Source organism: Candidatus Omnitrophota bacterium, from assembly GCA_040755155.1.
Classification (GTDB): domain Bacteria; phylum Hinthialibacterota; class Hinthialibacteria; order Hinthialibacterales; family Hinthialibacteraceae; genus JBFMBP01.
This window is the reverse complement of record JBFMBP010000110.1, coordinates 1-57,671: the sequence shown is the minus strand read 5'-3', so window position 1 is coordinate 57,671 and position 57,671 is coordinate 1. Positions and strand designations below refer to the sequence as shown.

45 protein-coding genes and 1 pseudogene (1 of these 46 running past the window's edge) are annotated in these 57,671 nt (G+C 51.0%); 22 read left to right on the top strand and 24 right to left on the bottom strand.

All coding sequences use genetic code 11. The features are described 5' to 3' along the window. Both pheA and AB1656_16795 read right to left on the bottom strand, forming a co-directional pair. Nucleotides 1-124, bottom strand: the start of a protein-coding gene (gene pheA, locus AB1656_16800) for a prephenate dehydratase (protein MEW6237045.1). The gene continues 980 nt to the left of window position 1, outside the view; the window shows 124 of its 1,104 coding nt (coding positions 1-124); its start codon is at nt 122-124; the stop codon falls past the left edge of the window. A gap of 317 nt (nt 125-441) precedes the next feature. Then, complete coding sequence (locus AB1656_16795; protein ID MEW6237044.1) at nt 442-897, bottom strand: DUF494 family protein; 456 nt, start codon at nt 895-897, stop codon at nt 442-444. Between the two features lie 539 nt (nt 898-1,436). Here AB1656_16795 and AB1656_16790 point away from each other — a divergent pair. The 3 genes from AB1656_16790 (at nt 1,437) to AB1656_16780 (ending at nt 6,840) form a co-directional block, all read left to right on the top strand. After that, complete coding sequence (locus tag AB1656_16790; GenBank protein ID MEW6237043.1) at nt 1,437-2,573, top strand: DegT/DnrJ/EryC1/StrS family aminotransferase; 1,137 nt, start codon at nt 1,437-1,439, stop codon at nt 2,571-2,573. Beyond that, nucleotides 2,566-4,131, top strand: coding sequence for a Gfo/Idh/MocA family oxidoreductase (locus tag AB1656_16785; GenBank protein ID MEW6237042.1), 1,566 nt, complete (start codon nt 2,566-2,568; stop codon nt 4,129-4,131). The genes AB1656_16790 and AB1656_16785 overlap by 8 nt, the downstream gene beginning before the upstream one ends. 153 nt (nt 4,132-4,284) lie before the next feature. Then, nucleotides 4,285-6,840: a GreA/GreB family elongation factor gene (locus AB1656_16780; GenBank protein MEW6237041.1), complete on the top strand. Its 2,556-nt coding sequence runs from the start codon at nt 4,285-4,287 to the stop codon at nt 6,838-6,840. Nucleotides 6,841-7,095: 255 nt separating this feature from the next. Here the strand turns inward: AB1656_16780 and AB1656_16775 are convergent, their stop codons facing one another. From AB1656_16775 to AB1656_16755, 5 genes are all read right to left on the bottom strand, one after another. Beyond that, on the bottom strand, nt 7,096-7,695 hold the full coding sequence (locus tag AB1656_16775; protein MEW6237040.1) for a hypothetical protein: 600 nt from the start codon (nt 7,693-7,695) through the stop codon (nt 7,096-7,098). Between the two features lie 302 nt (nt 7,696-7,997). Then, a complete protein-coding gene (locus AB1656_16770; GenBank protein MEW6237039.1) occupies nt 7,998-9,395 on the bottom strand; it encodes an FAD-linked oxidase C-terminal domain-containing protein in 1,398 nt (465 codons plus the stop codon). A 73-nt stretch (nt 9,396-9,468) separates the two neighbouring features. Continuing rightward, nucleotides 9,469-9,840, bottom strand: a complete 372-nt coding sequence (locus AB1656_16765; GenBank protein ID MEW6237038.1) for a four helix bundle protein — start codon at nt 9,838-9,840, stop codon at nt 9,469-9,471. A gap of 24 nt (nt 9,841-9,864) precedes the next feature. Continuing rightward, a complete protein-coding gene (locus AB1656_16760) occupies nt 9,865-12,543 on the bottom strand; it encodes a hypothetical protein (protein ID MEW6237037.1) in 2,679 nt (892 codons plus the stop codon). Between the two features lie 172 nt (nt 12,544-12,715). Then, nucleotides 12,716-13,711, bottom strand: a complete 996-nt coding sequence (locus AB1656_16755) for a hypothetical protein (protein MEW6237036.1) — start codon at nt 13,709-13,711, stop codon at nt 12,716-12,718. 264 nt (nt 13,712-13,975) lie between these two features. On the opposite strand from AB1656_16755, the gene AB1656_16750 reads away from it, so the two are divergent. Continuing rightward, on the top strand, nt 13,976-15,811 hold the full coding sequence (locus AB1656_16750) for a bifunctional homocysteine S-methyltransferase/methylenetetrahydrofolate reductase (GenBank protein ID MEW6237035.1): 1,836 nt from the start codon (nt 13,976-13,978) through the stop codon (nt 15,809-15,811). Between the two features lie 325 nt (nt 15,812-16,136). On the opposite strand, the gene AB1656_16745 is transcribed toward AB1656_16750, so the two are convergent. Beyond that, the gene (locus tag AB1656_16745) at nt 16,137-17,846 is read right to left on the bottom strand and encodes a glycoside hydrolase family 9 protein (protein MEW6237034.1); all 1,710 of its coding nucleotides are present in this window, start codon (nt 17,844-17,846) and stop codon (nt 16,137-16,139) included. Nucleotides 17,847-17,919: 73 nt separating this feature from the next. After that, nucleotides 17,920-18,123: a hypothetical protein gene (locus tag AB1656_16740; GenBank protein MEW6237033.1), complete on the bottom strand. Its 204-nt coding sequence runs from the start codon at nt 18,121-18,123 to the stop codon at nt 17,920-17,922. 239 nt (nt 18,124-18,362) lie between these two features. On the opposite strand from AB1656_16740, the gene leuC reads away from it, so the two are divergent. After that, complete coding sequence (gene leuC / locus AB1656_16735) at nt 18,363-19,772, top strand: 3-isopropylmalate dehydratase large subunit (GenBank protein ID MEW6237032.1); 1,410 nt, start codon at nt 18,363-18,365, stop codon at nt 19,770-19,772. Continuing rightward, nucleotides 19,772-20,365 (top strand): 3-isopropylmalate dehydratase small subunit, encoded by a 594-nt coding sequence (leuD, locus tag AB1656_16730; GenBank protein MEW6237031.1) that lies wholly within the window; start codon nt 19,772-19,774, stop codon nt 20,363-20,365. Before leuC ends, leuD begins: the two co-directional genes overlap by 1 nt. Nucleotides 20,366-20,448: 83 nt before the next feature. Here leuD and AB1656_16725 read toward each other — a convergent pair whose 3' ends face one another. From AB1656_16725 to AB1656_16710, 4 genes are all read right to left on the bottom strand, one after another. Beyond that, entirely contained in the window at nt 20,449-20,868 is a 420-nt protein-coding gene (locus AB1656_16725; GenBank protein MEW6237030.1) for a PIN domain-containing protein, read from the bottom strand. Further along, complete coding sequence (locus AB1656_16720; GenBank protein MEW6237029.1) at nt 20,868-21,686, bottom strand: hypothetical protein; 819 nt, start codon at nt 21,684-21,686, stop codon at nt 20,868-20,870. Before AB1656_16720 ends, AB1656_16725 begins: the two co-directional genes overlap by 1 nt. A 415-nt stretch (nt 21,687-22,101) precedes the next feature. Then, nucleotides 22,102-22,830 (bottom strand): DUF4956 domain-containing protein, encoded by a 729-nt coding sequence (locus AB1656_16715; protein MEW6237028.1) that lies wholly within the window; start codon nt 22,828-22,830, stop codon nt 22,102-22,104. Nucleotides 22,831-23,002: 172 nt separating this feature from the next. Further along, entirely contained in the window at nt 23,003-24,469 is a 1,467-nt protein-coding gene (locus AB1656_16710; GenBank protein ID MEW6237027.1) for a hypothetical protein, read from the bottom strand. 304 nt (nt 24,470-24,773) lie between these two features. Here AB1656_16710 and AB1656_16705 point away from each other — a divergent pair, with 304 nt between their 5' ends. The 9 genes and pseudogenes from AB1656_16705 to AB1656_16665 all read left to right on the top strand — a co-directional run bounded on the left by AB1656_16705 (nt 24,774) and on the right by AB1656_16665 (nt 37,719). Continuing rightward, nucleotides 24,774-25,553 (top strand): hypothetical protein, encoded by a 780-nt coding sequence (locus AB1656_16705; protein MEW6237026.1) that lies wholly within the window; start codon nt 24,774-24,776, stop codon nt 25,551-25,553. Next, nucleotides 25,550-26,470 carry a TPM domain-containing protein gene (locus AB1656_16700; protein MEW6237025.1) on the top strand — a complete coding sequence of 307 codons (921 nt, stop codon included), beginning with the start codon at nt 25,550-25,552 and terminating at the stop codon, nt 26,468-26,470. The genes AB1656_16705 and AB1656_16700 overlap by 4 nt, the downstream gene beginning before the upstream one ends. Nucleotides 26,471-26,553: 83 nt before the next feature. Continuing rightward, nucleotides 26,554-27,399: a DUF1080 domain-containing protein gene (locus AB1656_16695; protein MEW6237024.1), complete on the top strand. Its 846-nt coding sequence runs from the start codon at nt 26,554-26,556 to the stop codon at nt 27,397-27,399. 119 nt (nt 27,400-27,518) lie between these two features. Next, nucleotides 27,519-27,728 (top strand): addiction module protein, encoded by a 210-nt coding sequence (locus AB1656_16690; protein MEW6237023.1) that lies wholly within the window; start codon nt 27,519-27,521, stop codon nt 27,726-27,728. A gap of 203 nt (nt 27,729-27,931) precedes the next feature. Beyond that, nucleotides 27,932-28,372, top strand: a pseudogene (locus AB1656_16685) (DUF1016 N-terminal domain-containing protein). A gap of 179 nt (nt 28,373-28,551) precedes the next feature. After that, entirely contained in the window at nt 28,552-29,505 is a 954-nt protein-coding gene (locus AB1656_16680) for a hypothetical protein (GenBank protein ID MEW6237022.1), read from the top strand. 189 nt (nt 29,506-29,694) lie between these two features. Beyond that, nucleotides 29,695-30,528 carry a sigma 54-interacting transcriptional regulator gene (locus AB1656_16675; protein ID MEW6237021.1) on the top strand — a complete coding sequence of 278 codons (834 nt, stop codon included), beginning with the start codon at nt 29,695-29,697 and terminating at the stop codon, nt 30,526-30,528. Nucleotides 30,529-31,063: 535 nt separating this feature from the next. Beyond that, nucleotides 31,064-34,534, top strand: a complete 3,471-nt coding sequence (locus tag AB1656_16670; GenBank protein ID MEW6237020.1) for a cadherin repeat domain-containing protein — start codon at nt 31,064-31,066, stop codon at nt 34,532-34,534. A gap of 179 nt (nt 34,535-34,713) precedes the next feature. After that, nucleotides 34,714-37,719 carry a glycoside hydrolase domain-containing protein gene (locus tag AB1656_16665; GenBank protein MEW6237019.1) on the top strand — a complete coding sequence of 1,002 codons (3,006 nt, stop codon included), beginning with the start codon at nt 34,714-34,716 and terminating at the stop codon, nt 37,717-37,719. Nucleotides 37,720-37,747: 28 nt separating this feature from the next. On the opposite strand, the gene AB1656_16660 is transcribed toward AB1656_16665, so the two are convergent. Then, nucleotides 37,748-38,167, bottom strand: a complete 420-nt coding sequence (locus AB1656_16660; GenBank protein ID MEW6237018.1) for a hypothetical protein — start codon at nt 38,165-38,167, stop codon at nt 37,748-37,750. Between the two features lie 529 nt (nt 38,168-38,696). Here AB1656_16660 and AB1656_16655 point away from each other — a divergent pair. After that, nucleotides 38,697-39,989, top strand: a complete 1,293-nt coding sequence (locus tag AB1656_16655) for an alkaline phosphatase (protein ID MEW6237017.1) — start codon at nt 38,697-38,699, stop codon at nt 39,987-39,989. A 205-nt stretch (nt 39,990-40,194) separates the two neighbouring features. Here the strand turns inward: AB1656_16655 and hpnH are convergent, their stop codons facing one another. From hpnH to AB1656_16615, 8 genes are all read right to left on the bottom strand, one after another. After that, nucleotides 40,195-41,211: an adenosyl-hopene transferase HpnH gene (hpnH, locus tag AB1656_16650; GenBank protein ID MEW6237016.1), complete on the bottom strand. Its 1,017-nt coding sequence runs from the start codon at nt 41,209-41,211 to the stop codon at nt 40,195-40,197. Between the two features lie 299 nt (nt 41,212-41,510). Beyond that, entirely contained in the window at nt 41,511-43,457 is a 1,947-nt protein-coding gene (gene shc / locus AB1656_16645; protein ID MEW6237015.1) for a squalene--hopene cyclase, read from the bottom strand. A gap of 126 nt (nt 43,458-43,583) precedes the next feature. Beyond that, nucleotides 43,584-43,820 (bottom strand): DUF2283 domain-containing protein, encoded by a 237-nt coding sequence (locus tag AB1656_16640; protein MEW6237014.1) that lies wholly within the window; start codon nt 43,818-43,820, stop codon nt 43,584-43,586. Next, entirely contained in the window at nt 43,817-45,475 is a 1,659-nt protein-coding gene (locus AB1656_16635; GenBank protein ID MEW6237013.1) for a glycosyltransferase family 39 protein, read from the bottom strand. Before AB1656_16635 ends, AB1656_16640 begins: the two co-directional genes overlap by 4 nt. Nucleotides 45,476-45,575: 100 nt before the next feature. Next, entirely contained in the window at nt 45,576-46,130 is a 555-nt protein-coding gene (locus AB1656_16630) for a BMC domain-containing protein (GenBank protein ID MEW6237012.1), read from the bottom strand. An 8-nt stretch (nt 46,131-46,138) separates the two neighbouring features. Then, nucleotides 46,139-47,449, bottom strand: coding sequence for a 4Fe-4S dicluster domain-containing protein (locus tag AB1656_16625; GenBank protein MEW6237011.1), 1,311 nt, complete (start codon nt 47,447-47,449; stop codon nt 46,139-46,141). Nucleotides 47,450-47,679: 230 nt separating this feature from the next. Beyond that, complete coding sequence (locus AB1656_16620) at nt 47,680-50,229, bottom strand: DEAD/DEAH box helicase (GenBank protein MEW6237010.1); 2,550 nt, start codon at nt 50,227-50,229, stop codon at nt 47,680-47,682. Nucleotides 50,230-50,667: 438 nt separating this feature from the next. Beyond that, nucleotides 50,668-51,051 (bottom strand): TraR/DksA family transcriptional regulator, encoded by a 384-nt coding sequence (locus AB1656_16615; GenBank protein ID MEW6237009.1) that lies wholly within the window; start codon nt 51,049-51,051, stop codon nt 50,668-50,670. 629 nt (nt 51,052-51,680) lie between these two features. On the opposite strand from AB1656_16615, the gene AB1656_16610 reads away from it, so the two are divergent. Together AB1656_16610 and AB1656_16605 are read left to right on the top strand one after the other, a co-directional pair. Further along, nucleotides 51,681-52,415 carry a hypothetical protein gene (locus AB1656_16610; GenBank protein ID MEW6237008.1) on the top strand — a complete coding sequence of 245 codons (735 nt, stop codon included), beginning with the start codon at nt 51,681-51,683 and terminating at the stop codon, nt 52,413-52,415. 3 nt (nt 52,416-52,418) lie between these two features. Next, complete coding sequence (locus AB1656_16605; protein ID MEW6237007.1) at nt 52,419-55,439, top strand: AAA domain-containing protein; 3,021 nt, start codon at nt 52,419-52,421, stop codon at nt 55,437-55,439. On the opposite strand, the gene AB1656_16600 is transcribed toward AB1656_16605, so the two are convergent. Further along, complete coding sequence (locus AB1656_16600) at nt 55,428-55,586, bottom strand: hypothetical protein (GenBank protein ID MEW6237006.1); 159 nt, start codon at nt 55,584-55,586, stop codon at nt 55,428-55,430. The genes AB1656_16605 and AB1656_16600 overlap by 12 nt on opposite strands. Further along, nucleotides 55,583-55,978, bottom strand: a complete 396-nt coding sequence (locus AB1656_16595) for a BlaI/MecI/CopY family transcriptional regulator (GenBank protein MEW6237005.1) — start codon at nt 55,976-55,978, stop codon at nt 55,583-55,585. The genes AB1656_16600 and AB1656_16595 overlap by 4 nt, the downstream gene beginning before the upstream one ends. A gap of 273 nt (nt 55,979-56,251) precedes the next feature. On the opposite strand from AB1656_16595, the gene AB1656_16590 reads away from it, so the two are divergent. The 4 genes from AB1656_16590 to AB1656_16575 all read left to right on the top strand — a co-directional run bounded on the left by AB1656_16590 (nt 56,252) and on the right by AB1656_16575 (nt 57,556). Beyond that, nucleotides 56,252-56,515: a hypothetical protein gene (locus AB1656_16590; GenBank protein MEW6237004.1), complete on the top strand. Its 264-nt coding sequence runs from the start codon at nt 56,252-56,254 to the stop codon at nt 56,513-56,515. Beyond that, nucleotides 56,496-56,756 (top strand): type II toxin-antitoxin system mRNA interferase toxin, RelE/StbE family, encoded by a 261-nt coding sequence (locus AB1656_16585; GenBank protein ID MEW6237003.1) that lies wholly within the window; start codon nt 56,496-56,498, stop codon nt 56,754-56,756. The genes AB1656_16590 and AB1656_16585 overlap by 20 nt, the downstream gene beginning before the upstream one ends. Before the next feature lie 299 nt (nt 56,757-57,055). After that, the gene (locus AB1656_16580) at nt 57,056-57,295 is read left to right on the top strand and encodes a hypothetical protein (protein ID MEW6237002.1); all 240 of its coding nucleotides are present in this window, start codon (nt 57,056-57,058) and stop codon (nt 57,293-57,295) included. Next, nucleotides 57,296-57,556: a type II toxin-antitoxin system mRNA interferase toxin, RelE/StbE family gene (locus AB1656_16575; protein MEW6237001.1), complete on the top strand. Its 261-nt coding sequence runs from the start codon at nt 57,296-57,298 to the stop codon at nt 57,554-57,556. Nucleotides 57,557-57,671: the final 115 nt, after the last annotated feature.

The window sequence follows — 57,671 nt, the reverse complement described above, 5'->3', positions numbered from 1 at the left end:
CTTCCTGGGCGATTTGGGCGCGTTCGTTGAGCGCTTTTAGAATTTTCTCGTCGATAGCATCGATGGATTCTCTGAATTTTTTTAACTGGTTTTCAATGTTCGGATGATTCGGCTTTTCATTCATCGATTCGGGAAGCCTCCGTCTCGCTGACGGCGAGGAAATGGATGCCAGTTCGAAGAAGCAACGGCATAGCCAACGCGAATGGCTTTTTTCTTTATGGTTTGTTGGGATAATCCCAGCGACAACAAAAATCGTTGGATTGGAAAGGGCGCCCATAAACGAACCTTACGCCAATCCTGTATTTTCGCCGCTTTTGCGGAGATGTCAAATCATGAGCGTTTTTCGAGGTTTTTCAAGGCGGCGCGAACTGGATTCTTACATGGTGGAATACGATAGGGGCGGGGAAACAACGCGCCAATCTCGCGGGCGATGCGCGATTCTTATTGCAGAGAATACGACATGGAGGGCGAATCCTCGCCGGGCCAGGATTCGGCTCCGAGAACGAAATTTACGAGATATTGCACTTCGGGAATATCCACTTCCGGCGCTTCCATGAAGTAAGCCCGTTCCACGACTTCTTCCCGCTGTTCGGGCGTTAATAGGCCGGAATAGATTAGAGAAAGAAGATAGCCGCGAGCGGCTTTCGTCAATTTGATCTCTTCCAGATATTGATAAACCAGGTTGGTCTTGAAAGGGACGGGGATCGTCGATCCTTCTTCCAAGCGGGTGCGAATGCGGTTGGCGACTTCGAAGGCGACATCGATTTCCTGCCCGTTGAAGCCCCGCCCTTCCAATTGCTCGGTTAAATCTCTTTGCAGGATCGTCCAATCTTCTTCGTCCGTCTCGATCGATTTTGCCAAGATGAAACTTACCATTTCTATTAGACGCGACAGCATTTCGTATCTCTGCTCCCTTTATCCTGTGGACCTGGAGATAGATTAACCGATAATTTAGAATATTCCAGGAAAACGCTTCATTTTGTTTGGGAGGAAATTCTTCTCCGAGAATTACTACCTGTTTTTCCTCATTCGTCCATAGGCTCCTCGAACGTAAAGAAGAAGATATTCCTAAAAATTCAAGAAATTCCTTACCCCGCATCGCCAAGATCGCTATTTCAAGAAGCATCCCATATATGTATTATATCATAAAGTATAAAATCATCCGGCGTTTTTGGCTAGCGATGGATCGTAAAAGCCGCCGCCGCTTCTTATCGGCTAGGGAGTTTGTCCTAAAGGGTAGTTGATAAATCATAAGAAAAATCGCTTCCATCGCCCGGAACTTACGTTTAGCCTAATAAATGCGTAAAGAAAAAAGGTTCTCCAAACGATAAATTGTCTTTCCTATAATTCGATTTCGTCTAACATCATAATAGTAAAAAAGTTATTTGCAATCCAGCATACGATAAACGCGGCCTAGGCGTTGGAAAGCGACGATGATGAAAGTCCCACTTCTCGATCTGAAGGCGCAAATGAAATCCATCGGGGAAGAGATAAAAAGGGCGGCCGCCGAGACGCTCGATTCCACTTGTTACATCATGGGACCAAAAGTAGCGGAACTGGAAAAAGCCATCGCCGCTTATACCGGCGCTAAATATGGCGTAGGCGTCTCCTCCGGCACCGACGCTCTGCTGATTTCATTGATGGCGCTGGACGTAGGGCCGGGCGATTTGGCCATCACGACGCCCTATTCTTTCTTCGCCACCGCTGGAGTCATCGCTCGTCTTCATGCGTCGCCGGTATTCGTGGACATCGATCCCTCGACTTATAACTTGGATCCGGCGGCATTGCGCCGATGGTTTGTAGATAATCCGCAGAGCGCCGGGCAAGTCAAAGCCATCATTCCCGTCCATCTCTACGGCCAATGCGCCGATATGGCTCCCATCCTAGCCCTGGCGCAGGAATACGGCATTCCCGTCGTCGAAGACGCCGCCCAGGCCATTGGCGCGCAATATCCTTCCGCCGCCGGTTTGAAGCGGGCGGGAAGCATGGGCGCCGTTGGATGCTTTTCCTTCTTCCCCAGCAAGAATCTCGGATGCGCAGGCGACGGCGGCATGGTTGTAACCAGCGACGAATCGTTGGCGGAAAAACTGGTTCGCCTGCGCAATCATGGAGCGCAGCCGAAATATTACCATTCCCTCATCGGCGGCAACTTTCGCCTGGATGCGCTGCAAGCGGCGATTCTATTAGTCAAATTTCCCCATTTGGAGTCATGGCATTCACAACGGCGGCGCAATGCCGAATATTATGACGCTAACCTGAACATAAAGGGAATTCACCCCCCCCCCGCCGTCTATGGGCGCGAGAATCATATTTACAATCAATACGTCATCTCCGTTCCCGAAAAGCGCGATGAGTTTCGTGAATTTCTCAAGAAAAAAGAGATCGGCCATGAAGTGTATTATCCCGTTCCCTTCCATGAGCAGGAATGCTTCCGTTACTTGGGCTATCGGCCGGGCGACTTTCCTCATAGCGAGCGCGCCGCCCGTCACACCATCGCTCTCCCGATTTACCCCGAACTCACCCAGGAAATGCAAGATTATATCCTTGAAGCGATAGGTGAATTCTATGGTTAAGAAAATCTGCGTCGCCGGCGCCGGAAATTGGGGCAAGAATCATGTCAAGACGCTGCATTCGCTAGGATGCCTGGCGGGAGTCGTGGAGCCGGACGAAAAACGTCTGGCGGAAATCCGGGAAGCCTATCCCGGCGTGAAACTGTTTCATGACATCCACGAAGCGGTGAAGGAGGATTTCGACGGCTTCACCGTCGCCGCGCCCGCGAAATCGCATTTCCAAGTCGCGGAATTGATCCTCAACCGCCGCAAGCCCGTCCTAGTGGAAAAGCCGCTGGCGCTCACCGTCGCGGATGCGAAGCGTCTCGCCGGATTAGCGGATAAAATGGGCGTTTCTTTGATGGTGGGCCACGTATTGCTTTTTCATCCCGCCATCCAAACGATTAAGGAATTGATCCAAAGCGGCAAGATCGGCAAGTTGCAATACATTTACAGCAACCGTCTCAACCTGGGCATGGTGCGCACGGAAGAGAACATCCTTTGGAGTTTCGCGCCTCACGACATCGCCATTTTCCAATACCTCATCGGCGAAAAACCGATGGAAATCGTTTCTCGCGGCGGCGTTTTCCTGCAACCGGCGATTCACGATTCCACTATGACGGTGTTGACCTATCCGGGTAATGTCGTAGGACATATTTTCGTCAGCTGGCTGCATCCCTTCAAAGAACATCGCATCGTGGCGATCGGATCCAAAGGGATGTTGTCATATGAAGATTCGTCCGAGGAGAAGAATCTTCTTTTCTACGAAAAAAGCATCGACTGGATTCAAGGCGAACCGATCAAGCGGGAAGGGGCTACCGCCATAATTCCTTATGAAAGAAAAATGCCTCTCACCGAGGAAATGAAGTATTTCCTCGGCCATATCGACGGACCGCCGCCGGAAATATCCAACGGGAAAAACGGCGTCGAAGTGTTGGAAATCCTGGAAAAAGCGACGGAAAGCCTGCTTTCCGGCGGCGCCGCCCGCGTGGAGAAGAAGAAAGAAGCCGATTATTACGTTCATCCCTCCAGTTATATCGACGATAATGTCGAAATCGGCGAAGGGACGAAAATCTGGCATTTCAGCCATGTACAATCCCACAGCCGCATCGGCAAGCGCTGCGTTTTGGGCCAGAACGTCAACGTGGGCAACAACGTCGTCATTGGCGATTATGTCAAAATCCAAAACAACGTTTCCATCTACGAAGGCGTCGAATTGGAAGATTACGTCTTCTGCGGTCCCTCGATGGTTTTCACCAACATTCTCGATCCCCGCTCCAAATATCCGCAAAAAGGCTCCCAGTTTTACTTGAAAACCTTGGTGAAGGAAGGAGCCTCCATCGGCGCCAACGCGACCATCGTCTGCGGCCATACTCTTGGCCGCCACGCTTTTATCGCCGCCGGGGCCGTCGTCACCAAGGACGTTCCCGATTACGCTTTGATGGCGGGCATTCCCGCCCGGCGGATCGGCTGGGCGTGCGAATGCGGCGAGATTCTGCCGAAATTCGATAACGCTTCCGTTTGTCCTCGCTGCGGATTGAAATATGCTCTGCGCGAGGATCGTCTCTTTCCCGCTTCGTGATGGATCCTCGTCATTTTTTTCCCTATTACGCTTGAGCCGGATGCGAAGGCGTGGGTAGATCCGCGCCAACTTCCGCTTGGGCAGTTAAAAAATAACGATCTTGTTGCTATGATATCCTGTTTACCCCCCCAGCTTTCTTGATAGGTGAAAAGAATGGTCTCATTGGAATTGTTAAACGAACTGCGAGAAAGAGCGCAATGGAGCGAAATCAGGGATAAATGCCGCGAGCATTTGAAAGAGGAGGCGGACGCGTCTTTCGTTCTCCGCGCACTCGCCCAAGCTTTGGAAAAATTGAACGAAAAGGGCGAGGAGTTCGAAGGCGCTCTCGTCCGCTTGTTGGAACTGAAAGACCGCGTCACCGAAACGGCGATGAAGCTGGGTCGATATTACCGCGAGACTCGCGAGACGGAAGAGGCGATCCGGCATTTGGAAATCGCTCTGGAATCCTCCGCCGCCGACCGGCAATACGATATTCTTGAAGACCTTTGGCTGGAATTGGTGGAACTCGCGCCGTCGAATCTGGTTTTTTATAACCGCATCGCGGAAACGATCGCTGGGTATAAACAGAACCAGCGGGCGGCGGTTCTATTGCAGATGCTGCTGGGGCCTTGCGAGGAGCGGAAAGATTGGGAGGGGCGCTTCTTTATTTTAAAGCGGATATTGCGGTATACGCCGAAGGACGAATCCCTTCGCGAACCTATTGTAGATACGCTGCGCAAACTCTATAACGCCAATCATGAAATCGAACGCGTTTTCGATCACGCTTCCATCCGGGGCGGACGTCCCTTGCCCGAAGCGTTGGAAGAGGTGGAATTGCTGACGAAATTTCTGCCGGATTCCTTTGTGCGCCATCCCGATTGGGGCATTGGCCGCGTGAAGGATTTAGATATGGGCGATCGGCGGGTCTCGATCAATTTTCAGAAAAAACGCGACCATCGCATGGACTTGGAACTGGCGCAGAAAGCGGTGGAGACGCTGCATCGCGACGATTTCCGCGTTCTTCGCTTAATCGATTCCGATCGAATCGCGTCGCTCGTCAAAGATAATCCCATCGAGTTAATCAAAATCGTTCTGAAAAGTTTCGGCGGTTCGGCTTTGGCTAAGGAGATCAAGGAACAACTGGTTCCCAGTTGCATCCCGGCTCGCCTGTGGACCGCATGGTGGTCCGAGACCAATTCGCTTTTGCGCCGCGATCCCTATATTGCCGTGGTTGGAGGCGTTGGCAAGCGGTATACCTTGCGCGAACACGCCGCCAGCGATGAGGACGAGTTGCTGAAACGATTCGACGAGACTAAAGCCCCTCACGCTAAGGTCGATCAAATCTATCAATACGTCCGCACTACGAAGAAAGAAGACTTGCATACCCACGTCATCCGCCATTTCTCCAAGAAAATACACGCTATTGCTCCCCGGCGCCCCAGCCCCGCGGAAAGGGCGGAATTGTGGTTCGCCAACGAGGATTTGAAGGAATACGCCGAGGGCATCGAATCCCTGCCGGACGAGGTTCTCGACGATACGTTAAAAGACCTGCCGCAAACGGTTAACGTATTGCAGCACTTGCGCTTTAAATCCCACCAATTGCGCTACGCTCAACGCTTGAAGGCGATTCACTCCGATCATTGGCCCGATATTTTCCGCGAATGGCTGCTGGAGCCAAACGTGGAGGTGCGGGACGAACTCGCGGCGATGCTGGAGGAAAATTACTTCGACGGCTTGATCGCGGGAATGGTGGACGAAACGCTGAGCGAATATCGTAAATATCCCCATACGTTCATTTGGCTCACCAACCGCAGCTTGACGAAGGGCTGCCGCTGGATGGAAGGGAAAGTTCAGAATCCCATCCTTATCGATCGGCTTCTTCTCCTCATCGATTACCTCACAAGCCAGGCCAAAAGGCGGGAGAAAGATGAGGCGGCCTGGCTGCGCAAGGTGGCGGGCGACGCCCGCGAATTGATCCGGCGCAACCGTTACGCCCTTTTCAAAGAGCATATCCAGGACGCCGGAGAAAATATCGCCCAATCCATCTACCGCCGCGCCCAGACCAACGAAGGCATCGACAAAACCACCGCCATGGACCTTACCGCCATCGTGCGCGGACGCTATCCCAATCTCTTCCAGCATTCGACGGAAGAGACGGCGATGCCGGACGGCTTGCTTTGCTTGAAACCATCTTACGAACGCAAACAAGCGCTGCTGAAGCGCCTGATCGAAAAAGACCTGCCCGCCGTCGTGCAGGAAATCGAAACGGCGCGCAAACACGGCGACCTGAAAGAAAACGCGGAATATCACGCCGCCAAGGACAAGCAAAAATTGCTCGCCGCGCAAACGGGCGAGTTGCAGGAACAGATGCATCTCGCCCGTCCCGTCGAAATCGACGATGTCAATACGGACTCCATCCGATTTGGTACTCTTTTCCGCGTTTCGCCGCTTGGTTCGGAGGCGCGGGAGGAATACGTCATGCTGGGTCCCTGGGAATCGAATCCGGAACATTTCGTCCTCTCCTACCAGGCCCCCTTCGCGCGCGGCTTCTTGAACAAATATATCGGAGAGATCGTAGATATCGAACTCCCCTTGCATACGGGACGCTACGAAATCTTATCCATCGAAAAAATCCCCGACGAAAGAGTTCAAGAGATTTTGCGGAACCTGGAAAAACTCCCCACCGCCGCCGCCCTCGAAGCTGCGGCGGAAATGGAGGAGTTGGAGTAGAGGGATAAATAGGGGGATGGGTTTAGTTTTTCAGAGTATCATTTTTGGATATCGATAGAGATGGATGGATCGAGAGATATGGATTATTTTGCAGCATATCGATATATATAATACCAACCTGGATAAAGATTGCTGTTTTTTTATCCCTCTTCTTAGATTGCTGATTGCTACTCTCCGTACACATTTTTCAGGTGTGGAAAGAAGAGGCGAGGCGCCAGCCGGAGAATTGTTGGTAAAAACATTCTAAACCTCGTTTCATCGTAATAGGGCCAGGGGGGGAGCGGATCGCGAATAATACGTCTTCCAGCCTCCCAAGCGAGCAATAATCCACGCGCTCCAAGCCAAGTTGGACCGGGGATAGGGATTTTTCTGTTTTTGCGTTTTGCCTTCGACGCCGGGAAGCAATTGTTCTTGAAAAACCAATTCATCCTGGGTGAAGACGGTCTCCGGCGGAATTTCATAGGTTCCCGCGCGGACCGCCGTCAATTGCATGATTTGCAGCGCCGCTTGCAAGACCATGATCGCCAAGCGCTTCAAGGCCAAGCCGGTTTCGAACTGCGATCCCTCGACGTTGAGTCCCTCTTTCTTCATGACTCGGAACAATTCTTCAATCCACCACCGGCAGGAATACCATTGCGCGCTTTGACGCGCCGTCTCGACGGTTTCGATTTCGACGGTGGTCGCCAGGCGCCAGAGAATCGGCTCTTCCTCTTTCGGAACGCTCTCCGCTTTCTCGCGAATCTCCACGGCGTAGATTTCCACATACGGCGGAAGAAGCGTCTCCTTCGCCCGTTCCCGGCAAAAAGCGTAGCACGCGTTCTTGAGCTGTTTGTTTTCTATCCGCGGATTCGACATGAATCTTCGGCTTCCCATTTCATCGGTGGAATTCGCGCAATAACGGTTCGCAATGGCCGACTTTTTTTGGCTGATGGCGTCTACTATGCGGTTTCCACGAGCCTCCAAACGGCGATCCGTGAAAACCCCTTGGTAAAATTTAGCATCGCTATTCCCTCAACTTTCAACTCTAATATAGTATTATGAAAATCGTTTGATTCTGCTTGACGCTTCTCCTCCTCTGGCTCAGATTATATCCCTCCTCCGCTGTGTACGGAGAGTAGCCAAGTTTGGGGGGAGAATTTGAAGTCGGATTTCACTCATCATTTCCCATCTTTATCAATAAAAATCTTGCCGGGATTGAGGATTCCTTCGGGATCGAAGACGCGCTTGATTCGGCGCATGACGTTCATGCTCGCTTCTCCCACCATGAGAGGAAGATATTTGCTCTTGACGCAGCCGACGCCATGCTCGCCGGTAACCGTGCCGCCGAGGGCGATGGCTTTTTTGAAGATTTCGTCGAAGGCTAGTTCGACCCGATGCATCTCTTCCTTGTCTCTTTCGTCGGTGAGGCAAGTAGGGTGAAGATTGCCGTCGCCGGCGTGGCCGAAGGTGCCGATTTCGAGGTTGTATTTCTTGCGGGTTTCTTCAATGAAAGCCAGCATGTCGGGCACTTTGCTGCGGGGTACGGTGGCGTCTTCAAGGATGGTGGTGGGTTTGCGTCGGGCAAGGGAAGCGAGCGCCATGCGGCGGGCTTGGGCCAGCTGCTCGGCTTCTTCCGCCGTCTGCGCCGTTTTTACGCCCGTAGAGCCGTTCTCTTCGCAGATGGCGCGGATTTTCGCCGCTTCTTCCTCGACTTGGGCAGGATGGCCGTCCGTCTGAATGAGAAGCAAGGCGCCGATGTCGCGGGGCAGGCCGAGATGGGCGTGATCCTCGACGCAATTGATGGTCACGTTATCTAAAAATTCCAACGCGCAGGGAATGATCTTGCCTGCAATGATTCCCGCCACCGCCTTGCCCGCCGATACGACGTCGGGAAAGAAAGCAAGCAGCGTTCGTGACGCGGCGGGAGGAGGAATAAGGCGCAGCAGAATTTTCGTAATGACGCCCAGCGTGCCTTCGGAACTGACAAGCATCTTTTTCAGGTTGTATCCAGCGACGTCTTTTTTCGATTTGCTTCCCGTCCAAAAGACGGAACCATCCGCGAGGACGGCTTCCATGCCGAGGACGTAATCTTCCGTCACGCCGTATTTGAGGCAGCGCAGGCCGCCGGAATTTTCCACGACGTTGCCGCCGATGGTGGAGATTTTCATCGATCCCGGATCCGGCGGATAAAACAGGCCATGCTTCGCCGCTTCGGCGGCCAGATCGGCGGTGATGACGCCCGGTTCGGCCAGGATCGTCAAGTTTTCTTCGTCGACTTCCAAGATGCGGTTCATGCGTACAAGGCAGAGTACGACGCCGCCTTCCAGCGGGACGCTGCCGCCGGAAAGGCCGGTGCCGGAGCCGCGCGGCACGACGGGGACCTTGCGATCGTAGGCCCAGCGCATGATGCCGGAAACCTCATCTGTGCTGGTAGGATAAACGATGGCGGCGGGCGCGGCGTTGAGATTGGGCGTACCGTCGTAAGCGTAAGTGACAACGTCTTCCGGATCGCTGAGAACGCGATCCGGCTCCACAATCCGCTTTAAGGCGGAAACGATCTCTTCTTTAGGAATCAATGGAAACTCCTCTTTGGAATGATGAGTGATGAATGATGAATGATGAGTTTTTTTAACATCGCTTTCTCATTTTTCATTCCATATTTTTCCTTCGCGCTTTGATTGTTTTTACGCTGGAAACCAAAATCGCTATTAGTTCGTTTGTTTCATTCATCAGGTCAGAAAGCAATTCAGTTTTGACTATGCCGGAATCTACAAGAAGTTCTAACCAATATATCGTTTCTTCCAATTCCTGTAATGCGCCTTCGGTCTTGCTAATCATTTCGGCGTCGGACCGGCTGCGCTTGCCTTCTCTGACATGAGCGCCGACAGATGTTCCTGAACGTAATATCTGCTTACCGATTACTTGAGCTTCGGTTGTTTTTGGTAAAGCTGTATAAAGCCGGATAATCCGCAATGCAAAATCTTTCGTCCTTTGAAGGATGCCATGATTTTCATTCTTCATTCATCATTCATCATTCATCACTCATCATTTCTTTTCCCAGACTACGGCTTGTCTTCCGGTGCGCCCGTATTTTATCACGGTTCCCGGACAATCGAAACCAACGATATCCGGCGCATGAAAAACGCTCATGGATCGCGGGGGAAGGTTGGCGTAAAGGCGGCGGGAATTCCATACTACATTCATGCGTTCGCCTTTCGTATCGGCGAGAAGAGTAAAGTCCCCTTCGGAAGGCATGAATTTCGCGCGCAGGTAGGTTCCATTGACCATCATATAGGAAATGCGCTTGGAACTGTTTTCCTGAATCATAATGGCGATATCGGCGTCGGAATCCACGAATGGATTGTGGATTCCGTCTCCCATATTAATCGCCAGCATCTCGACGCCGTGCCGCCATTCGAGAACGCGGATGCCGGGCATAGGAATGGAAGCGTACTTGGGTTTGAATTGCTCACGCCCCGGCTGTTCGGGCGTAATCATATAAAAGAAAGGCTTATCGGGAGTTGCTAGTTCTATATCCAGAATGGTTCCGAGCGAGCCGTCGCTGACAGCGGCGTTCTTGAGCGCATCCGCCGATAAAAAAATCCGCAATTTCTCTCCCTTGGCTTGTTCGATTTCGCCCCTGCGTTCTTTGGAGCGCTTCATTTGCCATTCCTCGAAACTGCTGGGTTCATCGTATAATTCGTCCTTCTCGGGGACGATTTGGATGAATTCGCGAACGTCGGAATCCACGAGTCCCGCGCTGTTGGGCGGGAGGGAGAAGACGATATGATCGATGCGGCCGCCGCTGGCTTTTTGAGCGGGAAAATGGATCGCGGCGGTATAGGCGGCGCCTGCGCCTTCGAAATGGCGCCGCAGGACGTAACTTTTTCCCACGGGCGAATCCGAACTCCAGCAGGAGAAAATCGGCGAGAGTACTGGCGACGCCGTCTTGATAGAGGAAGCGCCCGGCGCGGATTTCAAGGCGCCTTCAGCGGGAATTTCGTGGAACCAACGCCAATCGAAACCGTTGTCGTTCATGAAGAAACTTTCATGATGGATGGAGTAAGTTGGCGTGATGACCGTCTCCGCCGCCGCTTGAGAGGAAAGGATGTAATGGCTTCGCAAGGAGCGGGTGGAGTATAGGGTAAAGCCGGATTCGGGATATTGGATCAAATCCTCCCGGTCTGCGGGCGTTGCGCCTTTGGCGGTAAGGGTGGTTTTATGCAAGTACGTCAGGGGATGGGAATCCGTTTCGCTGGCCAGATCTTCCCAGATCGATTTCGCCTCAGAGGAAGGGTTTTCCCTCGCCGCCAACCAATAGACGGCGCCCCAAAGAGAAGGCAGTTCCACATTCGCCGGTCGAGTCCATCCCGCTTCGCGGGACGAGGGCGCGCTTGCTAAGGTAGGCAGCGGTTCGGGAATTTCCTTGCGGGGCTGGCCGAGATATTCCAGCTGTTCCCGTAGAGTAAGCGGACGGCCTTTGGGATTCTCTTTAAAGATTCGTTCTTTGAGTTCTTGCAATGTACGCGGTTGTGGCGGCGGGATGGGAAGGTCCTCATTTTCCGAAGCAACGGCTTGGACGGTTCCGGACGCTTCTTTGACGTTTTTATCGGCGTACATCTTGGGATCGATGGCTTTAAACAAGGCATAAGAACTTGGAATCCAGGGATTGCTCAATGGCGGCGCATAATTGGGATGAATAATCTTGGACGAAGACGGCATTCGGTGCGATTCCAAAGCGGCGACGGCTTCGGCGAACATCCCCTTGCCGGGAGCGAAATAATATCCGTTCTCTTTCAGGCGTTCGAGCCAGGGAATGGCGATGAGAAAAACGCTTTCCAGGCGGGGAAGAGAAGCGCGGATTCGCTTATCCGGCGCAATCATACCGTCGAAGCCTTTGCGCGTGAGCGCAGCGGCGCGGTAAAGGTCGGGAAGGTAGGATTGCAGGTTGAAGGCTTCCTTCTTTTCCCATTCGAAGGAGTAGACGGAGATGCAGAAAAGCGTCGAAAGGCCGAGGCTGGTTCCTAAAATTATTTGCTCGTCGGGAGGCAGCGTTTCGGATTTGGAAGAGTTGCAGAAAGCGGCCAGGCGGTCGCGCAATTCCCGCATTCGATTGTTCGGCGCATGGCGGTCGACGGTGTCGAAGCGGAAATAGACCATGTCGTATAAAATAGAAGTCAGAGCGAGAAGATAGGCATCCTTTGCCGAAAAGGACGTTTGATCAGGCGTAATGGATGGTTTGGATGGCGCTTCGCCGGGAGCGAGTTCGTCGAGAAGAAGTGAGACCTCCTTCATGAGGCGATTGATAGTCCATCGTTCCTGCTCGTAACCCATATAGAGCGCTGTCTCGCAAAGCATTTTGGAGTAAAAGCGCAAATCCTCGTCCGATAATTTGCCGGGGTGAAATTCGGCGGCGCCGCTCAAAGGCCCTTCGCCGAGATACCAAGGCGATTCTTTATCGAAGAAGCCTTCCACGCGCTTTTTGAATTCTTTATAGCGGGGAGTAGAGGATTCCTGGCGGAACTCGCGCCGTCCCTCGCGGAATCGATCCTCGTCGGCGAGGAGAAAGGGATGAATTCCCTTTTGCGCTTTGGCGATAATGCCCGCCGGAATGGGCGGCAGGATGTCGAAGGGAGCCGCCCACAAAGAGGCAGCGGGTAAAAGCAACAACAGGAAAAGCAGCGCGAAGCAATAATTCTTAGGAAGGATCATAGGGAAGTTCATTTAACTTAAAATCGTAGGATGGGTCATGTTGTTTGACCCATCAATTATTTGATATCATAATATCGATGGGTCAAAAAACGCGACCCATCCTACATTTCTATGCCCGCCGTTGGAGACAATGGCGGGCTACGCTTCGCTTTGATCCCACCCTACGCTACCCCGCATTCATCATTTATTTCGCCGGTTGATTGATGAGAAGCAGGAGCGTGGCGGCGTCGACATCCTGGGGATTCTTTTCCACAAAGCGGGTCAGGCGGAATTTCTGCACGCGGAAATCGCTAGGCGCGGGGAAGAATTTCTCCAAAGGCGGAATCTCGGTCTGGTATTTTCTCGCCAAAGCCAAGCCGTTTTGGATGGCTTTTCTCGCTTCGGCGTAATTTCCCAAAACGAAATAATCGAGGCCGAAATAAAGCTGAACCATTTCGTTTTCCGGATCGATCGCCAAGAGGCGTTCGAAATAGATTCGCGATTGATAGTAATTGCGGTTGGAAAAAGCGTCGACGCCTTGTTCGTACAATAGTTCCGCCGGAGAGCGAAGAACCGGGGCTTCGAAGGTTTTTTCGTCTTCTACAGGCGTGATTTCAGGCGTAGCATTTTCGATCGCCAGAGAAGCCGCTTCTATATCCGCGGCGGATCGAATAGCCGGAAAAACCGTCTTCATGGCCGTAGCGAATTGGATCGCCGCCGTAGCCCCTCGAATCGGATAATTTCCTAGGCGAAGAAGTTGATAGGGATTGACGAGAATGGATTGTTTCGGATTGACGTTCGCTGACGGCTGCACTGCAGCAGGCGCAGTTTTTGTCTTCGCCGCCTGCGTTGACGCTTGGCCGGAACGCGGGGTATAAGATTTTCCGAAGCGCGATTGACCCAGGGCGTTCAAATTCATCGTCGAATTGACCGGCTGTTCCAAATGAAATTTCTGCACGTTTCGATAATCCGTACTGTGCGTTCGAATCGGATTGGTGCGATAATCTTTACGATAGTTTTTGCCGTAATTTCCAGCATTATAAGATTCTTTATATTTTTCCACGTAATTCTTCGATACGTTGCTGCGCGACTTAGTGGCGCTTTTCCCGCTATCCGAACTTTCTTCGGAGAAAGCGCCGCCCGCCTGGGCGAACCATCCCAGCATAAGGATGGAAGCGAAGTAAAGACATATCCTTTTCATAATCCATCGTCTCCTTTCGCATGAACGGCTTTCCGAATTTCGTTCCCTCAGAAAGACGTTGGCGTAGGATCATTAGCGGCAAGGGGATTGTTTCAAACGCCCGCGTGAACGAATTTCATAAATCAACTATAGTATATCACGGAAAGGAATCGCCCGGCAATCGCGGAGGCGCGGGAGCCGCCGCTTCCTCGATGCAGTGGTTTGGTTTTCGGCCAGGATGGCTATGATATTCCTCTAATCCTAATGAATGAGAGAGTTGGAGTTATGGATTCCTTTTTGGAAGCGGCGCAAAAGCGAGTCATACTCGCCGACGGGGCGATGGGAACGGAAATCTATGCGCGAGGATTTTTCGTCAACCGCTGTTACGACGAGCTCAACTTGACCAATCCGGAGGTTGTGCGGGAAATTCACGAACAATACCTTCAAGCCGGGGCCGAAATTCTGACAACCAATACCTTCGGCGCCAATCGCATCCATCTCCAATCATTCGGCCTGGGAGAAAAGACGAAAGAGATCAATCGGAGAGGCGTTTCCCTTTTGCGGGAGGCGGCAGGGGATTCCGTCTTCGCCGCCGGTTCCATCGGTCCGATCTCCAGCGCGTTGGCTTCCAACGAAACGCCCGCTTCGATTCAGGCTAGTTTCCGGGAACAGGCGGCGTACTTGATCGAGAGCGGCGCCGATTTGCTGTTACTGGAAACATTTACTTCCTTGGAGCAACTCGAATGGGCTTTTGAAGCCGTCGCCGGGTTGGATGGATCGATTCCCGTCATCCCATCCGTTTCCATCGGTGTTTTTTCGCGTCATCAACCGGTGGCCCCGGCGCAGCTGGTGCAAAAAGCGCGGTCGTGGGGAAGCCGGTTTGTTGGACTCAACTGCGGAGGCGGTCCGCCGGAGATGTTGGAAGCGCTCGGTATGGTGAAGGAAGCCGCCGGGAACGATCTGAAAATCTCCGCCATGCCCAACGCCGGTATGCCGAAAGAAGTGGAAGGCCGAACGCTCTACCTCGCTTCGCCGGAATACATGGCGGAATATGCGCGCCGCCTGTTGCAGCGGGGAGCGTCCATCATCGGCGGATGCTGCGGAGCAACGCCGCGCATGATTAAGGAAATGGCCGTATTTTTGCGCTCCGTGCAGCCGCGGCAGACCTCCGTGCGTCTAGTGGAAACGGATGCGCCCGTTCTGCCGCCAATTCCCTTAGAAGAACGGACGCCGTTCGGGCGGTTGTTGGGAAAGAAGTTCGCCGTTTCCGTCGAACTCGATCCGCCGAAAGGGATTACGGCGGAGCGGGCGGTTCAGGGCGCGAAATTTCTTTACGAAAACGGCATCGACGCCGTCAACATCGCCGACGGTCCCCGCGCTTCCGGGCGCATGTCGCCGACAGCGCTGGCGTTGCTGGTAAAGCGGGAAGCGCCGATCGAAACCATCATTCACGTCTGCGGACGAGACCGGAATCTATTGGCCTTGCAGATGGATTTGATCAGCGCTAACGCCCTCGACTTGCGCAACCTGATGCTCATTACCGGCGATCCGCCTAAAATGGGTTATTATCCCGACGCCACCGCCGTCTTCGATCTCGATTCCATCGGTTTAGTAGAATGCGCGAATCGCTTGAATCATGGATTGGATTTCGCCGGGCGTCCGCTGGACGGACGCACGTCGTTCGTTCTCGGTGTGGGATGCAATCCCGGCGCGGCGGATTTGGAGCGGGAGGCGGATCGATACGAGAAAAAGGTCAACGCCGGAGCGGAATATGTTTTCTCCCAGCCGATGTACGATCCCGAATTGCTGGAGACGTTTTTAAAACGAGTAGCGCATGTGAAGCCGATTCCATTTTTCGTGGGCGTGCTGCCACTGGCGAGCGCCAAGAACGCCGAGTTTCTGCATAATAACGTCCCGGGTATGCAAGTGCCCGCCGAAATCCGCCGCCGGTTAAGCCTCGCTCCCACCAAAGAAACGCAGCGGAAAGAAGGCATCGCCATCGCGGCGGAAACTTTGCGCGAAGCCATCCGCCATCCCCAGATCAAAGGGGCGTACATCTTCCCGCCTTTCGGACGCTATGAGAGCATCCTCGACGTATTGGAACAGTCGGGAGCGCGGTAATCAAGAATCGAACTTTCTAACTCATGTTACGAGCAATGGGAAATTTAAGGAATCTCTTATCTTCGCTGTTTGAATCGCGAAAACGCGAAATGAAAAAGAAAAACACGAAAAAGAAATCCATTCCTAATCCCGCCGTTGAAACGGCGGGCTATGACCGTTTGCCCCTTTAAAGCGGCATTTGATAATAGCCTTTCAAGGCTGGAAGAAGAAATTTCGCGGCTATCGATTCTTTTCGCTTTTCGAAAGAACGATAATCATGGATAACTCAACGCCTCTCTTAAACGATTTTTCCGATGGCGCGACAGTACTGGCTGCGTAACGTGATTTAGAAAAACGCGATGGAGGCGGCGACGAACGTTAGGACTGCATTCCAGCTAATGGAAACTTCATTCGACGCGAAACTCTCCTCGCTGTCGATATACTCCACCGCCGGGGGCGCTTCGATAAGGAACGTGTTTTTGAGAATAGTATCGTTCAGGAACTGATTCGGTCCGCCAACGAGCAAACCGGGGATGGGTTCTTCCACCTTATCCGTCATCGAAAGCGGATGATGGGGTTTTTGAGGGGAGAGAGAACCCAGGCTGGTGACGAAGCATCGCGAAAGCGGATTCCTACCTAGAATATAATGCCATTGATCCATTAACGTTCGTCGATATTTTTCCTTGGGCTGAATCCGGTTCGCCAAACAAAGAATAAAGGCGTTCTGCAAAAGAACGGCGTTCGATCCCCAGGTATATTCCCCCGGCTGGATGCTTTGCCGGTATCCTTCGCATTGGCTCTTTTCCACGAAACTATCCGCGAGGGAAAGTAAATCTCTCACGATTTCATCGGCCATTTTCGCTTCGAATTTGTCCTTGGCGGCGCATAGCATTTCCGCCGCGGCCAGCGGCATGACGTTGCCCCAATAGCCGGAAGCGGAAAGGAACGGCGCCCGTTTTTCGCCCATGACGCGAAGGACGTCAAGAAAACGCGCGTCTTCCGTGGCGCGATACAATTCCACAGCCGCCCAGAAGCGCTCGTCGGAATCGTCTTTATCGTTATAGGTTTTGGTAATGGCGCCGTCGGGATTGTTGAAGCCGCCGTCGTTCGGATGGATTTCCAAAAACTTCCAGGCTTTTTGCGCGGCAGCCAGGCATTCGGCGGCGAACGTCGCATCGTAAGGGGAATAAAGGCGCGCCGCCTTGGCCCAAACGGCGCTGGCGCCCGCCGTAGCGGCGGTGGAGATGGGGAAGAGAATGAGTTTCTCCTTTTCCTTGGCGGCGGGCGAGGTTTTGATCCATTCGTTGGGCGTGAGTTTGTGGTGGACGCCGCCGCTTTCGTCTTGCATTTGCAGCAGCCAGGCGATTTCCCAGCGCGTTTCATCGAGGATGTCGGGGACGCCATTGCCGCTTTCGGGAATATTCAAAGAACGATCGCCGAAACTTTGCGGGGAGATTTCATGCAGAAGCATCAGCATCCCCGCCGCAAACGAGCCATTCACGGCGTAGCGGCCATTATCCCCTCCATCATGCCAGCCGCCAACGATGCCGATAGGCGCCGCTTCCGGCTCCGTAGAGGAATGGACGATCTCTTCGGCGGGCTGGGGCGTTTTTTGCGCCCAAGGACCCGCGAATGGTTTGGCAAGGCCAACGCCATAGCGTTGGAAATAAAAACTCTTCATCGCCACAAGCGCCGCCTGGCTGTAAAGGCCGTCGTCGATGCGGAATGAATACGATCGCCCTAAGCCTGGTACTTCCAGCATATATTCGCCGGTGGCGCCGATCACGCTGAAATCGGCCGCCCATATATGACTGCCGCTGGCCTTATCGTACGCCGCCTCCAACGACAACATGCCTTTCATCGCCGCCTTGCCGGTTTTAGCGTACAGCAATTTAAACGGCTGGCCCGTCGGAGAAGAGACGAACGCGATTTTATTGACGGAAGGCAGATAGCCGATTTGATCGACGTGGATATCGGGCGAGACGGGCGCTTCTTCGCTTTTGGCGCAAAACGGGGAAGCGAACATTAGGGAGATTAATAGAATAAGGAATCGCAATTTATTATCCATGAAGTAGAACGTAGGATGGATCGCGTCGTTCGATCCATCGATGATTCCTAAATTACAGTTTTTATTTTCGAAGGATTTTTTCGCAGACTAGAGTGTGTAGAATGAAATCTTCTTCATGAGTGTCTTGCAAGCGGCGATCATGTTCGGCGATGTTCTCATCTAAGCCGATTTCGTTATCCAATCCATCGATAAAATTCGAAACCTGTTGCGCTTGTTCAGGCGGAAGCGCGCGAATTCTATGTATAAGTTTTTCTGTTGCAACCATAATCGAATTAATCTCCCTTTAAGCGAATCGAATCGTGGTTGATTATACTACAAAAATCCCGCGATTTTGTCAAAAGAAAGCGTTTTAAAATTGTTAGCGCGCGTATTCCCGCGTCTTCGAAGCTACTGGGCAATGGCGTCGATAGCGATTATAATAATTTTTTTCAGCGAAACCGTTTGGGACGAAACTGCGCGGCAGCTATCGCTGCAATGCGGATTCGATAAAGCGAGGAAAAATTTATGGCAAAAAATATTTTCGAAAAAATATGGGATGCGCACGTCGTTTACGAAGAGGAGGGAAAGACTCCTCTAATCTACATCGACCGGCATTATATTCACGAGGTCACGTCTCCCCAGGCCTTCGAAGGATTGCGCCTGGCGGAGAGGAACGTGCGCCGTCCCGATTTGACGTTCGCAACGATGGACCACAATATCCCCACGACGGACCGGTCCATCCCCATTCAGGAACCCATGTCCAAAAAGCAGGTCGAAACCTTGCGCGCCAACTGCAAGGAATTCGGGATTGCTTGCTTCGATATGAACGATCCCTTAAACGGAATTGTTCACGTCATCGGTCCGGAACTCGGTCTTACGCAACCGGGAATGACTATCGTTTGCGGCGATTCCCACACGGCCACCCACGGAGCTTTCGGCGCCTTGGCGTTCGGCATCGGCACTAGCGAAGTAGAGCATGTTTTAGCCACGCAAACGCTGCCGCAAAAGAAATCCAAAACGCTGCAAGTGCGCGTAAACGGAAAGTTGCCGCAAGGAATTTTCTCCAAGGATATCATCCTCGCCATCATCGGAAAAATCGGAACCGCCGGAGGAACGGGCTATGTGATCGAATATACCGGCGATGCGATTCGAAGCCTGAGCATGGAAGGACGGATGACCGTCTGCAATATGTCTATCGAAGCGGGCGCTCGCGCCGGTCTTATCTCTCCAGACGAAACGACGTTCGCTTATATGAAAGGCCGTCCTTATTTGCCCAAAGAAAAAACTTGGGAAGATTTACGAATAGAATGGAGGACTTGGGCGTCGGACGAAGGTTGCGCTTACGACAAGACGATGGAACTGGACGCCAGCGCCATCGAGCCGCAAGTAACGTGGGGCACGTCGCTGGGAATGGTGACGGGCATATCGGGCAAAGCGCCCATTCTTTCCGAAATCAAAGACGCCAACCAACGGCTAGCGGCGGAAAGCGCCTTGAAATATATGGGAATCGAAGAAGGAACGCCCGCGCGGGAATTTCGCGTCAATAAAATTTTCATTGGTTCCTGCACAAACGGACGGATCGAAGATTTGCGGGAAGCAGCCAAAACTGTCAAAGGTTATCAAATCCACCCCTCCATCGAACAGGCGTTGATCGTGCCTGGTTCTACTGCCGTCAAGAAACAAGCAGAGAAAGAAGGGCTGGATAAAATTTTCCTAGACGCTGGATTCGAATGGCGGGAGGCTGGCTGCTCAATGTGCCTGGCTATGAACGCCGATGTATTGAATCCCGGCGACCGTTGCGCCGCCACCTCCAACCGCAATTTCGAAGGCCGCCAAGGCAAGGGGGGACGCACCCATCTCGTCAGTCCCGCCATGGCCGCCGCCGCCGCCGTCAAAGGCCATTTCGCCGATATTCGCCAATGGGAGTATAAATGATGAAACCGTTCACGACCTTAACCGGAATCGTCGCGCCCTTGGAGGCGCTGAATGTGGATACCGATCAGATCATCCCCAAGCAGTTTCTGAAACGAATCGAGCGCACGGGGTATGGGGAGTTCCTTTTCTTCGATTGGCGCTATCGAGAGGACGGAGAGCTTAATCCCGATTTCGAACCCAACGCGCCGCGCTACCAAGGCGCCAGCATCCTGCTCGCCAAGGAGAATTTCGGCTGCGGATCTTCGCGGGAGCACGCGCCCTGGGCGCTGAACAATTACGGCTTCCGCTGCATCCTGGCGCCATCGTTCGCCGATATCTTTTTCAACAATTGCTTCAACAATGGAATGCTGCCCATCGTTCTGCCCACGAAAACGATCGACGCCCTGTTCGGAGAAGTTCGCGCCCAGGAAGGCTACCGTCTGACCATCGATCTCAAGCAGCAGAGAATCGTCAAACCGGACGGCGCCGAGCTTGCCTTTTCCATCGATCCTTTCAAAAAGTACTGCCTGCTGGAGGGATTGGACGCCATCGGATTGACGCTGGAACACGAAGAGAAGATCGCGGCTTACGAAAAGAAGCGGGGAATCGCCTGATTGGCGATGACGATAGAGAGAGAGAAAAAGAACGGGCGGCTCCTTGGGCCGTCTTTTCTATGTTTTTCCTAATATTTCGGTAATTAAGGGGTCTCTTTCATAAAAGCAACATACCCAGCTTGGATAAAATGCCGATCATACGTAAGCGCTTCTTTAATTCCCTTTTCTTCCATGATGTCAAAACTGGCGCAATCGGGAATCCCCCATTCTTTGTCTTTCATTCTTTCGTACCGTTTTATGGCGCATTGAAGTTGACGGCTTGTTTGGGGAACAATTTCAACGTTGGGATTTTCCCTTAGTTTCATTATGATTTTCACGGCTTTTTCCCGTAAAACAGGACCGCATCCGCTCAATCCATATAAAAGTTCAACGATAATCATTTCACTAGTAACAATTCGGCAAGCGCCAAGTTTTGAAGATATTTCCTTTGCATTTCGATGCAATTGATCTTTTGGATTAAATAGGGCAATCCAATAACAAGCATCTGCATATACGATTTTCATTAATCCAATTCTCTTTTTGCCCCATAGAGATAATGATCGAGGTTTTTCGATAAATCCGTTGGAATCCGATCCCATTCTTCTTCCGGAACGGATTCTCCCAGTTCGATTACTTGCTCCCAAATGGGACGCGCAGTTGGATCGAATGGCGGTTCTCCCGCAATGGATTCTTGAACATCGTCCACGCATTCAAAGCGCTGAATTTGACCTGCGTCGTCGAATTCCGCTTCTCCTGTGATGCGGAGTTTTATAGAACTGTGGTTATGAAGAGCAGCGGTGATATCCGATTCTTGCTCCGGAGTAAAAATCCCTTTTACGGAAAAACCGTCGTCGGTTAAAATTGTGAACGTCCCTCCTTCTCTGGCTTTCAAACTGGCGGCCCGCACTTCGCCAATGAGGCTTACCTTATCATAATAGGTCTTTGTCGATCGAGAAAAAATTCGTTCTTTATTGATCCAGTTAAAAGGGGCCGAACCCTTTCCATTCGTCCGAATTTCAATGGATTCATTTTGTTGTAAAGTTTTTCCCCAATCACGAAATAAAGGGATGATCTTTTTGGGCAATGGTTCTGGAAACGGTTCGTCCGCTTCTACGGCGATAAGCGTATCGGTAAGAATTTCGCTAGCCGCATCTACTTCATCTCTGACATATTCTTCTCCAAATAAGGATTCCTCATCGATTTCAATAATCCTCTCTACAGGAATAATACAGGAACCTTCACGAACTTCACGAAGCGCGAGACGGATATTTTCTTCAAATCCTTTAGGCAAATGTTCTCTGTCGAGATTGTTTCGACGCCATAATTCTTTAGCCGTTTCCACTAAAATCTTTTTTTAAACCAATAATTCCGGCAAAACATCAAAATCTAAACGGCCCTGATATTGGTCGAACCGTCCTCCCGTAAATCTTAGTTCCTGAATGAGATGGGTTATATATCGACACATGGACCACGTCCTCCATTTTTTCCATCGCCTTCAATCCTTATCCCAAAATAGCAGAACGCAATAATATTAGAAGTAGAAAATAAAATCCGCCCTTAGAAACATTTTCCATAAAAATGGTTAGCCCAGCAAGTGCGCATTTTATGGATTTTTCAAAAAGCGAGAATGAAAACGGCCCTTGTTTGAGAATCGGCCGCGTTCAACGTTTCTTCTTTATAAAGAGGCGGGAACGAATTCTGTATTCACTTGAAAACTGTCATTTATCGTTTCATGGGAGCGCAGATCGACTAAGAAATCAATCCCTCACCAGCTCCCAGTCGATGCGGGTGAATTGGACGTCCTCACCGCAGCGTTCGCGGATGTTTTGGGTCAATTCGTCGCTGATCAGTTTGGACTTGGACGTGAATCGGCAGCGGAAGCGGCCGGTTTGAACCGAGGTTTTCATGGAGATGATATGAAATCCCAAATCTTTCGCCATGGATTTGAACTGATTCTCCACGATGTGGACATTGGTGGATGAGACGCGCACAACCCAAATATTCTTATAGGCGCCGCCGCTGAAATCGAGAATATAGAGAAGGACGTAGATGAATCCCGTAATCGTTATCGCGAATTTGTAGAATTGGAGACCGCAGGACATTCCTATTCCGATCAAGATGAAGATAAAGGAAAGATCGGTAGGATTGCGCATCGAAGTGCGGTAGCGCACCAAGCCGCCTAGACCCACCAAACCGAAGGAAAGTTCCAAACTGCCTCGGATCAGGCAGACAAGCGTGGCGCCCGCCACGCAGATGAGGATTTGGTTTTGCTTCAGTTCCTTATCGTTGACCGGTCCTCCCGTCTCCACCTGCCGTTTGGGATGATAGGCTAGCAGCGCTGCTAGAATGGCGGCGGCGGAGAGAGAAATGAGAATATCGGTATAGTTCAGACTTTCTACAAAATGTTGAGTATTCATAGTCGATGAAAGGCTTTGAAAGGGATGGGGAATATCCCCTATTCCCGTAGCGGATAGAATATTTCCCATGTTTTTATTCTTCTCTTTGCCAGGAAGAATTTCTCGCCGCCTATTCCATCGCCGATCCTCTTGCGCTGGGCGAAAAGATCAAACGCTGGAAACAGCGGAATCGATTAATTTGGATATGATGAGCAGCGCAAGTTTTAAGAAGCCATTCCCCCAGGACTTCGATTGGGAATGATTAAAAAACGATTTCGAGTTGGAAAAGCAATTCGTTGTTTTGTACGTCCGGCCCCCCCGTTTCTTCCTGATTCAGCGCGTATTCCGCGCGGAAATTGACGTTGCGGGTCAGTTCCGAAATCAGGGCGAAAAGCCATTGCCGCCGGTCCCAAGTCAATGAACCGTCGGCGGAGTAGGGTCTTTTGTTTAAATCCACATCCAACTCTCCATAGCGGACCAAGGGGCGAATCGAATTTAAATATTTCAGTCCTGAAAAAGTAAATTTCCGCGATAATTCCGCATACCAGCCGGTGCGATCCATCTCTCCATCCCGGCCGGATATAATTTGGGCGAAGAAATCCCACTCTTCGATATCGTATTCCAGGTTGCCGCCGAACCATTCGCGGTTGTCATTATTGGATTGTCCATATCCGGGAACCGCCGTCTGAAGGAAATCGAGATCGTTTTGATCAAGATCGCCAATCAACGCAAAACCCAGAAGATCGAACTTTCCATAGGCGCCCAAATCGTAGGCGGCGCCGAGGCCGCCGCTCCATTCTTTGCCGCCGTCCATGTCGATCGAACTTTCGTCCACGCCGATCGCTTTTACGGAATCGTCTTCGCCCACGGCTTTATCGTTCAACCTCAAACCGTTGGAAACGGCGGCATAGGCGTAAACCGGGCCATAGACGCCTCTCCAGGTTGCCCCGATATCGCGGCCGCGCCAAAAAGCGGTTCCTGCGAGGGGATAATTTTCCGTAAACCGCGCTGGACGAAAGAACTGCGGCTGCAAACCAACGCGCAGATCGGAGTTCAGAGGCAATTCGTCGAAATCGATATAAGATTCCAAAAGACGGGTATTGCCTTCTTCGTCCACAAAATCGATATCGCTGTGAAAGCGGATTTTGTTTTTGAAATCGGCGTCCAGGCTAAGGCGGAACTCGTCGACCTTAAACGTTCCGCCGGGATTTTCCGGAAAGGCGGACGGTAACAGCGTTTCGTCTTCCCTATCGTAATAATCCACTTGCAATCTCCCCCCCAATTGAAACTGCTCGCCGCGCAGGGAAGGCAGCCAGGCTTCTTCCTTTTTCCCTTTTGTTTGCTCCATTTCCACTTCGGATTCCACGGCGTATTCTTCCGTTCGCCGCCGTTGGGATTTGTCGGCGGCCGCTTCCGTGGCGGATATGACCTGATCGGCTTCGGAGGGAGCGGATTCTTCTTTCTTCTCGTCTTTCTTCTTCTTTTTCTTGCCGGAATCCTCTTCTTTAGCCGGTTCCTGTTCCTTTTTGCCTTCGACGCGGTCCAGGCGCATCTGCAAAGCCTCGATCATTTGGCGCAATTGAGCATTTTCTTTTTCCAGTTTATCGATGCGGTCTCCATCGGATTTATCGCCCTGGCTCCAAGCGGAGGGAATAGCCGCCAATAGAACTATTAACGCGACGACGAATAAACGATTCCATATTGCGCAGAAGTTTTTTTTCCTCTTCATCGATTCTCTATCCATGCCAATCCCCATAGAAAAGGAATATGATCGTACAAATGGCCCCCGCCGTTCGGCTATGGCGAGATAAAGAAATTATCGGAACAATTTTGAATATCCTAGACTAAAGTATAGGCTTCATTTTGGATTCTGTCAGGATGCGTTAGAGAGTTGTTAGGAGAAAGTAAAAAATCTTCTAAAGGATTTATTAGCAAATGAAACGCGATATAAAAATCGATTCTCAACGTTTTATCTAATGAATTGCCAAAAGGGCTATTTTTTCGCGGCATAAAAAAATCAGAGGGACGCTCGCATGATTCGCCATTTAGAAACGATCCATGAGCGGATTCAACCCGTTTTGAAAGCCTATTTCACGGAAATAGAGAATATTTTCCAATCTCGAATCGATTCGATGTACTTATACGGCAGCGTGACGACGAAGGATTATCATTCCCAAAAATCTGACGTCAATTCCCTGATTCTATTCGACCGGTTTGCGTTCTCCGATGCGGAACAATTGCAGCCCATCGTGAGGAAAGGTTTGAAACGCCGAATCGTTGCGCCGCTGTGCCTGTCCGTGGAGACGTTCCTCCGTTCGGCGGATACGTTTCCGTTGGAATTGATCGAGATGAAGGATAAAGGCTTGCAAATTGCCGGGGAAACCAACCGTTTGCGGGAATTGACGATTCCCCGCGAGATGCTGCGGGCGAAGATCGAGGAACAAATCAAAGGAAAATTGATCCGATTGCGGGAAATATACATGGAACAAGGAGGCCGCAGCCGCGGTCGCCAATTACTGACTATTTTAGTGGATGCGCAGCGGCAGTTGTTTCCCGTGTTCCGCAATATGCTGCGATTTTTTGGGAATGAAGAGCCGCCGGTAAACAAGGATGAGATATTGGCGTCGTTGAAGAGACTCGCGATAATTGATGCCAGTCCCTGCCTTACAGTACGGCGATGCGACCTAGGCCAGGAGTCGATTTCCCTTGCCGATATGGCGCGTCTTTTCGGAGAGTATACGGAAGCCCTTTTCCAATTGGCGGAGGTTATTGATCGGCTGGGCGGCAATGAAGAAAGCGAGCGGAGCTCATGATGCGGGAAAATAGAATTTTCGCGGCGCGATGGGCCGTTATGTTATTCTGTCTCCTAGTGATATCTGGAAATGTAGAGACGTCGAGCGCCAATTGGCCTCATCCCGTTAACTTCGTTTCGGATTTCGCTGGGATCATTCCCGATAACCAAGAACAATCTCTCAATGCGCTGGCGCGGAAATTGAAAGAATTGACGGGCGCCGAACTAGCTGTCGCCACGATTTCCAGAATAGAAGAAAAAGGCTATGGAAGCATCGAAGACGCCGCGGTGGATTTATTCAAGCAATGGGGCGTAGGCCGAGAGAGCGAAGACGACGGACTGCTGCTTCTCATCGCCGTCAAGGAGCGAAAATACCGCCTCGAAGTCGGCTATGGCATGGAAAGCGTCATCCCCGATTCCGTAGCCTCGCGGTTGACGCGGACGCTGCTGCCGGACGCTTTCCGGCAGGGTCGTTACGGCGACGGGGTAATGAATCTCGCCGCCGCGCTAGTGGAAAAAATCGCGCAGGATAAAAATATCCCCCTTAACCAATTCGAAATTTCCCGCTTGGCGGCGCCTAAGCCGCAACGGTCGGACGCTTCCCGGCGTTTTAAGCATGATGTATTCGGAAAAATTGCATTCGGATTCACATTTATTGTTTTCCTTATCTTATTATCGCTTTACATCCGCCATCCCAATTTGTTTTTACTCTATATGTTTATCAGCGGAGGTGGACCTCGCCGGAGATATTGGAACGGCGGATCGCATTTTGGCGGAAGCGGCGGTTTCGGCGGCGGTTTCGGCGGCATTGGCGGAGGAGGAAGCAGCTTCGGTGACTTTGGTGGAGGAGGCAGCGGGTCTGGAGGGGGTGGCGGAGGATCGTTCGGCGGCTTTGGCGGGGGAGAGTCCGGCGGCGGCGGCGCCAGCGGGGGATGGTGAGGATTCCTTGTTTAGAATCTTGAGGATCCAGTATAATTGAGCGATTCGAGTCAATCATTCTTCCTATTGAGGTGAAAAGAATTATGTGGAGCCTGCGAAATAAAATCCGTTTTCCCCTTATTCTCGCATTAGGACTGTTTTTGATCGGCGCTTCGCCGTTCGCCGCCGAAAAGAAAGCGGAAAAACCGAAAATCGAAAAAGTCAAAGCGGATAAACAAAAAGAGAAAGAATCGAAGAAAGAAAAAACGGAAAAGCCAAAAGCCAAAGCAGTAATACTATTTAACGGTAAAGACCTGAGCGAATGGCATGGATTATCCGAAGCTAGCCAATGGCAGGTCGCTAAAGACGCGAAGCTCGGCGAAAAAGACAATAAGCGCTTCGACATCGTTCCCGGCGAAGGGATCATGGTCAATGGAGCGGGAGGAAATACCTGCAACCTTCTCAGCGATTATAAACACGGCGATTGCCGTTTGCATATTGAATTCAATGTGCCTGTCGGCTCCAATTCCGGCGTTTATTTTCAAGGATTATATGAAATTCAGGTGCTCGACAGTTACCAAAAGACGGACCTGAAATACGGCGATTGCGGCGGAGTCTACGCCCGCCACAAAGACGGACAAGACTACGAGGGACATCCGCCGCTCGTCAACGCCAGCAAGGCGCCCGGCGAATGGCAATCCTTCGACGTGGTTTTCCGCGCTCCGCGCTTCAACGAAAAAGGAGAGAAGACGGAGAACGCCAAATTCATGAAGGTGGCTCACAACGGAACGGTGGTTCATAAGAACGTGGAAGTAACCGGCCCCACGCGGGCTTCCTTGAACGAATCGCGCCAAGCCCCGGAAGCGCCGGCGGGGCCGCTGATGCTGCAAGGCGATCATGGGCCGGTGGCGTATCGCAACATCAAACTAACGCCGTTGGAATTGAAATAAAAAGAATTTTCTTGATGGCGTTAGGATTTTATTAAGGTTAATTAACAGGACTTCGCTAGAGACAAAACGGCTTTTCCCTTCCCATTGGATAATTCTGTTTGATAAAGAGGGCAAGAAGCATGAATCCATCGATAAGAAATCTCACAGTCGATCAACGTTTGCGGATCGTGGAAGACCTTTGGGATAGCATTGCGGAAGACCAACAGGCGTTATCGCTATCCGAAAAGCAGAAAATTGAATTGGATCGTAGATTGGAGGCGTTCGCACTTGACGGCAACCAAGGCCGCTTAGCGGAAGATGCGTTGGCCAAAATCCGAAAACGATTGTAATGTTAGAAATACGGCTCAGGCCCGAAGCGGAAAGAGATAATGAGGATGCGGCGGCGTGGTATGAGAGTTGGGTAGGGTGGGTCGAGCGAAGCGAGCCCACCAAAGGAGACAAGGAGACTTGGTGACAATGGCTAGGTTGTTTCTGCCCGTGAAACATCCATTATTTTTCATCATTCATCATTCATCATTCATCATTAAATTCTATGACCAACCAACATGTTGACCAATATGCCGCCCTCATAGGAGAGATTAAGCAACGCATCCGTTCCGCCCAGTATGAAGCGCTTAAGGCGGTCAACAAAGCGTTGATTGCGCTCTATTAGGATATCGGCCGGATGATTGTGGAACGGCAAGAGGGAGAAACTTGGGGCAAGTCCATTGTCGAACGGCTTGCTCAAGACCTCCAAGCGGAATTCCCCGGCGTTAACGGATTTTCCGCCCCAAACCTCTGGCGGATGAAACAATTTTCCGAAACCTATAGCGGGAATGAAAAACTCTCACCAATGGTGAGAGAAATTGGGTGGACGCACAATGTCGTTATTTTGATGAACTGTAAAGACGACCTTCAACGCGAGTTCTACATCCGCATGACCAAGAAATTCGGCTGGACCAAGAACGTCCTGATTCACCACATCGAGAACCAAAATACTCTATTCCCATAATTTAGTCAAATTCCACCTATCCGCGAACTCCCGGCAGAGAGTTTTTCTTGATCTCACTGCTTCAATCCCTTGTTTGACAAATCCTGCGGATATGATATGTTAGAAAAAAATTTTGCACTTGAGTCATGGGTATACGCGCCATGCGGGGAGGCGTATTTGTCATGAAAACGTCTGCTTATCTGTTCGCTGCCTGCATCCTGGCGCAGGCTGGTTCTTTGGCCGCGGAGGAAGAAAAAGTGTGGATTCCCCAGCTCGACGGCGCAGATTGGACCATCGCGGGAAATCCAGACCTGGGACCGTTAGGGACGGATAAGCAGCAACCGGTGGATTTTTCCGTCTGGCAGGCGGCGGATGGAACCTGGCAACTCTGGTCGTGTATCCGCCATACCCGTTGCGGCCAGAAAACCCGGCTTTTTTACCGCTGGCAAGGCGAGGAAATCACCAGCGCCGATTGGACGCCGATGGGCGTCGTTATGCAGGCCGACCCCAATTTCGGGGAGACCGACGGCGGTTTGCAAGCGCCGTACGTTCTGCATATCGAAGACATCTTCTACATGTTCTACGGAGATTGGCAGCATATCTGCCTGGCGACGGGATCGGATGGAAAAACGTTCGCCCGCCAATTGAACGACAGCGGGCGTTCGGGAATGTTTACGGAAGAATACGGAGCCAATACCCGCGATCCGATGGCGTTGCAGGCGGGCGATCTTTTCTATTGCTACTACACCGCCTATCCCCAAGGCAAGGGGGCGGTTTATTGCCGCATTTCCGCCGATCTGCGGCGCTGGAGCGACTCCGTCATCGTATCCAGCGGCGGAATCGGCGGCGATGGCCCCTCGGCGGCGGAATGCCCATTCGTTTTTTTTCACCGCGATTCGGGGTATTACTACCTTTTCCGCACTCAGCGTTACGGAACGGACGCCGTATCGCATATATACCGTTCGAAAAATCCTCTCCTGTTCGGCGTCAATGACGATTCGAAGTACGTCGGTTCCTTGCCCATCGCCGCGCCGGAGATCGTCGAGCATGAAGGGAGCGAATATATTGCCTATCTCCTGCCTGGCTTGAACGGCATTCAGATTTCCCTGTTGAAATGGGCGGTAAAAGGCCAATGACGGCGCGAATGGGGGAATGGGATATAAGAATAGCTTACAAAGGCCTTTTTTTCGTAAAATAACGGCAAAATAGGGACAAAATAGCGGCGTTTGGGGGATGAATGGACGGCGCCCCATCGTCTAGGCTTTCTTTTCGTCGAAACCGGAATTCCCTTCCGGAAACCGATCAACGGGAAGGAGGCCGCCATCGTGAAAAGGGATTTATCCAAATTTCGCATTATCGGCGAGAGTCAGGCCATGTTGGAATTGGCGGATAGGGTTTACGCCGCCGCCGAGCATTGGGACGCCGTTCTCCTCACGGGGGAACGAGGAACGGGAAAAGAACTATTGGCGCGGGCGATTCATCGCCTGGGACCGGCCAAAGGGGGAAAATTCGTCGTCGTCGATTGCGCCTCTCTGCATCCGGCGACGGCGGAATCGTCTCTGTTCGGCCACGAACGCGGCTCGTTCACCGGCGCCGTGAAGCGCCATATCGGCTTTTTGGAATCCGCCCACGAAGGCAGCGCTTTTCTCGACGAAGTGAGTTCGTTGCCGTTGGATTTGCAAGGCTGCTTCCTTCGTTTTCTGGAAGAAGGCTCCTTCACTCGCGTCGGCGCCGCGAAGGCGATCCAGACGCAAACGCGCGTTGTGGCGGCTTCGAACCGCGATATGAAGCGGGATATCGCCGCCGGACGCTTTCTTCCCGATTTATTCGACCGGTTAAACGTATTGCGGATCGAGACGCCGCCCTTGCGCCGCCGGGAAGATGATATCTTGTTGCTTTTTCGGCATTTCATGAATCCCGGCGGAGCTGAACGGTTGACGAAGGAGGCGGCGGAATTTCTTTTGCATTATCCCTTTCCCGGCAACGTGAGGGAATTGAAGAATCTTTGCCGGCGGTTGTCCGTTTTTCATGCCAAAGGAGAGATTACGCCGGAAATGCTGAAGTGCAATCTCGATCACGGCAGCGAGCGCGAATCGCCGCTTCCCATCGTTCTCGCCGGGAAAGAATGCTATAAGAAACCGCAAAAAATCCCTCGATAACGAGACATTTGGCGTTCGTTTCCCTCGCGAATCATCGAAGAGAGGATCGCCAAAACCAAGAGAAATCCGCCTTACGCAAACGCATAAAATGCTGGAAGTTAAAAAAAATACTTCCTAAAGCGCTTTTCAAGCGTTGTTTTGCGGGAATCGTTATATTATAAAGCGAGATTAATTCGGCTAATAAGACGTAAGGTAAATGAAATAAGACCTCGACATATCTTTCGGTATATATTAAAATGGTTGGGATTCTTTGCGGATCGAAGCGTAGGGCATTATCGAAACTTTGATAATGTTGGAGTTGGGTTGAATTGGGGGAAGATCGAAAGGGAATAATCAGCGCGCCGGAATCGTCGTTGCAAGGCGTCGTTTTTGGAATCGCATCTCCTCTCTCGTTTCGCAGAGATTGTCAACGATCCATGAAAATCCAATGGATAAATGGTTTGTTCGATGGCAAAGAAACGATAATTGTGTTTTAATAGGCGGTAATGGATTTGGAACTGAGCGAAGAGAATCAAGGATAAGGAGGACAACGTTTATGTTGTCAATACAAAATGCAACAAGCCTAAGACGGATTCACTTGATCGGATTGGTTTTGTTATTGGGATGGTTTCCAACCGTTCTGATGGCGGATTCTGCGCCAACCGATATTTTGTTAAATCCGATTCCCGATGGCGCCGTGACCAATCCATTCTTGATTGACGAGAACCTTCCCATTGGAACGGTAGTCGGCGAATTTTCTACAGTGGACCCGGATGCCGACGAAACGTTCGAGTACGTCTTCACTGAACCCTATTACGATGCGACGTACTTTTTCCGCCTCGAGGAGAATAAACTGATATTGGCAGGATGGGTGAGTTACGAGTGGCTCGTTTATCCCAGTCTGGTTATCTCGGTGAAAAGCATAGATTCAAGCGGCATGGCGGTATCTAAAAGTTTCGAAATTCGCGTAAACAACGTTGCGGAAAGTCCCAAGGATATTCAACTTTTCCCCGCCGAAATAGCGGAGAACAGCCCGCTGGGAACCGTTGTAGGACGCTTGTCCGCGGCGGATGAAGACGCTTACGAAACCTTTACTTATTCTTTCGTTAGCCCCTACGGCGATGCGGATGGCAAGTTTGTTATCGACGGCGATCAATTGAAGGTGAACGGCGATCTGAACTACGAGATTTATCCGTCTCTTCTCGTAACGGTTTTAGTGCAGGATTCAAAAGGCTTAGTCTTAGCCAAAACCTTCGAAATTAAAATCAAAGACGTCAACGAACGGCCAACCAATATCGTCATGAATCCCGCCGATCCTCTTGTGGTGGACGAAAACGCCCTGATCGGGACGATCTTAGGATGGTTTAGCATGATCGACGAGGATCTCGATAAAAGTTCCTATTACACGTTTACGGCGCCTTATTACAACGCGAACGGCTTATTCGCCCTGGAGGGCAATGCGTTGAAAGCGGCGCAAGTATTGGATTACGAATCATTGCCGCACAGCCTTCTCGTCTCCATTCAAGCCGCCGATTCGGGCGGTTTGACGTTGGGAAAAACCTTCGAAATCAAACTCAACGACGCCAACGATCCGCCGTACGACATCTCCCTTTATCCCAATTGGATCAGTCGCGGCGCTCAACCCAACGATATTATCGGATACTTATCATCTAAGGATGTAGATAGTTCCGCTTCCCCCTTCGCCTATTCTTTCGCCGAACCCTATTTGGACGCGGGCGGTTATTTTAAGATCGAAGGGAACGAGTTGAGATTGGCGAAACCGGTGGATGCGGGCGCATTGCCGCCCAGCCTGGTGGTTACGGTAGCCAGCAAGGATGCGGGAGGAATGACGCTTTCGAAATCCTTGGAAATCGGCGTCATGGTGGGACCGAAAGATATTCTCGCCGATTTCACTCTCGTAAAGCGAAACGCCAAATTAGAGACGGTCGTGAGCAACCTTTCCACGAGTCATATTGCCTACAACGATCCCTCGCAATTCGTCTATAACTTCGTGGGGCCTTATTACAATGCCTCTGGCGTTTTCGCTTTGAAAGGCAACCAATTGGTTCTGACGCGCGAGTTGAGCCAGATTCCCTATTCCAGCCTGTTAGTATCCATCGAAAGCAAAGACCCCGTCGGCGTAACGCTCGCCAAAACTTTCGTCATCTCTATTGTTGATGAAGAGAATCCATTGCTGGATATTCTCTTGACGCCGGCCCATGCGGAGGAAAATAGTCCCATCGGCTCGCTTGTGGGCGTTTTTTCTTCGATCGGCCTCAATGAAGCGTATACGTATTCCTTCGACGAACCTTATAAAGATGCAAACGGTCTCTTCCGCCTGGAGGGAAATCAATTGAAAGTGGGCGGATTATTGGATTACGAATCGCAAACCAGCCTTTTGATCACCGTTCGCAGCACATCCGCCGGTGGTTGGACATGGGCCAAGACGTTCGATATCAAAATCGTCAACATCAATGAAGGCATTACGGATGTCGTTCTCAGTCCGGCCAACGTAAACGAAAATAGCCCGTTCGGGACGTTTGTCGGAACTCTCTCTTCCGTCGACCTGGATACGAAGGATGCCCATACCTACTCGTTCGTAGATCCCTACCGCGACGCCAACGGCTTGTTTTACATCGAGGGCGATAAATTGTTAGTCGGAGGCGCGCTGGATTACGAGACGCTGCCCAATCCCCTGCTCGTCAGCGTTCAAAGCAAAGACATCGACGGCTTGACTATGGGCAAAACCTTCGCCATCGCTCTTAATGACATAGACGACAAATCGTCGAATATTTACTTGAATTCCAACGCCGTGGCTTCTAAAAGCCCCGCCGGTACGGTTGTGGGATCGTTCTCCACCGAGGATGTGGACGCCGGCGAGACTTTTACTTACGCCTTTACCGCTCCTTATTACAATGCGAGCAGCCTTTTACGCATCGATGGCGCCCAGCTGATAACGGCGGCGCCTTTGGACGCTTACGTCGATACGACTCTTCTCGTTTCCATCGAGGCGAGAGGTTCGCGAGGCGGTTCGTTGGGTAAAACGTTCGAAATCTATGTCGTACCAGCGAAGGAACTATTGCGCGTCGAGTTCGTCGAGGATTCGATTAACGAAACGAATTTCTCCTACTCTGCTCCCGGCGGATTCAATTTGGCGGCGCTTTCCGTGGGCGGCGCTCCTCCCGATTCGATCGATGGACGGGCGTTGATTGTTACGGCCAAACCGGGTGAAGGCGTATTGGGCATCATGAAAACGGGAATCGCCGTAGGCTCCGATCCGGTGTTGATCTCGATGTCCCTGCAAGCCGATGTTCCAGGATGCTCGGCGGCGATCGTAGGCTTGAATTCGCCCATCGACAATCAATTGGGTTATACATTGGCCAGCGGAGCGGACGTACCTGTCGGCAAGATGGGCAAAGTTGAATTGCTCTACGCCGCGCCAAACGCCCAGTTGCAGCCCGCGCTTCAAGTGACGGTTCCCAGCTCGGCGGCGGGACCGGTGACGGTTTATATCGACAATTTGACGGTTTCCTATTACCCCTCCCCCTACGTTTCTCCGGCGGCGCTGGATGTGGATGGCTCGTTCGAGGGCGATCTATCCGCCTTGGTGAAAAACGTGAACGGCGACGCGGGAACGGTTGAATCGGCGGCGAATCCCGAAGGCGGCCTTGGCTTGCTGCTGTCCGTCGGCGGCGGCGCAGCGGCGGCGAACGCGGGAGCTTTCGCCAATGCTTTGCAGGGCGGATTCCCCCAATTCCTGCAAGCGGCGGTGGATGCGCGGCTGCAATCCGGCGCAGGCGGCGCGATGGCATTGGTAATGACCAATAACAACAGCACCATCGCTCTCTTCGTCAATAATTCCACGCTGCCCGGAGCGGGCGGTCCAGCGAAGCGGCTGACGATCGGCGGCGGATTCTCCGTAGAAAATTCAGCGATGCCGATTCTATGCGTCGTGCAAAACGGCGCCCCCGGCATGACCTCCGCCGTGTTGGTGGACAACCTCAGCGTAAGCCGCATAATCAAATAAACGACAATTTATTACTAGATTGTGAAGAAAGCCCGTTCGTCGAACGGGCTTTCCTTTTTAATGATGAAATGGGGATATTTCATGGGCGGGAAAAACCTTGGCCTTGCTACCCGGCTTTTATATTCCACATTAGTTTTGATACGATAAGCCTTATCCTGAAATGAAGAGGAGATGGCGTCATGTCGATTCGAATGCTTTTTTGTTTGTTGATGGTTTTATGGGCAGGAACGGTATGGCCGGGGGAAATACTCAACAAGGATTTTGAGTCCGGCGAAACCGTCAACGGCGTTTTCACGCCCAGCCATTGGAATCCGCCAATAGAACATGGCGCAGCGGCGGCGGGATATTCATCGCAACGAGCGATATCCGTAACCGGCCATGGCGATGACGACGCCGCCTGGCGCAGCGATCCTGTCGCTTTACTGCCGGGGGATTATTATGAATTCTCCTTCTGGGGCAAGGCGGAATCGGAGACGAGCAATGGTTCGGCGGTCAGCGGTCCGGCGTTCGCCAACCGCGATATCCGTTTGACGCCATCCTGGCAGAGATACGCTTTCGTTTTTCGCGTTCCCGATGGATGCAAGAAAGCGGTTTTCCGCTTAGGCCATTGGCGGGTCAATGGAACACTTACTTTCGACGATGTCAACCTTTATCCCGTTCAACCTATCTATCATCGTCAAAATGGAATCGAATTGGGAAGCGGCGAGCGGATAGAAGGAGATACTTATTCCGCCGAACATCGAACGAACGATTACGGCTCCAACTCCTGCCGTTTTCTTGCTTACACCAATACGAGATTCAATTCCCCCCGCTGGTTGTTTGATTCTTCTTCTTGCGTTATCTATCGTCACGAAGCGCCCGCAGGCGCATTTCAAAAAGCATCCGTCGAAGTCAACCTCAATGATTATTCAAGCGGCGTTTGCCAGGTCTCCGTACGCAAGGACGGCGGGGAATGGACGCTATTGGGCGCAATGAAAGACGCTTCCGCATCCGCGTTTTCATTGCCCGAATCGCTGCTATTCTCCAAAACTGTGGAAATAAAACTAGAAGGCGCGGCGGATGAAAAAGGATCGTGCAGCTTTCAGGTCGACCGCTATCAATTCGAATCGCGATTGGATAAAACTCTCGCCGCCATGCAATGCGAGTCTACCTTTGCGCGCATCCTGCAATCGGATCCTCAACTCGATGTTCTTCTGCTCGATGCGGGAAATCCTCGCCCGCAAGAAGCCTCTTCGCTTCGGCTTCAGCTGACAAACAAATCGGATAATCGCTTGGCGCTTCTGATCCAGCCGGAAGTAAAAGAAGATAAAAATCCACGCAAAGGAAAAATCCGCGTTGTCCTGAAACCACGGGAAAAACGCAAGGCGGAAGTTCCCTATTCTATCGAAGCATCCGGCAGCCGCACCCTCTGCGTTCGCATCGCGGATAATCGGAAAACGCTGTACGAAACGGAAATTCCATTTTTCGTCTCTTGTCTTTACGAAGCCAATTATGGACAAACGTTGCAGGACGGCGGCGTTTCGGCGCTGTGGTGGTGCCCATCAACTTATAAAATATCCGTCTCGCGTCCCATCCCGCGTTCGAAAGGTAAAGAGGTTCAATTTTCCGCCGCCAAGGGCGAATTCGAACCAGCGCAGGTGGTTCTGCGTCCCAAACAGGCGATGAAACATCTGCGCATCATGGCGGAAGACCTTTCCGGCCCGTCGGGCGCCCGCATCCCGGCCAAGAATATATCCATGAAGCAAGTGGAGTATGTCTCCATCTCCAACCCCTCGGACGCCTGGGGCTGCGTCGGTTTATGGCCCGATCCGCTGCCATTGGCGGATGAACCGCTCAACCTGGAGGCCGGACGCAATTATCCGTTTTGGATTACGATTCAGATTCCGCGAGATGTTCCCGGCGGAATCTATAAAGGCCGGTTGCATTTACAAGCGGATGGGTGGGAGGAACAAGTACCGTTGCGCTTAAAGGTCTACGATTTCGAGATTCCCGCCGAATTCCATTTACGCACCGCTTTCGGCTTTTCGCCTGGTCTTGTGAAACGCTATCATCATTTGGATGCGGCGGAAGAGTTGGACCAGACCGTCGATCTTTATCTGCAAAATTTCCGCGATCATCGCATTTCCCCTTACAATCCTACGATGCTCCATCCCATTCGTTACGAACTACGCGGCGATTTCACCTTTGATTTTGCCGATTTCGATAAGGCGGGTAAACGTTATTTCGACGAATTCGGATTTACGGGATTGCATTTATCCTTGGTTGGCATGGGGGGCGGAACGTTTCACAGCCGTCATAAAGGGCGTATTGGCGATTACGAACAAGGAACTCCCGAATACGAGCGCCTCTTTAAACAATACGCATCTACGATCGAAAATCATCTGCGCGAAAAAGGATGGCTGGACAAAGCCTATATCTATTGGTTCGACGAGCCGGATCCCAAGGATTACGAATTCGTCAAAGAGGGCATGGAACGGATTCGCCATAGCGCGCCGGGCTTGAAGCGCATGTTGACGGAACAGCCGGAAAAAGAACTTGCCGGTTTTGTGGATATCTGGTGTCCCATCATCGATCAATACGATCCGGTAATTGGGCAACAGCGCCAAAAAGAAGGCGATGCGTTTTGGTGGTACGTCTGCACCGGCCCCAAGCAGCCCTATCCGGGTTTGTTTATCGACCATCCCGCCGTGGATATGCGCAGCTGGATATGGATGACGCAAAAGTACGGCGTGCAAGGATGCCTCGTTTGGGAAAGCAACTACTGGACGAGCGGCCTGGCCTATCCCGAACCCGAAATCCAGAATCCCTGGACCGATCCTATGAGTTACTTGACCGGCTATGGCCATCCTGTAGGTTTCAAAGGCCATTGGGGCAACGGCGACGGGCGTTTCATCTATCCGCCGCGCTCGTGGAACGACGGTCAGAAAAGAATCTGCGGTCCCGTCGATTCCATCCGCTGGGAAATGCTGCGCGAAGGCATCGAAGACTACGAATATTTTTACATGATTTCCGAATTGGCGAAAACCGACCGCCTACCGCCATCGATGAATAAGCAAGCTCAGAAATTATTGGACATTCCGGAAACGATTATTCGATCGCGCACGGAATACGCCAAAGACCCAGCTGCAATGCTGGAATACCGCGACCGATTGGGAATATTTTTAGAAAAAGCCCTGCGCCAATAACGTCCAACGCGCAGGGACGAATGAGGCGTTAGGCGGCGGAGACCTTGACGAGCGCTTGCGTCTTGGCCGTCTTTCCTTTCCGATCCGTGACGAACGCCTCGTAATGATGCAAGCCGAATTCCGTATCGCCAGGGATTTCCTTCTGGATCGTGCGGGTATCCGCTTTCAATTCCACCGGGATCGGTTTTCCGTCCACAGTTAATTTGACGGAAAGAAGCCCATCAGGATCGTCGATGTTGAGATAGAGTTTATAGGGATCGTTTCCATGCAACTCCCGCCGTTGCGGGGAAAGTTTAATCAAGGAATAGACGATGATGTTTCTTTTGCTTTTTTGCGTATGCGCTTCCAAAAGTTCAAGCGTGCAGTAGGGTTTGTCCAGCCAGGTTTTCAAACCCGCTAAACTCAGAACGATCAGAATTATGGCGAGGGCGGCTTTTTTCAATTTCATCGCGCTTTCCTCCCTTCCTTCGTTCCTGCCTCTCTCAATCAATCACAAAATAAGGAAGGCCGCCATCGAGTTCTGTAAAAAGTTGTGAAATCGATCGATGGTCATGAATATCCACCCAGTAAGCGCTTTATTTCGTTTGAAATCGTCCCCTCGCCTCTCTAGGCTGATCTTCTCCTAGAAGATTTAATACCAATCTGCGTTACAATTGCAGCTTATAAATTCCCTCGCCCTTTGGGAGAGGGTTAGGGTGAGGGAAATATAAGCCTAATAATATCAACCCTCACCTAACCTCTCCCAATCTTGGGAGAGGAATTTTGAAAACAACAATCTCAATGCATGTTGGTATAAGATGTCCGAATCAAGATGGCCAGGATCAAAGGATGACCAGGATGGGGCGATAGCTCTTCAAAAAATCGTTAGTTCTTCGTTAAAAATTCCTTCCGCTAACTCAATTCTCATCCACAGCGGATAAGATATTAATCTTCAGCGTGTATACTCCTCCAAAAAAACCAAAAAGGAGCGTTCTCTTTTGAAGATTCGTCTTATAAATCGATATATCTTGATATCTCTTATTGGATTATTTATTGCTTTTCCCGGATTCGGTGAACCTCTTGCGCGAAACGCGATTTTGATGATTGGGGATGGGATGGGGGCTTCCCATCTTCTGCTTTATCATCTCTACGCCGAAAGAGTACTCAAAATCGAACCAGCGTTCGTCGAGATGCTGAATGAAGGAACGACAGGTTGGATGCTGCATGCGCCAACGGATGGATTAGTAACGGATTCCGCCGCCAGCGCCACGGCGTTTTCCTGCGGCGTCAAAGCCTTCAACGGCCATATATCGATCGATGCGGACGGCAACAGCTGCCCCACTCTTTTGGAAATCGCTAAGCGGAATGGAAAGAAGACGGGCATCGTGGCGAATATTCCTCCCTTTGATGCTACGGAATCCGCGTTCACCTCCCATATTTCTTCCCGTTATGATTACGATGCTGTAATTCGTTGGACATTCGTTTTCACGCAGCCTGACCTGATTTTGGGATCCGCTTTTGAGAAACGCCAAGAGGAAATCAATGCGCAGGCCCAACAAAATGGTTACTACATCGCCAACTCCCTGCAAGATATGAAAAACCATAGGGAATCCCCGAAGTTGTATGGCGTTTTCGATATTCGGACCCCCTACCGGGATTGGCTGGCGGCGACGGAACGCGATTATATTTCTTTATCGGAAGCAACCCGCGGCGCCTTGGATATTCTATCCCAGGAAAAAAAGGGTTTTTTTCTTATGGTGGAAGGGGCCAAGATCGATAAAGTCTCTCATCCCAACGATGCCGGAAGCGTCTTGAGGGAAGTGGAAGAATTCGACAAAACCATCGCCGCCGTTTTCGATTTCGCAAAGACGCATCCCGATACGCTGGTTATCGTCACCGCCGATCACGAAACCGGCGGTTTGGCTATTAACGGCGGAAACGAAGAGAGTTTACAAATCCTGGGACGACAAACCAAGCCATTGTTGCAAATCAAAGAGGAACTCGGCGCCCAGCCCACGCCGCAGCAGGTTCAACAAGCGTTTCACGATTCCGTCGGCGTGGATTTGGAACCGAAGGATACGGAATTTTTAGCGCTGCATTGGAAAAAACCGGAAGAAGTCTGGGGCGATATCCTCGCCCGTTTCCACAAAATCAGCTTTGTCTCGAACGAGCATACGGCGGAGCCTGTAATTTTGGCGGGATACGGCCCCGGTTCCGAACGATGCAACGGCTGGCGGGATAATACGGATGTTTTCCGCATTATCATGGACGCCTGTGGAATGGGGCGGTAATACCAAGTCATATTAATACCATATGCCATTTGATTTGAAGTATAGGCCAACATATTGATGGGAGGGGTGGCAAGACCAAGGCGTCAGCCTGCCCTTGAGGGAACGATCAAAGGCAGACTTCGTCTTGCTTTTACCACCCCGTCTAGAAGCCCAGCGTTTATTCGAATTATTCATCATTCATCATTCATCATTCCGCATTCATCATTCAATAAAAGAAGCTCCACTTCACCATGCGCCAACGATCCTTGAGGGTCAGGCTAGAACCCAGCGCCACGCTGGGTTCGAAGCCGCTGTGGATTTTGCAATTGGCGCAGCGCGGATCTTTACCGGGGCCGAGACGATCCCAATCCGTCGACTCCATGAGTTCGGCGAAAGTGGCGTAATATTTTTCCGGAAGGACGTAACAGGGGCCTTGCCAGCCTTTGGGAGTGCGGTTGGGGCTGGCCCAAGGCGAGCAGGGGAGATCGCGTTTTCCTTGCAGAAATTCGGCGTAAATCGGAGTATTGTTGAAGCGGTATTTGCTCATCGTTCCATTGTTGCCCAGAATTTTCAGGAACACGTCTTCCATTTCGCCGCGATTGAGGCAGGCTTCACCCTTTTCGCCCTCTTGGGGATAGGCGCCGGAGATCATCATTCCGTGAACGCCCTTCCGATGCAGGAACTCGATCATCTCGGCGATTTCGGCGGGATTGCAGCCTTTGAGAATCGTCGTGTTGGTACAGATGCGATAGCCGCGGATTTTCGCTTCCTCGATGATTTCGACCACCTTTTTAAACGTGCCCGGCCGAGCCACCGCCCAGTCGTGGCCTTGCTCCATGCCGTCGAGATGAATGCTTAAAGCCAGGCGTTTGTTGGGCGGAATGCGCTCCCAAAACCGATCCATGAACATGGCGTTGGTGCATAGGTAGACGTATTTTTTGCGGGCGAGCAATTCGCGGATTAATTCGTCGACTGGTTTGTAAACCAGCGGCTCGCCTCCGCAGACGGAAACGATGGGAGCGCCGCATTCCTCCACGGATTGCAGGCATTCTTCCACGGTCAGGTCTTTGAATTGCTTGGGATTGGCGTTGTATTCCGCAATACGTCCGCATCCGATGCAATCGAGGTTGCAGCGCAGCGTGGGTTCTAACATTAAAACGAGGGGGAAGCGTTTTCGGCCGCTTAAGGTTTGCTTCGCCATGTATTTCGCAAGCGAAGCGGAAAGGACGAAAGGAAATCTCACAGTATAGTACTCCAAACGTAAAAAAACCGCCAAAAGAAAACATGGATAGCCGCATAAACAATTGCAATACGGTTTCTATCCCTTCCATTCGAGATACTGTCTCTTAAAGGCGGATAGCAATGCGAACCACAAAATTTTATAGTTCGGAAGGCAATCTCGCAACTCCTAATGGGGAAATCTTTCGAATCGGGGCGGAGATTCGAGCAAGTTGGTTATTTATAGATGCTAAACCCGATATTTAAGGACTGAAATACCTTGCTCTAGACGCCCCCTCAAAGGTAAAGCGGAAACGCAATAATTCAGAATCCCTTAATTGAACGATAGCGTCCTAGCGCCATGAGCGGGAAATAGTTGCGATACCAGGTGTAGCGCAGATAGAAGACTTTGGGAAATCCGGTACCGGTGAATTCGTCTTCATCCCAGGTTCCGTCTGGTTTTTGCGTATTCATAAGATACGCTATTCCGCGCTCTACCGCTTCCGAATCGACAACGCCGCCATTCATCAATCCCAACAAGGCCCAGGCCGTCTGCGAGGGAGTGGAAGGTCCGTTGCCGCGTTGATCGGGGTCTTGATAGGTAACGCAGGTCTCGCCCCAGCCTCCATCTTCGTTTTGATGGAGCAGGAACCATTGGACGCCTTTTTGGATGCAGGGATCGCTGGCGGGGATGCCGATTCGGACTAAGCCGGTAACGACTTGCCAGGTTCCATAGATATAATTGACGCCCCATCTTCCGTACCACGATCCATCCTTCTCTTGCTGGCTGCGCAAAAACTCAACGGCTCTGGCGACGGGAGAAAACGACAGGTTGTATCCCAATTCTCCAAACATCTCCAAGATGCGGGCGGTAACGTCAGCGGTGCTGGGGTCCAGCAGAGCGTTGTGGTCGGCGAAGGGGATAAGATTCAACACTTCCTTGTCGTTGTCCACGTCGAAAGCGCCCCAGCCGCCGTCGGAACTCTGCATAGACAAGAGCCACTCGATGCCGCGCTTGATGGAGGACTGGCGGCGTTCGTCGTTGTCGAGACGCGCGCCGTTGAGAGCCATGAGGACCATGGCGCTATCGTCGGTATCGGCGTAAAAGTCGTTGTCGAATTCGAAGGCCCATCCTCCGGCGGGACCGTAAGGATTCTTGATCTGCCAATCGCCCTTGATGCGGATTTCCTGATTGATGAGCCAATCGGCGGCTTTTTGGATGGAGGGATGGTTTCCGGGCATGCCTGAGCGTTTCAGCGCCGCTGTAACCATCGCCGTATCCCACACGGGCGAGAAGCAAGGTTGGAACCACAACCGGTCTTCTTCTTCCACCATCAGTTTCATGAATTCGTCCACAGCGTTTTTAAAGGCGGGGTGGTCGTGACCGCATCCCAGGCAATCCAGCGCGATGATGGCGTTAAGCATGGCGGGATAAATGGCGGCCAATCCCCCTCCCCGGCTCATCCGTTCCAGCATCCAATTTTCGGCGCGCCGCAGCGATTCTTTGCGCGTGAAAGGCGCGTAGAATCGATGCGAGCGTTTGAGGATGGCGTCCAGCGTGAAGAAGAAGGTCTTCCAAGAAAATTTTTCCCGCAAATTGATGCCGCCATTGGCGCGTTGATCTTTTTTCCGCCACCAGCAAGCGGTATCCACCATTGCAGGGGGCGTTTTCTGGGGATGATGCGCCCAAATGATGCACATGGGAACCAGGATCGCCCGCGACCAGGAGGATATTTCATAAATATTGAAATAGAACGAGGTGGGCAGGAACATCAACTCGGGGGGCATGGAAACCAAGCGGTTCCAAGGATACTGCCCGAATAAGCCAAGATAAAAACGCGTGTAACTATTGACGGACGACAAACCGCCTAGGCGGAGCAGACATTCCTCCGCTTTGCGCAACGGTTCCTGAGTACGGTCGAATCCGGCGAGCTGAAGGGCGAAAGCGCATTTGACGGTGGCGTTGAGTTCGCTGGGGCCGCCGTAATAGATATTCCATCCTCCGTCCTCCAATTGGGTGTCCAAGAGCCAGCGAAGGGCTTTCTTTTCCAGAATAGGGTCCACTTCATCGATATAATGGGCCAACATGATATAATCGGCTACCAACGTCGAATCGGCTTCCAGGTAAGGAAGCCAATAACCAGCCGATTTTTGCGTGGAAAGGAAAAACTGTTGAGAACGTTCGATCCCCTCCGGTATTTTTTCGAGGAGTCCGGATGAAGCGGGAGATCGAGAAATAACCTCGTTGGGCCAAATTTTTTCCATTACCATCCTCAACGTTTCTCCTTTTCCCTGTTAAACAAACAAAAATATCTTTAGAAATTTATAAAAAACCGCTCGCTGATTCAAGGTTTGCAATAAAGAATTGCAGGGAAATTATCTTTTGAGTTCCTTGTCCTATAGAATGGCTATTTCCTGTCGACGGCCCTCTGCTTCGTTCACGAAAATCAAAGAAGGCTCTGGACCGCCAGCCAATTGTTGGTTGGCGTTCAAGAGTTCTATGCCGTAGATTCTTCCATCCGGCGCGAGATCGATATTCACTTCATCGCTCAGACGAAGCGTTTCCATCGGCTCGTTTTTATCTCGAAAAAGGATATAAGCGATATTATAACGGGGATCGTAAGTTATCTTCATCTCTCCGCTTTCTCGAAACGATACAATAGAATCGAATGTCCTATCTGTCCAATGGGTCGATATTTTTCCAACCAATCGAAATAATAGGGAGAACGTTTTTGCACCCTTTGACGTATCGCCCAATGCTTGCCGACAGCCGCTATCCCCAATGGCGGTGAGGGGATTTGCTCCAATTTCAAACTCTGCGCAGCGACGCCAAAAGCCTTGGGATCGAACATCCAGTTGACAGCGACGTAGAATGGCTCGTTAGGATATCGCTTTTGGAATTCGGAGAGGCGTGATAAATCTTCTCCCCAATCGATGTTGGAATCGTCCAGGTAGAATTGTCCTCGTTCCGGTCCGCCGCAGATTTCGTTGAAATAAGCCAGATAATCCGGGTAGATGCTTATAGTAGTCCAAAAATACCAAAAAGCGAGCGCTGCAAGGCCGTACTTTCGCAAGACATTCGGTTTTATCTCTACGATCCGTCCGAGATACATATAGAGCAATGGGTAGATGGGGAGAATGTGGCGCAAGCCGATATTGACGCGGTTGAAGGCGGCGGCGATATGAATCAGGAAGAAAGCGAAAACGAGTACGGCGTCGGGCCAGCCCAGCCATTTCCGGCGCGCCAAAGCCAGGACAAGCAAAAGAGCGAGAAAAACCGCCGTTGGAGTTTTGACCAGCATGGCGGCGGCGTAGTAATAAGGCCAGCCATGCGTAGAGTAATGGCCGAATAGGTAAAAGGCGTAGTTCAAGTGAGGCATTCCGGGAATCGCTTCCGAAGCCCGGCCAGTATGCAGGGATTTGTAAAAGACGTTGGAGAGCGTATCCCAAAAATAAAATGGACGAAAAGGGTAACCGTAGAGCAGAAGCAGCGCAGCGAAAGCGCACAAAAGAAGAATCGCCGCGCTTTGCGCATAATCGGCGGCAATGTTTTTCCATTGACGGCGATGGTTCTCATACGAGAGCCAAGCCAAAAGGCCGCATAGGAGGGGAAGCAGCAGCAAGGCGGTAACTTTGGCCCCCAACGCCAATCCCAACAAAACGCCCGTTAGCGCCAGACGGCGTTTGGTTCGGTTCTTGCTATAAAGATAAAAAGCATAGAGAGCGGCGATAAAGAAGAAGGCGAGTCCCAAATCCATCGTCGCCAATCGTCCATGAGCCAGCATGTTGGGACAGAAGCAATAAAGAAATAAAGAAGCGACGCCCCCCGCCTCGCCGTAAAGATCGCGCGCCCACCGGTAGACCAGCAGCGCCAAGGCGCAGGATAGCAGCATAATGGGCAGACGAGCCAGAAGCAAAACGCTTTGCCAGCGGTTTTGGCCGAATAAAAGCATTTCGAAGCCGAGGCGGTAGCCCAACTCGTAACTTTCCGGCGCATCCCATTTTTCTTCGTGAAGCGGCGGCATCCAGGGATGATAAAACGCCAGCGGCAAGCCGATGAGAAGGCGGATCAAAGGCGGTTGGGTGCGATCGAGACGGAAATCCCAAGTAGTGAGATAAATGTATCCGGTGGAAATATAGGTATATTCATCGGAAGTGGGCGATTTGAGGCAGGCGCTGCCGATAGCCAGGAAAAAATGAACGGCGATCAATCCCCCGACTAAGAGCCTCTGCGCCCAACGGCGACGGGGAGGATTAGCGCAGCAGGATTCAGGGATAGGATCATTCATGGAGATAATCGATGAGTTCTTTCAAGGGCAAAAGCAACCTTGCCCTTGCCACCCAGCCCATTCAACTAATCACTTGTCACTGGCCGCTAATCACTGTTTTTTAGATATACTCGGAAAACAATTCGGGGCTGGGACGCGGAATGACCGTGCGCCCGACTAGAACTCCGCGCCGTATCGCCGCACCGGAAGCGGCCGCCACGGCGGCTTTGACGGCGGAAACGTCTCCCGTCAGCAACAGAAAACCCTTGCCTCCGACGGCCATAGCGACGTGAATGCGGAAGAGCGTCACGTTGGCCGCTTTGGCGGCGGCGTCTCCCGCTTCCAGGATGCTAGCCGCCGTAAAGGTTTCCACTACACCCAACGCTAGGATATCTTGCGGCGCTAAGGTTACGGAACAGGAAAGAGCCGGGAAAAGGCTCTCATGAGCGTTGGGGATGACCAGATCGTCGATGACGCTGTCGCTGGCGGAATTCAATCCCGCTTCCACGCTGCTTTTGACTTCGGCCACGTCGCCTCCGACGATGACGATGTATTTCCCCGAACATATCGTGCGGGCTAGGATTAATTGCACATTGGAGGCTTTGAGCATGGCGTCTTCGACTTCGTAGCCGAGGGCGATGCTGGAAAGTTCGATCATTCCGATAGCTTTGGGCATGAGACAATCTATCCTCTTCCGATTTCGATGCTGACGTCGCTCACGTTCCCGACGACGCCGTTGATGCTCGCATGGATGGGAACGCCTAAATCCTTCTCGGCCACATTAGCGATGACGTCGCCGGCCTGCACGCGCGCGCCGGGGGAAACGGTCGGCTTTGCGGGCGTTCCCACATGTTGCTTGAGCAGGATAACAACCTTATCCGGCGCAAATTCCTTCTCCGAAAGCGGACCCCGGTTGGCGAATTGCGTAAGTCCTAGTTTTTTGAAAAGGCGCGAAATCGGCGTTCGCCGCCCTTCGAGCAGCGGATGCGCTGGGCGGCTGGGAGCATCGGCGGGATACGTCATTTTCTGTTCCCGCAGTTCGCGTTTGTTCATAACGCAAACGTTCTTGGGATCCAAATCTTCCGGGCATGCGATCATGGTGCAGAGATTGCACTCGCAGCAGAATTGCGTCCCGATGACCAGCGAGAGTTTCTCATGACTGAAGCCGAGAGCGCGCATGGCTTTGTGCGGTTCAATGGGGTGGCCAAGAAGATAACGCGGGCACAATTCAGTGCAGAAGGTGCATTGGTCGCAGGCCGATTTGCCGATGCGCTTGATGGCGGAGTCGTCGCGGGAATATTTTGCGATGAGCGGGTGATCCTGGGGAAAGAGCAGCAACCCGCCGGTGGTTTTGGTAATCGGCTCTTCCATATCGCGAACCAAGCGCCCCATCATGACGCCCCCCGCCAGCACGGCGAAAGGCTCACAGGCGGGGCCGCCGCAGGCTTCGATGGCTTCCCGGAAAGACATGCCGATGGGAGCGCGCAGCGTTTGAGGTTCGCAAACCGCGCCGCCCACAGAGAAATATTTATGGATTACCGGACGATCCTGCATGACGTTGAGCACGGTCTCGACATTAATAACCACCGCTCCGACATGGAGGGGCAATCCGCCGCGCGGAATGACTTTGCCGGTTACATCGTATACCAGCACGAACTCGTCCCCGGCGGGATAGAAATCGCCCAAAGGCTGAATGCGGACGCAATCGGGCAGGAGAGGCGTCAGCTCGGCGATGATGTCGCGGTATTTTTCTTTGATGCCCAATACGGCTTCCCGAGCTTGGACGATATCTCTCAAGCGCGCCGCGCCTTCCAGCACGATTTTCCCGTAGTGCTTAAGCAGTTCCTTGTCTTTATGCAAAAGCGGTTCGCATTCCGCGCCGTTGACAATCAGAATCTCGATGGGAGGCTTCAATTTCGCATATGTGGGAAAACCGGCGCCTCCCGCGCCGACGACTCCTTTGGCTCGAATTTCCGCGATCATACCATTGTTCATGCGCGCCAATCCCATCTCGCCCGCTGCAGCGGATTTTTGCCTAAACGGTTTTAGTGCAAGAGCCACTATTTTACCCGGACAATCATTCTTCACCTAGTGGCGAAGACGGCGGGGTGGCTAGGGCAAGGTTGTTTCTACCTTTAAACATCCCATATTTTTCATCATTCATCATTTGTGTTTGTAGGGTGGATCGATCGAAACAAGCCCCGCCATAATCGCTAAAAAAGCCATTAATTTCTGATAATAGACGCCTTCAAAACCAACCCGTCGCCCTTCGAACTTTCGATGAGATCTTTCGCTTCTTTCTTGCCCAAGGCTTCACCAGCTTTTAGGATTATTGCTCTCTTTTGTTTGAATAGACTCTTGCGATCTCCATTTCCATCCGGCCACATTTCCTGGAGGATATCTTCATACGGAACGCATTCCCCGGCGTTGGCGGCGAGACGGCGCAGCAGCCGGGCTTGCAATTTGGATAGGGCGACGGTTGTGCCATTGATTTTAACTCGGTCGAGGCGTCCCTTGTCGAGTTCGATGACGTAATCCGAGGAGAGGCGTTCTTCGCGCACGACGGGTTTGGATTTATGAGCGGCGACGATTTGTACGGTTTCCTTGGAGAGAAACTCTTGTAAGTGCTTTAGATCGTCATCGCGCACGGCGGCGGGTGAGTTATAGCCGGCAACCAGCAGTGAGAGGACTTCCTGGCGCATCAAAAGCCGGCGGCGGATTAATGGCCCCCAATCCAGACCTTTTTCGGGCAAGCCATAGGTCAGGCGTTCCTGAAGAGCATAGAATTTCCGCAGCGTCTCCGGCTCCACCGCGAAAGAAGCCGCGATCTCCGCCAAGCAGCCGGTCAGCCAGGAGAGTTCCTCGCCCAGCCGGTGAATGGCGCCGGTGTAGAAGTTGAATTCCTTTTCCAGCGCTTCGATGCTTTTACCATCGATCCAATAAACCATGAGCAAGGTTTTTTTGAAGGCGGCGTGATGTTCCCGCCGCAGATTAGAGGGATTCTCCGTTAAGCGGCGGACGAACGAGTCTTTCGCTATCCCTTTATCGTCCAAAAGGCGCCAAAGCGAACGCGTCCACAGATGATCGAGGATTTCCCGGTTGGGAATGGAAATAGGAATGGGCTGGATTTCATCGAGCAGGCATAGAGGCGTAAGAATTTCGACGGGATGAATCCACTCGGCGCCGTAGTCCCCAATATATCGGTTCAATTGTTGCGCGGAACGGGCGGACAAGCCGTTTTTGACGACCAATCGGCCTAAAGGCGAGAGGTACAGCCGCTCCATTTCTTCCGAAACGAATCCATCCTGCTTCAGGCGATCCACTGCTTCGTCCACTTTCGCTTCCAAAGCCTCCGGCCATAGGCGGGAAATTCCCGTCAGCGTTCGCTGGAGAAATTGAACGCAATCGCGGCGGGAAGAATGACCGTTGAGATTGAGGCTTTTAAGAACGGTTTGTGAAAAATCCTCCATGCGAAGCGCTGGCTGCAAGGCTGGCGGTTCGGAGCGCATATACATGGACATAAGTCCTTCCACGTCGCCTTCGGAAGAAGCCACCAGCATTCCCCGGCCCAAATCGCCGCAACCCAGCCGCCCGGCGCGTCCGATCATGTTGAACAACTGGTCGCGGGCGATAGGAATCGCGGCGGGAGGGGCGCCGCATTGAATGTCTCGCGGACGGGTTCCGTACATGCGTTTGGAGGTCAAAACGTTGGTTACAGGGAAATTGACGCCTTCCGCCAGCGTGCTGGTGGCGCAGATAATCAACGCCTCGCCTTTCTGCGCCCAGCGCTCCACCAAATCCCGCTCCCCCTGCGTAAGGTCGCTGGTATGCACGGCGATGCGGCGGGGAAGAAGGTGGGAGAGAAATCTACGCATGGCCGTCGGCTCCAGCCGCGCCAGTTCAGATTCTTTCAGTTTCGCTTCCGGCTGGCAGAGCTCCGCCAACTTGCGGGCGGCGATGTAGCATTGGTCCCGGTTGGACCAGAAGACAAGCGTCGTTTCACCCTTCGAAGCGAAATAATAGGCGGCCTCGATCATGGCCCGGCCTTCGTCGAATTGGGGTTGGAGAGGAAACGTTTCGGTTCCTTCCCGGCGGGAATTGAATTCCTGGTAATGGAAGCGGCCATTGAATAAAACCCCCTGCCGCAACTCCACGGGACGGGCGGTCTCGACGACCAGCCGCGCCTTGAGCCATTCGGCGGCTTTTTCGTCCGGCGGCATGGCGGAGAGGCCGAGCATTTGCAGCGATTTCTCTTCCCGCAGCTTGGCGAGCAGAATTTCTAATTCCGCGCCGCGCTGCGGATGATAAACGTAGTGCATCTCATCGACGACGCAAGCGCCAAGGAATGGAAGAAAGGAATCTCCCATCGCCATCAAAGCGCGCATTTTTTCATAAATCACGATAGCCAGATGAAATCGCCCTTCGACGATGCGCCGGTCTTGAAAAGGATGATCGCGGGTGGAGAGCAGAATCTCGTACCCCATTTCCCGATAGCGTTCCTGCAACTGCCGATAGCGTTGATTGGCCAGCGCTTTGGTAGGAGCGAGATAAATGACGTTCCGGCCTTGGGAAACATGGAAGAGAAACAGGATTTCCGCAAGAAAGGTCTTCCCCGACGAAGTTGGCGCCGAAACCAAAAGGCTCTCTTTTTCGAACAAGCGTCCTTCGTTGATCGCCTTCTCCTGCAAAGGCAGCAATAGGGAGCCGTAGGCGCTTCGCAACGCCGCCGTATGTTGGGGGGAAAATCCAAAATGGCGTAGAAAATCGATTTCCATAGAAAATTGAAGACGCGCTAATTCTCGCCGAGCGTTCGCCTAGTATAGCGTTATTGTTTCCCAACGTTCAATATAATGACGAATGATGAGCGATGAATGAGGAAAAAAAGTAGGATGGGTCGAGTTTTTTGACCCATCATTATTTATTGGATGAGTAATACCAAGTCTTATTAAGAATGTGACTTAAAATTCCCTCGCCCTCTGGGAGAGGGTTAGGGTGAGGGGATTATAAGTTTAATAATATCAACCCTAACCTCTCCCCATCTTGGGAGAGGAATTTAAAAACAACAATCTCAATGCAGGTTGGTACAATGGATGGATCAAACAACATGACCCTTCCAGCAATTTGATAGGCTTTCTTAGAAACGATGAATAATGAAAAAAAAGAAATAGGCGAATAGTCGGAGTAATGATTCTAAATTCGAAAAGAAAATTCTATTAACGGCGGCCTTCGATCTTGGCTTGGCATTCCAAGGTATATTTCGCCGTGGGCATGGCGATGAGCCGCGCATCGGATATCTCCGCCCCCGACATAAGGCAAATGCCATAGACGCCGTCATCCATACGCTTTAAGGCGTCGTCGATTTCCTTGATTCGCAGCCGGTCGTGTTCGGCCAATCCTAAAAGCACTTCCCGGTTCAAGTAATCGTTGCTCTGATCCACGATATCCCCGTGCGAATCGATTTCCTTGATATTATGGGATTTCATGGCTTCCTGCAGCAACTTTTGCCGTTCCTGCAACAGCATTCCCTTCAATTCGGCGAATAATTTTTCCCTTTTGTTCGATTTCTCTTTTATGGCTTTGTTCTTCTTGTCCGGCATAGCGTTCTCCCGAAAACATGGAAAGCGGCGAGAGGCCTATCGCCGTCTCGTTGGCTTTTTCGCAACAACGATGTATGTCTAAATCCAAAGTCGCCGACAATCTTAAAGAAAAAAGAATTATATTGTAAGAACTCTTTTTGTCAATTATTTCGCTCTTTTTTTTGGGGGGTGGAAGGGAGACGCCTTGGCTTCCTGCGGCGCGGCCCGGATAAAACAATAGGGATGGCGAAGCGATTAGCCGCGCTATCCCATAATCCTGCTGCTTCGAGATAATTATTCTTCTTGCGCCTCAGCGGGGATGCGAATCGCCATCCGATTATTTCAAGCGAATTGAAATGTCGCCGTCGCCGCTGCGCGCCTGAAATTTCGGTCCGCCGCCGTTAAGGGTTCCTTGCGCTTGATGTTCTGTCACCGTTCCCTCAAATTTCGATTTGGTCTCCAAATGCAAGGGTGCGATTTAAAGACCGACAGCCGAACAACTAGCTATCCGCCTTGCTCAACCATTGCTTATGATCTTGAAAGCAAAATGATTATTGCTTATACTGTACGTTAATTAAGTATACTTTGGTTATATTAAACATAATTTTTAGTTTCAATCCAAAATATTTTTAATAAAAGGTGTACTCACGATGAACACGGAAACGCTAGTTCTTGTCGTGACTTTGACGGTGATTGGAATCCCTGCCGTAGTTGCTTTGTTTCTGATTGTAAAGTCATTAGGCGCTGTCAGCACTGCTTCAAGACAAGGACAAGCCTTGATTGAAGCGTTGTCCAATGCCGTTACCCAAGCCTCTACCCAATCGATTCAAGCCAGTGAATCGATAACAAAACTGGAACAACGTGTAGCGGAAGCGCTCGCCTTGATAGACGTTCGTACCAAGGAAGATCGTCAAATCGTCCAATCGATTGCGGTCGATAACCGGCAAGCGCTCCGCGATGCTGCGCAAACGATCAAGGAACGTCTGAGTGATTTGAAAGAAAGGATGGTTGGTTTTTCCGAAACGTTCAAAGCAGAAGCCATCGAAACGCGAAAATGGAAATCCGAGAAAGCCACCGAACGATTAGTAAAAGAAAAGGAATACCAAGGTCAACTTGCCGAAAAGATCGTTTCGGCTATACAGGCCATCAATGAACGATTAGATTCTGTTGGAAAGCAGATTTCAGAAAAGATTGACCAGGGATCAAGACTTAGCCAGCGAACACTCGAAGCCAAAACCGAGGAATTGATTGTCCAATTGAAAGGGATTCCTGCAATCCAAGACGAGATAAGAAGTGTTGTTTCTCAATTAGAACAAAATCGTGGGGCATTGGAAAAACTTCGCATTTCCATTGTGGACGATGTTACCACTCTGACAGGCGACTAAATCATGGACGCTTTCACAAGGAATTATTTGAGTTATCTGCGTGATTGCGTTCGGTTGGTTAACCGAGATTCGCCGGTCGATTTTGGCGCGAAAACGACACGTGGGGAAATTCACCTCTTATCCGCCGCAGACATTCGCCAAATCGAAACCTCGCAAAGCCTGCAAACCGATAATTCTGTAATTATGCGATGGAAACACGAGTTTCAAATCAGCGCCGAAGGCGAATGTTTTATTCTTTTTGGATTCATGCTTCTTGCAGGAAAACAAGATCAAGCAAAGTTTTGTTGCCCCTTATTAATTGCTGAAACGGACGTTTCATCGGAAGGCGCGAATGAAACGCGCCTGGACATGAAGCAAGGAACGCTCAAACTATATACGCCTGCCCTATCTCTATTGTTATCGGACGGATCAGACGGAGATGCGGATACCATTGCGGCGGAAATCGACAAGATTGCCAAGGCAACGCCATTTCAATATCCGTTTAGTAATTCCATCGATGATCTCGTGAAAAGTATCCGTAATTCGGTTCGCGAAGAACGGCGTACGACATTTTCTCAACGTAATTTTACTGTGAAGAGCATTGAGGAAGACACATTACGCAAGGCTCGTGAAGGAATAACGCTATCGTTGTTGCCCACTGCCGTGGCGCTGAAAATTGACGCATTACCAGATTTCTCCGTCGAGAAGGAAATCAACGAGATTATTAAATCGGATAATGCCGATTGTACATCGATTCCGTTGCTCATGCGGCAAATCAATCAGGGGAAGAATGGTAGCGAGTCATCACCGGATTCTGTCGAGCCATCTACACAATCTGCCGATTCTCTGGATCGTGTTCTTGAGGTTTTGACCCTATCGAACCACCAGAGGGAAGCCATCGCTTATGCCGCCAGCCATCCACTCACAGTTATTTCCGGACCTCCCGGAACGGGGAAATCACATACTATCGCGTCTCTTGCCATAAACTTGGCCTATAACGGGAAAACCGTTCTTGTCACAAGCAAGACTCGTGAAGCTGTTTCCGTTGTTGTGAATAAACTGCAAGAACTCGGCGGGAAATATGTTGTCGCGCATGTCGGTGACAAGTCCCAGAAAAAAGAATTTGCCAACTTAATTAAAGGCATACTCCATTATGAAAACCTTAACCGGCGCCAAACGGCAAATGCGCTAGAACAAGCGCGATCAAATCTTCATGATGCTCGACAAAAGAAAAAAGATACAGCAGGAACGATCAAGAGATTGGAAGACTATTATGGGCAATATCACTCGTCCCGCTCGGAACTTGACAAACTAGCTGACGCAGAATTACCCGAAAAAATTCCGGGACTGAGTGAATTAGAATTTTTTCGAAAAAAGGCGGAATGGGCGAGGCAGACACTTGCACGTCCTAGAATCCCGTTTGCTCATAAACTCCGTACACGTGCGATTCTGAACCAAATTAAAACCAACTTAGCCCTTCAACGGTGTAATGGACATCGTTCCATATTGGACTCTGTGGACAAGTCATATTACTCCACACTTGCGGATGGAGCATTAGGGCATCTTAACCGGAATAAAAATATCCGCACATTGTGGTTAAATCATGCAGAATGGGTTGATCTGGAACATAAACGAAGTTGCGAAGTGTTTGAATGTTGGCGTAAATATACTTTGTCTGATGTACTTTATAGTGACCAAGAAAATACACCGCGACTTCGTAATTATGCCAATGCCCTAGAGACGCCAATTACTAAGTCAAAAAAGAAAGTTTTATCGAAAATACTTGAGGGAACCGATAGTTCGCTTTTACTTCGCTGTTTCCCTATATGGGCATGTACCAGCAACTACCTCGGGCAGGCTTTGAAATTGGAATCCGCATTGTTTGATTATGCCATTATCGACGAAGCATCCTTATGCGATCCGGCGACGGCTGTTCCCGCGCTTTATCGAGCAAAGTACGTTGTTGTTGTCGGTGATGAAAAACAACTAAAACATCGGACGGCAATAGCGGTGATGAAGTTACAAATGCTGACGGCAAAGAATGAACTCGATGCCATGACAATCAATGATTTAAATTACTCGAGAAGCGTCTATGAAATCGCTGCATCTCGTTCTTCGAAAGGTGGTCTTTTTATGCTTGATGAGCATTTCCGCTCCTTGCCGCCAATTATAGCGTTTTCCAATACAAAATATTACGAAGGCCGCCTTAAAGTAATGCGTCGTAATCCTGCTAACGAACATGCTAATGTTATCGAGTTTCATTATGTACGTGGAACGCGCAATGAAAGACGAGTTATCTCTGAAGAGTACGACAAAGCACTTGAAATGATTTATGATTTTGCCGCCCGCGAGGAAAACACAAGCCTTGGGATTATCACGATGACCGAAGAGCAGGCGAAATACATGAATGCTCGTTTTTCCGAAGAAGAGATCATCGGGAAATTGATTAACCAGCACAATTTTAAATGTGGGTCACCACAATCATTTCAAGGCGATCAACGGCACACCATTATTTTGTGTTTAGGTATAGACGCCGATGCGCATCAACGTTCGTTTGCCCATGTGAATGACGATAACCGGTTTAACGTCGCCGTGACACGGGCAACTGATCATATGATCGTAATTTCCTCCATTCCGACAAGCGATTTCATAGGCAACATGCGCGAATATTTCCAAACGGCAAAAGATGGATCATCTCATAACGGAAATAATATTTTGAAAATCGAGTCATCATTTGAATCAAATTTTGAGCGCGAAGTATACGAAACGTTAGTCGCAAACAAGTTGAATGTAGTGCCGCAATACGAATCTTGCGGCTATAGGATCGATTTTGTCGTAACGCGACGAGATCGATTCGTTGCAGTAGAAGTGGATGGGCCGCAACATTTCGACGCTAAGGGAAACTACGTCCCGCGCGACGTGGAACGGACGTTGCGCCTCATGCGTGGGGGATGGCAGATCGAACGTATTTCCTGTTACGAATGGGAACGCGGCTTGCCCGCCCGGAAAGAATTTGTTGAACGGATCAACAAATTACTGTTTTAAGTAAGCGACGATATAATCGGCGGATGCGCTTCTTGCGCCTTCTTCGAATCCCACAAGCAAAAACATCCAGGCGGTATCGGCCGTATGCGTCCACAAAAAACGCCCCCACCCTTCCGCCGCTTGGCCGAACGCTTCGATTCCCGTCACGACGTTGATCCTTTCTCTTTCTGTTGATCGAGGATGGCTTGCAGTTCTTGTACGTCCTCTTCGGAGAGTTCGATCCTATTCGCCATATAACAAAGCAATCGCCCTTTGACGCCCTCGACGCTGCGATCGATGAAATCGTCCGCCGCTTGCATCAAAGTATTGATGGCGGGCTTGGCGGGACTGTAAACGAACTTGTTGCCGTCCTGCCGCGTTTTCAGAAATTTCTTATTGACAAGGGAACTGAGAATGGTTTTCACTGTCGTATAAGCCCAATCGTGCTTTTCGCCCGCCCGCTCGTAAATTTCACGGGAGGAACCGGATTCGATATCCCATACGACCTTCATGACCTTCCATTCCGCCGCCGTCAATTGTTCGGATGATTTTCTGCGCATTGTTCTCTGCTTTCTCGAATAAGATACTTTTGACTATAACTATAGTCATAGTCAGCCTGCTTGTCAAGAGGAATTGGAAAATTTTTTTTCCGTTTTGAAAAAGAGGCGTTCTCAAGAAAGGAATTCTCTACCGAGACGATGCGGCTTTCTTTGCTTTATTATAGGGCAGGCGGGATATTCTCCGTTCGAAAGGCGCAATATCCGTTTCCAAATCCCGGATTGGCGTTATATTATAAGGAAAGATGCAATTGCCCTAAAAGGAAGGGTAGGCTTATGAAAACCGCAGAAGAAATTATTTCGGAGATCAAGGAATTGTCTCCTGAGGAGCGGCGGATTGTCGTTGATTTTGTGGAATCCAACAAAGAAGAAGCATTCGCCATCACCCGCTTTTCCTCGGAAGACATGGCTTTGCTCGACCAGTGCGAGGAGGAAGCAGAACAAGGGATCAACGTAAGTCCTGTTCTCAAGACGACGGAAGAATCCATCGCATACCTTCGCCAATTTAGAAAAGCAAAAGATGGAACTCGTCTACTATAAAAAATTTATAAAAGCATACGAAAAACTTTCGCCAAAACAACAGGACAAAGTCGAACAGATCATTACTATTTTCCGGCAAAATCCCCATGATCCCCGTCTCTGCAATCACGTCTTGCATGGAGATCAAAAAGGCCGCCGGGCCATTTCGGCGGGCGGCGATCTTCGGCTTGTTTTCCGGGAAAAAAACCACTATGAAAAAGTAACATTCCTGCTGGTTGGAACTCACAACCAAGTCTACTAGTATTTTATTTCGTTTGAAATTGTCCCCTTCCCTCTTGGGCTGATCTTTACCCGCAAGTTAAATAAGACGTTCATGAGCAGCGCCTTAACTTCTCTCTTACCGTTTTTTTGAATCGCGAAGCCGTGTAAAAATGGAGAATGCAACAGGGTTTTTGCAAAACGGATTTCACGGATAAACTGCTTTATTATAATGCGGGCGGGATTTTCCGCGTTCGAAAGGCGCAATATCCGTTTCCAAATCCCGGATTGGCGTTATATTATAAGGAAAGATGCAATTGCCCTAAAAGGAAGGGTAGGCTTATGAAAACCGCAGAAGAAATTATTTCGGAGATCAAGGAATTGTCTCCTGAGGAACGGCGGATTGTCGTTGATTTTGTGGAATCCCAAAAAGAGGAGTCATTCATCATCACCCGCTATTCCCCTGAAGACATGGCCAAACTGGACCAGGATCAAGAAGAAGCCAGGCAAGGGATAAATATCAGTCCCGAACTGGAAGGAGATGAAGCCATTGCCTATCTGGAAAAATTAAGGCAACGCTAAATGAAAATCGCCTATCATAAAAACTTCAATAAGGCTTTTTTGAAACTGCCTGCCAAACAACAAGATACAATTAAGAAACCCATCGCAGTATTTCTAAATAATCCTTACGATCCGCAACTCAAAAATCATGCGCTTCATGGAGATCAAAAAAACAAACGAGTGATTGCGGCAGGCGGCGATTTGCGAATCGTTTTTGAAGAACAAAACAACTACAAGGTCGTCATGTTTTACCGAGTGGGAACCCATAGTCAAGTTTACTAGAGTCTTATTTTCCCGTACGTTTTTAAATTCGACTTTTCAAATTCGATCGTTTCCGGCGATAGCGTCAAGCGTTTCGAGAAAACGCTTGGCCCAAAAAGAAGCCTTGCAAACTTTT

Bases quoted from the DNA above. Each gene is read 5' to 3' on its own strand.
- AB1656_16795 (MEW6237044.1), bottom strand. From the start codon at position 897: ATGCTGTCGCGTCTAATAGAAATGGTAAGTTTCATCTTGGCAAAATCG.
- AB1656_16790 (MEW6237043.1), top strand. From the start codon at position 1,437: ATGAAAGTCCCACTTCTCGATCTGAAGGCGCAAATGAAATCCATCGGG.
- AB1656_16785 (MEW6237042.1), top strand. From the start codon at position 2,566: ATGGTTAAGAAAATCTGCGTCGCCGGCGCCGGAAATTGGGGCAAGAAT.
- AB1656_16780 (MEW6237041.1), top strand. From the start codon at position 4,285: ATGGTCTCATTGGAATTGTTAAACGAACTGCGAGAAAGAGCGCAATGG.
- AB1656_16775 (MEW6237040.1), bottom strand. From the start codon at position 7,695: ATGTCGAATCCGCGGATAGAAAACAAACAGCTCAAGAACGCGTGCTAC.
- AB1656_16765 (MEW6237038.1), bottom strand. From the start codon at position 9,840: ATGAAGAATGAAAATCATGGCATCCTTCAAAGGACGAAAGATTTTGCA.
- AB1656_16760 (MEW6237037.1), bottom strand. From the start codon at position 12,543: ATGAACTTCCCTATGATCCTTCCTAAGAATTATTGCTTCGCGCTGCTT.
- AB1656_16755 (MEW6237036.1), bottom strand. From the start codon at position 13,711: ATGAAAAGGATATGTCTTTACTTCGCTTCCATCCTTATGCTGGGATGG.
- AB1656_16750 (MEW6237035.1), top strand. From the start codon at position 13,976: ATGGATTCCTTTTTGGAAGCGGCGCAAAAGCGAGTCATACTCGCCGAC.
- AB1656_16740 (MEW6237033.1), bottom strand. From the start codon at position 18,123: ATGGTTGCAACAGAAAAACTTATACATAGAATTCGCGCGCTTCCGCCT.
- leuC (MEW6237032.1), top strand. From the start codon at position 18,363: ATGGCAAAAAATATTTTCGAAAAAATATGGGATGCGCACGTCGTTTAC.
- leuD (MEW6237031.1), top strand. From the start codon at position 19,772: ATGAAACCGTTCACGACCTTAACCGGAATCGTCGCGCCCTTGGAGGCG.
- AB1656_16725 (MEW6237030.1), bottom strand. From the start codon at position 20,868: ATGAAAATCGTATATGCAGATGCTTGTTATTGGATTGCCCTATTTAAT.
- AB1656_16715 (MEW6237028.1), bottom strand. From the start codon at position 22,830: ATGGGAAATATTCTATCCGCTACGGGAATAGGGGATATTCCCCATCCC.
- AB1656_16710 (MEW6237027.1), bottom strand. From the start codon at position 24,469: ATGAAGAGGAAAAAAAACTTCTGCGCAATATGGAATCGTTTATTCGTC.
- AB1656_16705 (MEW6237026.1), top strand. From the start codon at position 24,774: ATGATTCGCCATTTAGAAACGATCCATGAGCGGATTCAACCCGTTTTG.
- AB1656_16700 (MEW6237025.1), top strand. From the start codon at position 25,550: ATGATGCGGGAAAATAGAATTTTCGCGGCGCGATGGGCCGTTATGTTA.
- AB1656_16695 (MEW6237024.1), top strand. From the start codon at position 26,554: ATGTGGAGCCTGCGAAATAAAATCCGTTTTCCCCTTATTCTCGCATTA.
- AB1656_16690 (MEW6237023.1), top strand. From the start codon at position 27,519: ATGAATCCATCGATAAGAAATCTCACAGTCGATCAACGTTTGCGGATC.
- AB1656_16680 (MEW6237022.1), top strand. From the start codon at position 28,552: ATGAAAACGTCTGCTTATCTGTTCGCTGCCTGCATCCTGGCGCAGGCT.
- AB1656_16670 (MEW6237020.1), top strand. From the start codon at position 31,064: ATGTTGTCAATACAAAATGCAACAAGCCTAAGACGGATTCACTTGATC.
- AB1656_16665 (MEW6237019.1), top strand. From the start codon at position 34,714: ATGTCGATTCGAATGCTTTTTTGTTTGTTGATGGTTTTATGGGCAGGA.
- AB1656_16660 (MEW6237018.1), bottom strand. From the start codon at position 38,167: ATGAAATTGAAAAAAGCCGCCCTCGCCATAATTCTGATCGTTCTGAGT.
- shc (MEW6237015.1), bottom strand. From the start codon at position 43,457: ATGGTAATGGAAAAAATTTGGCCCAACGAGGTTATTTCTCGATCTCCC.
- AB1656_16640 (MEW6237014.1), bottom strand. From the start codon at position 43,820: ATGAAGATAACTTACGATCCCCGTTATAATATCGCTTATATCCTTTTT.
- AB1656_16635 (MEW6237013.1), bottom strand. From the start codon at position 45,475: ATGAATGATCCTATCCCTGAATCCTGCTGCGCTAATCCTCCCCGTCGC.
- AB1656_16630 (MEW6237012.1), bottom strand. From the start codon at position 46,130: ATGCCCAAAGCTATCGGAATGATCGAACTTTCCAGCATCGCCCTCGGC.
- AB1656_16625 (MEW6237011.1), bottom strand. From the start codon at position 47,449: ATGAACAATGGTATGATCGCGGAAATTCGAGCCAAAGGAGTCGTCGGC.
- AB1656_16620 (MEW6237010.1), bottom strand. From the start codon at position 50,229: ATGGAAATCGATTTTCTACGCCATTTTGGATTTTCCCCCCAACATACG.
- AB1656_16615 (MEW6237009.1), bottom strand. From the start codon at position 51,051: ATGCCGGACAAGAAGAACAAAGCCATAAAAGAGAAATCGAACAAAAGG.
- AB1656_16610 (MEW6237008.1), top strand. From the start codon at position 51,681: ATGAACACGGAAACGCTAGTTCTTGTCGTGACTTTGACGGTGATTGGA.
- AB1656_16605 (MEW6237007.1), top strand. From the start codon at position 52,419: ATGGACGCTTTCACAAGGAATTATTTGAGTTATCTGCGTGATTGCGTT.
- AB1656_16595 (MEW6237005.1), bottom strand. From the start codon at position 55,978: ATGCGCAGAAAATCATCCGAACAATTGACGGCGGCGGAATGGAAGGTC.
- AB1656_16590 (MEW6237004.1), top strand. From the start codon at position 56,252: ATGAAAACCGCAGAAGAAATTATTTCGGAGATCAAGGAATTGTCTCCT.
- AB1656_16585 (MEW6237003.1), top strand. From the start codon at position 56,496: ATGGAACTCGTCTACTATAAAAAATTTATAAAAGCATACGAAAAACTT.
- AB1656_16580 (MEW6237002.1), top strand. From the start codon at position 57,056: ATGAAAACCGCAGAAGAAATTATTTCGGAGATCAAGGAATTGTCTCCT.
- AB1656_16575 (MEW6237001.1), top strand. From the start codon at position 57,296: ATGAAAATCGCCTATCATAAAAACTTCAATAAGGCTTTTTTGAAACTG.